This window comes from Microvirga sp. 2TAF3, from assembly GCF_052114965.1.
GTDB lineage: Bacteria > Pseudomonadota > Alphaproteobacteria > Rhizobiales > Beijerinckiaceae > Microvirga.
In genome coordinates this window covers 281973-338219 of the sequence record NZ_JBFRFT010000002.1, presented here as the reverse complement: position 1 = coordinate 338219, position 56247 = coordinate 281973, and the positions used below count along the sequence as shown (strand labels likewise).

51 protein-coding genes, 2 tRNA genes and 1 pseudogene (2 of these 54 running past the window's edge) are annotated in these 56247 nt (G+C 62.5%); 37 read left to right on the top strand and 17 right to left on the bottom strand.

What is annotated here, in order from left to right:
• A protein-coding gene (locus tag AB4Y97_RS04025) for a ribokinase (protein WP_441997710.1) crosses the window boundary here: on the top strand, positions 1 to 293 show its 3' portion. 643 nt of this gene lie to the left of the window's left edge; only the last 293 of its 936 coding nucleotides appear in the window; its start codon lies beyond the left edge, outside the window; the stop codon is at positions 291 to 293.
• Positions 294 to 333: 40 nt separating this feature from the next.
• Here AB4Y97_RS04025 and AB4Y97_RS04020 read toward each other — a convergent pair whose 3' ends face one another.
• Positions 334 to 1248, bottom strand: coding sequence for a LysR family transcriptional regulator (locus AB4Y97_RS04020; RefSeq protein WP_441997709.1), 915 nt, complete (start codon positions 1246 to 1248; stop codon positions 334 to 336).
• A 186-nt stretch (positions 1249 to 1434) separates the two neighbouring features.
• Here AB4Y97_RS04020 and AB4Y97_RS04015 point away from each other — a divergent pair, with 186 nt between their 5' ends.
• The 9 genes and pseudogenes from AB4Y97_RS04015 to AB4Y97_RS03975 all read left to right on the top strand — a co-directional run bounded on the left by AB4Y97_RS04015 (position 1435) and on the right by AB4Y97_RS03975 (position 12705).
• Positions 1435 to 2904 carry a M81 family metallopeptidase gene (locus AB4Y97_RS04015; RefSeq protein ID WP_441997708.1) on the top strand — a complete coding sequence of 490 codons (1470 nt, stop codon included), beginning with the start codon at positions 1435 to 1437 and terminating at the stop codon, positions 2902 to 2904.
• A gap of 83 nt (positions 2905 to 2987) precedes the next feature.
• Positions 2988 to 4616, top strand: a complete 1629-nt coding sequence (locus AB4Y97_RS04010) for an amidohydrolase (RefSeq protein WP_441997707.1) — start codon at positions 2988 to 2990, stop codon at positions 4614 to 4616.
• A 160-nt stretch (positions 4617 to 4776) separates the two neighbouring features.
• Positions 4777 to 6324: an ABC transporter substrate-binding protein gene (locus AB4Y97_RS04005; protein WP_441997759.1), complete on the top strand. Its 1548-nt coding sequence runs from the start codon at positions 4777 to 4779 to the stop codon at positions 6322 to 6324.
• Between the two features lie 86 nt (positions 6325 to 6410).
• Entirely contained in the window at positions 6411 to 7346 is a 936-nt protein-coding gene (locus tag AB4Y97_RS04000) for an ABC transporter permease (RefSeq protein WP_441997706.1), read from the top strand.
• A 9-nt stretch (positions 7347 to 7355) separates the two neighbouring features.
• A complete protein-coding gene (locus tag AB4Y97_RS03995) occupies positions 7356 to 8177 on the top strand; it encodes an ABC transporter permease (protein ID WP_441997705.1) in 822 nt (273 codons plus the stop codon).
• Complete coding sequence (locus AB4Y97_RS03990) at positions 8174 to 9154, top strand: ABC transporter ATP-binding protein (RefSeq protein ID WP_441997704.1); 981 nt, start codon at positions 8174 to 8176, stop codon at positions 9152 to 9154. The genes AB4Y97_RS03995 and AB4Y97_RS03990 overlap by 4 nt, the downstream gene beginning before the upstream one ends.
• Positions 9147 to 10133 (top strand): ABC transporter ATP-binding protein, encoded by a 987-nt coding sequence (locus AB4Y97_RS03985; protein WP_441997703.1) that lies wholly within the window; start codon positions 9147 to 9149, stop codon positions 10131 to 10133. Before AB4Y97_RS03990 ends, AB4Y97_RS03985 begins: the two co-directional genes overlap by 8 nt.
• A gap of 47 nt (positions 10134 to 10180) precedes the next feature.
• Positions 10181 to 11695 (top strand): L,D-transpeptidase family protein, encoded by a 1515-nt coding sequence (locus AB4Y97_RS03980; protein WP_441997702.1) that lies wholly within the window; start codon positions 10181 to 10183, stop codon positions 11693 to 11695.
• A gap of 183 nt (positions 11696 to 11878) precedes the next feature.
• A pseudogene (locus AB4Y97_RS03975) lies at positions 11879 to 12705 on the top strand (inositol monophosphatase family protein).
• A gap of 114 nt (positions 12706 to 12819) precedes the next feature.
• On the opposite strand, the gene AB4Y97_RS03970 reads toward AB4Y97_RS03975, so the two are convergent.
• Complete coding sequence (locus AB4Y97_RS03970) at positions 12820 to 15609, bottom strand: autotransporter outer membrane beta-barrel domain-containing protein (RefSeq protein WP_441997701.1); 2790 nt, start codon at positions 15607 to 15609, stop codon at positions 12820 to 12822.
• 325 nt (positions 15610 to 15934) lie between these two features.
• Here AB4Y97_RS03970 and AB4Y97_RS03965 point away from each other — a divergent pair, with 325 nt between their 5' ends.
• From AB4Y97_RS03965 to AB4Y97_RS03955, 3 genes are read left to right on the top strand one after another with little or no spacing between them, the layout of a single operon-like run.
• A complete protein-coding gene (locus AB4Y97_RS03965) occupies positions 15935 to 17644 on the top strand; it encodes an ArnT family glycosyltransferase (RefSeq protein ID WP_441997700.1) in 1710 nt (569 codons plus the stop codon).
• Positions 17645 to 17688: 44 nt separating this feature from the next.
• Positions 17689 to 18420 (top strand): glycosyltransferase family 2 protein, encoded by a 732-nt coding sequence (locus tag AB4Y97_RS03960; protein ID WP_441997699.1) that lies wholly within the window; start codon positions 17689 to 17691, stop codon positions 18418 to 18420.
• Positions 18420 to 18800 (top strand): lipid-A-disaccharide synthase N-terminal domain-containing protein, encoded by a 381-nt coding sequence (locus tag AB4Y97_RS03955; protein ID WP_441997698.1) that lies wholly within the window; start codon positions 18420 to 18422, stop codon positions 18798 to 18800. The genes AB4Y97_RS03960 and AB4Y97_RS03955 overlap by 1 nt, the downstream gene beginning before the upstream one ends.
• 33 nt (positions 18801 to 18833) lie before the next feature.
• Here the strand turns inward: AB4Y97_RS03955 and metC are convergent, their stop codons facing one another.
• On the bottom strand, positions 18834 to 20030 hold the full coding sequence (gene metC, locus AB4Y97_RS03950; protein WP_441997697.1) for a cystathionine beta-lyase: 1197 nt from the start codon (positions 20028 to 20030) through the stop codon (positions 18834 to 18836).
• Between the two features lie 226 nt (positions 20031 to 20256).
• Between metC and AB4Y97_RS03945 the strand changes: the two genes are divergently transcribed.
• From AB4Y97_RS03945 to AB4Y97_RS03920, 6 genes are all read left to right on the top strand, one after another.
• Positions 20257 to 21279 (top strand): amino acid ABC transporter substrate-binding protein, encoded by a 1023-nt coding sequence (locus AB4Y97_RS03945; RefSeq protein ID WP_441997696.1) that lies wholly within the window; start codon positions 20257 to 20259, stop codon positions 21277 to 21279.
• A 114-nt stretch (positions 21280 to 21393) separates the two neighbouring features.
• Positions 21394 to 22605: an amino acid ABC transporter permease gene (locus AB4Y97_RS03940; protein ID WP_441997695.1), complete on the top strand. Its 1212-nt coding sequence runs from the start codon at positions 21394 to 21396 to the stop codon at positions 22603 to 22605.
• A gap of 8 nt (positions 22606 to 22613) precedes the next feature.
• Positions 22614 to 23933, top strand: coding sequence for an amino acid ABC transporter permease (locus AB4Y97_RS03935; RefSeq protein ID WP_441997694.1), 1320 nt, complete (start codon positions 22614 to 22616; stop codon positions 23931 to 23933).
• Between the two features lie 77 nt (positions 23934 to 24010).
• Positions 24011 to 24727, top strand: coding sequence for an amino acid ABC transporter ATP-binding protein (locus AB4Y97_RS03930; RefSeq protein WP_441997758.1), 717 nt, complete (start codon positions 24011 to 24013; stop codon positions 24725 to 24727).
• Between the two features lie 436 nt (positions 24728 to 25163).
• Positions 25164 to 25748, top strand: a complete 585-nt coding sequence (locus AB4Y97_RS03925) for an ATP-dependent Clp protease proteolytic subunit (protein WP_441997693.1) — start codon at positions 25164 to 25166, stop codon at positions 25746 to 25748.
• A gap of 11 nt (positions 25749 to 25759) precedes the next feature.
• The gene (locus AB4Y97_RS03920) at positions 25760 to 25906 is read left to right on the top strand and encodes a hypothetical protein (RefSeq protein ID WP_441997692.1); all 147 of its coding nucleotides are present in this window, start codon (positions 25760 to 25762) and stop codon (positions 25904 to 25906) included.
• 33 nt (positions 25907 to 25939) lie between these two features.
• On the opposite strand, the gene sseA is transcribed toward AB4Y97_RS03920, so the two are convergent.
• From sseA to AB4Y97_RS03900, 4 genes are all read right to left on the bottom strand, one after another.
• Positions 25940 to 26794, bottom strand: a complete 855-nt coding sequence (sseA, locus tag AB4Y97_RS03915) for a 3-mercaptopyruvate sulfurtransferase (protein WP_441997691.1) — start codon at positions 26792 to 26794, stop codon at positions 25940 to 25942.
• Between the two features lie 49 nt (positions 26795 to 26843).
• A complete protein-coding gene (locus tag AB4Y97_RS03910; protein WP_441997690.1) occupies positions 26844 to 27563 on the bottom strand; it encodes an alanyl-tRNA editing protein in 720 nt (239 codons plus the stop codon).
• A gap of 95 nt (positions 27564 to 27658) precedes the next feature.
• Complete coding sequence (locus AB4Y97_RS03905; RefSeq protein ID WP_441997689.1) at positions 27659 to 29107, bottom strand: cryptochrome/photolyase family protein; 1449 nt, start codon at positions 29105 to 29107, stop codon at positions 27659 to 27661.
• A 116-nt stretch (positions 29108 to 29223) separates the two neighbouring features.
• Positions 29224 to 29298, bottom strand: a tRNA-Asn gene (locus tag AB4Y97_RS03900).
• A gap of 218 nt (positions 29299 to 29516) precedes the next feature.
• On the opposite strand from AB4Y97_RS03900, the gene AB4Y97_RS03895 reads away from it, so the two are divergent.
• The 5 genes from AB4Y97_RS03895 to AB4Y97_RS03875 all read left to right on the top strand — a co-directional run bounded on the left by AB4Y97_RS03895 (position 29517) and on the right by AB4Y97_RS03875 (position 35551).
• Positions 29517 to 29590 (top strand) — tRNA-Cys (locus AB4Y97_RS03895).
• A gap of 21 nt (positions 29591 to 29611) precedes the next feature.
• Positions 29612 to 30274, top strand: coding sequence for a protein-L-isoaspartate O-methyltransferase family protein (locus AB4Y97_RS03890; protein ID WP_441997688.1), 663 nt, complete (start codon positions 29612 to 29614; stop codon positions 30272 to 30274).
• Between the two features lie 325 nt (positions 30275 to 30599).
• Entirely contained in the window at positions 30600 to 31955 is a 1356-nt protein-coding gene (locus AB4Y97_RS03885) for a TolC family outer membrane protein (RefSeq protein WP_441997687.1), read from the top strand.
• Positions 31956 to 32084: 129 nt separating this feature from the next.
• Complete coding sequence (locus AB4Y97_RS03880) at positions 32085 to 32750, top strand: DUF2497 domain-containing protein (protein WP_441997686.1); 666 nt, start codon at positions 32085 to 32087, stop codon at positions 32748 to 32750.
• Between the two features lie 92 nt (positions 32751 to 32842).
• Positions 32843 to 35551, top strand: coding sequence for a valine--tRNA ligase (locus tag AB4Y97_RS03875; protein ID WP_441997685.1), 2709 nt, complete (start codon positions 32843 to 32845; stop codon positions 35549 to 35551).
• Positions 35552 to 35737: 186 nt separating this feature from the next.
• Here the strand turns inward: AB4Y97_RS03875 and AB4Y97_RS03870 are convergent, their stop codons facing one another.
• Entirely contained in the window at positions 35738 to 37084 is a 1347-nt protein-coding gene (locus AB4Y97_RS03870) for an Nramp family divalent metal transporter (protein ID WP_441997684.1), read from the bottom strand.
• Positions 37085 to 37341: 257 nt separating this feature from the next.
• On the opposite strand from AB4Y97_RS03870, the gene AB4Y97_RS03865 reads away from it, so the two are divergent.
• The 4 genes from AB4Y97_RS03865 to AB4Y97_RS03850 all read left to right on the top strand — a co-directional run bounded on the left by AB4Y97_RS03865 (position 37342) and on the right by AB4Y97_RS03850 (position 40549).
• Positions 37342 to 39345: an acetyl/propionyl/methylcrotonyl-CoA carboxylase subunit alpha gene (locus AB4Y97_RS03865; RefSeq protein WP_441997683.1), complete on the top strand. Its 2004-nt coding sequence runs from the start codon at positions 37342 to 37344 to the stop codon at positions 39343 to 39345.
• Between the two features lie 54 nt (positions 39346 to 39399).
• The gene (locus AB4Y97_RS03860; protein ID WP_441997682.1) at positions 39400 to 39837 is read left to right on the top strand and encodes a DUF1489 family protein; all 438 of its coding nucleotides are present in this window, start codon (positions 39400 to 39402) and stop codon (positions 39835 to 39837) included.
• A 14-nt stretch (positions 39838 to 39851) separates the two neighbouring features.
• Entirely contained in the window at positions 39852 to 40112 is a 261-nt protein-coding gene (locus AB4Y97_RS03855) for a hypothetical protein (RefSeq protein ID WP_441997681.1), read from the top strand.
• An 80-nt stretch (positions 40113 to 40192) separates the two neighbouring features.
• Positions 40193 to 40549: a hypothetical protein gene (locus AB4Y97_RS03850; protein WP_441997680.1), complete on the top strand. Its 357-nt coding sequence runs from the start codon at positions 40193 to 40195 to the stop codon at positions 40547 to 40549.
• A 5-nt stretch (positions 40550 to 40554) separates the two neighbouring features.
• On the opposite strand, the gene panC is transcribed toward AB4Y97_RS03850, so the two are convergent.
• Entirely contained in the window at positions 40555 to 41397 is an 843-nt protein-coding gene (gene panC / locus AB4Y97_RS03845) for a pantoate--beta-alanine ligase (protein WP_441997679.1), read from the bottom strand.
• A 183-nt stretch (positions 41398 to 41580) separates the two neighbouring features.
• On the opposite strand from panC, the gene AB4Y97_RS03840 reads away from it, so the two are divergent.
• Positions 41581 to 42291, top strand: a complete 711-nt coding sequence (locus AB4Y97_RS03840; RefSeq protein ID WP_441997678.1) for a DnaJ domain-containing protein — start codon at positions 41581 to 41583, stop codon at positions 42289 to 42291.
• A 64-nt stretch (positions 42292 to 42355) separates the two neighbouring features.
• On the opposite strand, the gene AB4Y97_RS03835 is transcribed toward AB4Y97_RS03840, so the two are convergent.
• Entirely contained in the window at positions 42356 to 43918 is a 1563-nt protein-coding gene (locus AB4Y97_RS03835; protein WP_441997677.1) for an SPOR domain-containing protein, read from the bottom strand.
• Between the two features lie 251 nt (positions 43919 to 44169).
• Between AB4Y97_RS03835 and AB4Y97_RS03830 the strand changes: the two genes are divergently transcribed.
• From AB4Y97_RS03830 to AB4Y97_RS03815, 4 genes are all read left to right on the top strand, one after another.
• On the top strand, positions 44170 to 44505 hold the full coding sequence (locus AB4Y97_RS03830) for a phasin family protein (protein ID WP_441997676.1): 336 nt from the start codon (positions 44170 to 44172) through the stop codon (positions 44503 to 44505).
• A gap of 341 nt (positions 44506 to 44846) precedes the next feature.
• A complete protein-coding gene (gene clpS / locus AB4Y97_RS03825; RefSeq protein WP_441997675.1) occupies positions 44847 to 45188 on the top strand; it encodes an ATP-dependent Clp protease adapter ClpS in 342 nt (113 codons plus the stop codon).
• Positions 45189 to 45219: 31 nt separating this feature from the next.
• Positions 45220 to 47679, top strand: coding sequence for an ATP-dependent Clp protease ATP-binding subunit ClpA (gene clpA / locus AB4Y97_RS03820; protein WP_441997674.1), 2460 nt, complete (start codon positions 45220 to 45222; stop codon positions 47677 to 47679).
• Positions 47676 to 47924 (top strand): hypothetical protein, encoded by a 249-nt coding sequence (locus AB4Y97_RS03815; protein WP_441997673.1) that lies wholly within the window; start codon positions 47676 to 47678, stop codon positions 47922 to 47924. Before clpA ends, AB4Y97_RS03815 begins: the two co-directional genes overlap by 4 nt.
• A gap of 52 nt (positions 47925 to 47976) precedes the next feature.
• Here AB4Y97_RS03815 and AB4Y97_RS03810 read toward each other — a convergent pair whose 3' ends face one another.
• The gene (locus tag AB4Y97_RS03810; RefSeq protein ID WP_441997672.1) at positions 47977 to 49161 is read right to left on the bottom strand and encodes a GNAT family N-acetyltransferase; all 1185 of its coding nucleotides are present in this window, start codon (positions 49159 to 49161) and stop codon (positions 47977 to 47979) included.
• Between the two features lie 249 nt (positions 49162 to 49410).
• Here AB4Y97_RS03810 and AB4Y97_RS03805 point away from each other — a divergent pair, with 249 nt between their 5' ends.
• Entirely contained in the window at positions 49411 to 49920 is a 510-nt protein-coding gene (locus AB4Y97_RS03805; RefSeq protein WP_441997671.1) for a GlcG/HbpS family heme-binding protein, read from the top strand.
• Between the two features lie 113 nt (positions 49921 to 50033).
• Here AB4Y97_RS03805 and AB4Y97_RS03800 read toward each other — a convergent pair whose 3' ends face one another.
• Together AB4Y97_RS03800 and AB4Y97_RS03795 are read right to left on the bottom strand one after the other, a co-directional pair.
• On the bottom strand, positions 50034 to 50786 hold the full coding sequence (locus tag AB4Y97_RS03800) for a glycerophosphodiester phosphodiesterase family protein (RefSeq protein ID WP_441997670.1): 753 nt from the start codon (positions 50784 to 50786) through the stop codon (positions 50034 to 50036).
• Positions 50783 to 51253 (bottom strand): RidA family protein, encoded by a 471-nt coding sequence (locus AB4Y97_RS03795; RefSeq protein ID WP_441997669.1) that lies wholly within the window; start codon positions 51251 to 51253, stop codon positions 50783 to 50785. Before AB4Y97_RS03795 ends, AB4Y97_RS03800 begins: the two co-directional genes overlap by 4 nt.
• 122 nt (positions 51254 to 51375) lie before the next feature.
• Between AB4Y97_RS03795 and AB4Y97_RS03790 the strand changes: the two genes are divergently transcribed.
• Positions 51376 to 52218, top strand: a complete 843-nt coding sequence (locus tag AB4Y97_RS03790; RefSeq protein ID WP_441997668.1) for a cell envelope integrity EipB family protein — start codon at positions 51376 to 51378, stop codon at positions 52216 to 52218.
• Here the strand turns inward: AB4Y97_RS03790 and AB4Y97_RS03785 are convergent.
• Together AB4Y97_RS03785 and AB4Y97_RS03780 are read right to left on the bottom strand one after the other, a co-directional pair.
• The gene (locus AB4Y97_RS03785; protein WP_441997667.1) at positions 52209 to 53480 is read right to left on the bottom strand and encodes a DNA polymerase IV; all 1272 of its coding nucleotides are present in this window, start codon (positions 53478 to 53480) and stop codon (positions 52209 to 52211) included. The two genes, AB4Y97_RS03790 and AB4Y97_RS03785, sit on opposite strands and share 10 nt — an antisense overlap.
• Before the next feature lie 12 nt (positions 53481 to 53492).
• Positions 53493 to 53783 carry a DUF3572 domain-containing protein gene (locus AB4Y97_RS03780; RefSeq protein ID WP_441997666.1) on the bottom strand — a complete coding sequence of 97 codons (291 nt, stop codon included), beginning with the start codon at positions 53781 to 53783 and terminating at the stop codon, positions 53493 to 53495.
• Positions 53784 to 53883: 100 nt separating this feature from the next.
• Between AB4Y97_RS03780 and AB4Y97_RS03775 the strand changes: the two genes are divergently transcribed.
• Together AB4Y97_RS03775 and AB4Y97_RS03770 are read left to right on the top strand one after the other, a co-directional pair.
• Positions 53884 to 54267, top strand: coding sequence for a response regulator (locus AB4Y97_RS03775; RefSeq protein WP_441997665.1), 384 nt, complete (start codon positions 53884 to 53886; stop codon positions 54265 to 54267).
• Positions 54264 to 55175, top strand: coding sequence for a response regulator (locus AB4Y97_RS03770; RefSeq protein WP_441997664.1), 912 nt, complete (start codon positions 54264 to 54266; stop codon positions 55173 to 55175). Before AB4Y97_RS03775 ends, AB4Y97_RS03770 begins: the two co-directional genes overlap by 4 nt.
• A 396-nt stretch (positions 55176 to 55571) precedes the next feature.
• On the opposite strand, the gene AB4Y97_RS03765 is transcribed toward AB4Y97_RS03770, so the two are convergent.
• Positions 55572 to 55796, bottom strand: a complete 225-nt coding sequence (locus AB4Y97_RS03765; protein WP_441997663.1) for an alkylphosphonate utilization protein — start codon at positions 55794 to 55796, stop codon at positions 55572 to 55574.
• A gap of 355 nt (positions 55797 to 56151) precedes the next feature.
• Positions 56152 to 56247, bottom strand: the end of a protein-coding gene (locus AB4Y97_RS03760) for a hypothetical protein (protein WP_441997662.1). 138 nt of this gene lie beyond the right edge of the window; only the last 96 of its 234 coding nucleotides appear in the window; the start codon falls outside the window, past its right edge — the gene reads right to left on this strand; the stop codon is at positions 56152 to 56154.

The following is a 56247-nucleotide window of genomic DNA, read 5'->3' as shown; positions in this document are numbered from 1 at the left end:
CGCGATCTCATGAGGTCACCTGTGTAGTGACGGCCGGCGCGCGCGGCGCGACGGCGATCAGCCCGGATGGGGCGCGCGTGCATGCCGCCGCCCGGCCGATCACGCCTATCGATTCGACGGGAGCCGGGGATACTTTCGTAGGTGTTCTCGCGAACGGGCTGGCGGAGGGATTGGGCACCGGCAATGCCATGCGCAGGGCCTGCATCGCGGCATCCCTTTCCTGCCTCACGGCGGGAGCGCAGGCCGGAATGCCGATGAGAGGCGCGCTCGAAGAGCACCTGGCCCAGGACTGACCTTCATCCTCTACAGGCCAGGTAAGAAAACCAGTTGGGCCTAAACGATCTTTCCGATCTCGTCCTTTATGCCGTGCAGCGCCGTGGCGCAGAAATCGAGAAACTGGCTGCTCAAGTCTGATCCGTTCGCAGAGGCCGTGCGGTAGAGGCCGACCGTATAGGGAATGGAGACTGAAAGGCGGCGCAGCTCGATTTCCTTGTCACGGCAGTGCAGGGCGCTGATCGGATTGATGATCGAGACGCCGAGGCCCTGGGCCACCAGCGAGCAGACGGATGTCGCCGTGGTCGCTTCGACGCGCAGGCGTCTCGTGACGCCATGTTCCTGAAACACGTTGTCGAGGTTTCGCCGGAAGGAATCCTCCGCCGAGAAATAGATGAAATCGGCGCCTTCGAAATCCCCTGGCGCGAGCACGCTCTTCTTCGCCAGAGGGTGCCCCTTCGGGATGATGCACAATTCCTCGCCCATATCGATGGTGAGGGCCGTCAGCCCCTCCAGCCTGGGATCGACCTCGATGATGCCAAGATCATAGTGCTGGGTCGATAGGCCGTTCACGATCACCGCCTGCTCGAAGGAGTGGATGCTGAGGCGAATGGACGGGTGTGCGCGAAGGAAATCGCGGCATACCTCGGGAAGCAGCGTGGTGCTGTAGGCCGGCAGGCATCCGAGATTGATATGGGCCGAGGCGTTCGCGCGGATGGCCTCTGCGGTGCGCGTAATCTCCTCCAGGCCAACGAAGGACCGGCGCACTTCCGTGTGCAGGGAAAGCGCCGCCTCGGTCGGATGGAGATGCCTCCCTTTGCGGATGAACAGAGGAAAGCCGAGATATCTCTCCAGATCCTTCAGTTCCCGGCTCACGGTCGGCTGCGACGTACGCAGTAGGGTGGCGGCCTGGGTGGCGCCACCGGAGGACATGACGGCATGGAAAACTTCGACGTGACGTAAAGATATTGTCACATAAACCTCATTCCATATCAGATTTGGATAGATCGACCCAAATATGATATTTGGAAAATTCTTTCGCCTTTGTCACCATCCCGGGAAAGGTAGTTCCAGGAAGTAGCGGATTCAGGAAACGAAGTGTTGACGACCTGCCGCATGGATCCGATAATTTTCGAAAAAAACGCTAAAGGGATGGAAGAAATGGGAAGTCGCGTTCTTGTCGCGGAATTCATGCACGAAACGAACACGTTCAGTGTTCAGCCTACGGATGAAGACGCCTTCAGGAACAGTAGCTACTATCTGGCCAACGAGATCCCATCGGCCTTGCGCGGCACCCGCACGTCCTTCGGCGCCGCGTTCGAGGCTGCCGAGAAGTTCGGCTGGGAGGTGGTGCACCCCATAGCGGCTTCCGCAAACCCTTCCGGACGCGTCACGGATGGCTGCTTCGACGCGATCTCGAAACGCATCCTGGACGTCTGCGACGGCGTCGACGGGATTCTGCTCCATCTGCACGGATCGATGTCCACCGAGAGCCACGACGACGGCGAGGGCGAGCTGCTTCACCGCATTCGCTCGCGGGTCGGCGGGAATGTGCCGATCGTCGTCATCCTTGATCTCCATGCGACGGTGACACAGCAGATGGCGGACAATGCCAATGCGCTGATCTCGTACCGAACTTATCCGCATATCGATCAATATGAGCGCACATGGCAGGGGGCCGAGCTTCTGCAGAAAGCGCTGAAGGGCGAGGCCGCACCGAAGGTCGCGCTGGCGCGCCGTCCCATTCTCTACGCTCTCGACGGCGGGCGCACCACATCGCCGCCGATGATGGAGCTGCTGCGTCGCGGCGACAGGATCGAGGCTGCGGGGCAGGCTCTCGTCGTCAGCGTCCAAGCCGGCTTTTCCTCCGCCGACGTGCACGACATCGGGCCATCCATCGCGGTGACCGGAAACGATCGGTCGTCCGCGCAGGCGATTGCCGAAGAGCTGATGGATTATGCGTGGGAGCAGCGTACGTTCTCGTCGATCCATTTCACCCCGCTGGATGAGGCTATCGCGAAGGCGAAAGCCGGGACCGGCGCAGCAAAGCCCCTGATCATTGCCGACTATTCCGACAATCCAGGTTCAGGCGCCTATGGCGACGCCACCACTCTGCTCAAGGCCGTGATCGAGGCAGATCTCCAGAACGTCGGCTTCCATGCGATCTGCGACCCCGAGGCGGTACGGCAGGCGCAGGCTGCCGGCGTCGGCAATCGCGTCACCCTTAAACTCGGCGGCAAGACAGACCCCGCCATGGGCGGCGGTCCGCTCGAAGTGACCGGCCACGTGGCGGCGATCACGGATGGCAGTTTCATCGCCTATGGGCCAATGGGCGGCGGCGCCCGGCGCAATTACGGGCTGAGCCTCCTGCTGCGCGTCGGCGGGGTCGAGATCATCGTGATCAGCCACAATGGCCAGGCCACGGATCTCGGGCAGTTTACCTCGCTGGGCGTCGACCCGACGCGGAAATCGACCCTGATCGTGAAATCGATGCAGCATTTCCGCGCGGCCTTCGAGCCGATTGCGAGAGAAGTTCTCGAGGTCGATACGGGTGCCTTGTCCACTCGCAATTTCAAGGAGCGGCCCTACAAGAAGGTGAGGCGGCCGATTTGGCCGCTGGACGCCGTATGATGGCCTCGCGGTAGATTGGAAAATATGAAGAATGCCTTAGCCACGCCAATGGCTGAAATAGGGACCGGAAGGATGTCGTCGTCGTGCTGAAAGCGGATATTGTCTTGCGTAACGGTCCCGTCTGGTGCGGGCGGGATGAAGGCGTCGTCGAGGCGGTCGCGATCTGGCGGGATCGCATCCTGGCGACCGGCAAGGACGCCGAGATCGCCTCTCTGATCGGTCCTTCCACCCGCGTGGTCGATCTCGCCGGGCGCCTTGCCACGCCAGGGCTCAACGATTCCCATCTGCACCTCGTCTCGCTCGGCCTCATGATGGACTGGGTCGATGCGAAGCCTTCGGCCGCTCCGACGCTCGATACCCTGCTTTCGGGAATCAAGGCGCGGGCCGCCACGTCGCGCCCGGGCGAGTGGATCCTTGCGCGCGGCTATGACCAGACCAAGCTCGACGTGAAGCGCCACCCGCATCGCAGCGAGCTCGATCAGGCCGCCCCCGACAACCCGGTGATGCTGGTGCGGACATGCGGCCATATCTCGATCTGCAACTCGCGAGCCCTTGAACTGGCGGGGATCGACGAGACGTCGCCCACGCCGCCCGGCGGCCTCATCGAACAGCAGAACGGTCGGCTCACCGGCCTTCTCGCGGAGAATGCGCGCGCCCCCGTCTGGGCTGTCATCCCCCCATCGAGCGAGGATCAGCTCGTCGCGGCGATCGAGCGCGGCGGCCGACATCTTCTGTCCTATGGCATCACGAGCTGCATGGATGCGGCCGTGGGCCAGCGCGGCGGATTCGGCGAGATTTCGGCCTATCACCGGGCGAAGCGCGAAGGCCGGCTGCCGGTCCGGACTTGGCTGACCTTGCTCGGCGACCCCGAACGTTCCATCGTGCCGCAATGCTTCGAGGCCGGTCTCGTTTCCGGCACCGGCGATGACATGCTGATGATCGGCGCCGTCAAACTGTTCCTGGATGGCTCGGCGGGCGGGCGCACGGCGTGGATGTTCGAGCCCTATCTCGGGGAAGACCGCACCACCGGCGTCCAGATGATGTCGGACGAGACTCTGAACGACCTCGTCATGGATGCCCATACCAAGGGCTACCAGCTCGCCTGCCATGCGATCGGCGATGCCGCCATCGAGCAGCTGATCACCGCCTACGAACGCGCGCTTGCCGCGATGCCCGACGCTGACAGGCGGCATCGGGTCGAGCATTCCGGCTTCTCGACGCCGGAGCAGCACAGGCGTATGGTCGCGGCCGGCATTTACCCCTGCCCGCAGCAGGTCTTCATCTATGATTTCGGTGACGCCTACATCTCCGTGCTCGGCGAGGAGCGCGGACTTGGAAGCTATCCATTCAAGACGTGGATGGACCTCGGCCTCAAGCCCGCAACGGGCAGCGATGCTCCGGTCTGTGAGCCTGATCCCTTCCCCAACTTCTACGCCATGCTGACACGCAAGACGTGGAAGGGCACCGTGATGGATGCGAGCGAAACGGTTTCGATCGAGGAAGCGCTGCAGGCCTATACGGAGTTCGGCGCCTTCTCGCAGAAGATGGAGCATGTCAAAGGGCGCCTCGTTCCGGGGCAGCTTGCCGACATCGCCATCTTCTCGCGCAATCTCCTGACGGCGACCCCGGAGGAGATTCTTGACAACACGCATTGCGATCTTACCATCCGAGGAGGTGCGATCGTTTACGATCGTCTTGGCGCGCTTCAATAACGACAAAGAGGGACGCGCCCGGACTGCCGAATGCACTCATGTTGCGAGTGCTTGATGCGCGAGGTATCGGCCACATGATCGGCACCCTTGCGAGAACCATAGATCTGGAGGACCAATCGTGCTGAAGAAATTCGTGGCCACAACTGCGCTCGCCCTTCTCATGGGCGGCGTTGCCGAAGCGCAGACTCCGCGCCAAGGCGGGACGATCCGCTTTACCGCGCCGTATGGGTCGAGCTTCGCGAACCTCGACATCCATACGTCGAACCGGGCGCAGGACGAGATCTGGGCGAAGGCGATCCATCGCTCGCTCTACAACTGGGACTCCGTAGGCAACAAGCCGATGCTCGAGCTTGCGAAATCCGTCGACGTATCCCCGGACGGCTTGGTCTATACCTTCAAGCTGCGTGACGACGCTTACTTCCATAACGGCCGGAAGATGAATGCCGATGACATCATCTGGACCTATAATCACCTCATGGATGGTAGCAAAGCGTATCCGGGCGCGCGCTATGTCCGCATGATCAAGGGTGCGGTCGATGTGGAGAAGGGGCAGGCGAAGACGATTTCCGGCCTCAAGAAGATCGACGATTCCACCATCGAGATGACGCTGACCGAGAAGGTCGATCCGGGCTTCTATTTCCAGAACGCGACAACGTCGATTTATCCTGCCGACGAGGCTGGGAAGGACACGTTCGCCTCCAAGCCGATCGGACTGGGCCCCTATAAGCTCGCCGAATATGTGCCGGGCTCGCGCCTGGTCGCCGAGCGCTGGGAAAAATTCTACAAGCCGGGCATGCCCCATGCCGACAAGGTCGCGATCATGATCATGGGCGAGGCATCGGCGCGTGACGTTGCCTTCCGCAACAAGGAGATCGACGCCTCTATCCTCGGCCCGGCGCAATACGTAGCCTATCAAGGTGACCCGGCGCTGTCGAAAGGGCTGCTTGAAGTCGCCGAAGTGTATACGCGCGTCATGGGGTTTAACCCTGGCTTCAAGCCCTTCGCGGACAAGCGGGTGCGTCAGGCGATCAATCACGCGATCGATACGGACCTGATCATCAAGAAGCTCAACAAGGACAAGGCCTACCGCGCCACGAGCTGGCTGCCGCCGACATCGCCCGGCTACGACAAGGCTTTGAAGCCCTATGCCTATGATCCGGAAAAGGCGAAGAAGCTGCTCGCCGAAGCCGGCTATCCGAACGGCTTCGAGTTCGAATGGACCGCGACGTCCAACGAAAGCTGGGGCATTCCGATCGCCGAGGCGGCGATCCCGATGCTCGAGAAGGTTGGCATCAAGGCGAAGATCAAGCCGGTCGAGGGAACGGTTCTGTCCGAGGTCGTGCGCAAGGGCGAATATCAGGCCTTCCTCTGGTCGCTGTCCACGGGTCCCGATCCGCAGGCTTCCTTGAAGTGCTTCCACTCGAAGACCCCGCAATCGGCCTGCAACTACACCCTCTTCAATAATCCCGAAGTGGACAAGCTGCTGGATGAGGCCGGCACTACCAGCGACGCGGCCAAGAAGCTGGAGAACCTGACGAAGGTCAACAACATCGTCTTCGACGAGGCGCCGTACTGGTTCTTCAACTACAACAAGGCGGTGATGGCGCATCAGCCCTGGCTCAAGGGCCTGCAGCCGAACGCGACGGAGCTCGCGATCCAGAACTACGAGGAGATGTGGGTCGACGAGACGTCGCCGGCCGCAAAGTAAGCGTCCACAGGTCGTAAATTCATCAACGACGGACAACCTCGGCATCCCGCGCGAAAAGCGCGGGATGCCAGGAATGGGATTATTGAATGATTTCTTTCATCCTGCGGCGCCTGTTGCAGACTTTGCCGATCATCCTGGCTGTTGCGCTGCTGATTTTCCTGCTGTTCAGCGTCATTCCGGGCACTTTCGCTTCGAGCATGAGCGATGACGGGCGCAGCGTGCTCGATGTGCAGGTCATGGAGCGCATGAACAAGGAGCTCGGTCTCAGCGACCCGGTTCACGTACGCTTCGGAAAATACGTGGCGCAGCTCGCGACCTTCGACCTCGGCACCTCTTTCCGCACCCGCCAGCCGGTGGCGACGGTTCTCGCCGAACGTATGTGGCCGACCTTGAAACTGTCATTCGCCTCCATGCTGTTCGCGATCTTGATTGGCGTGCCGCTCGGTTTCATCGCGGCGTTGCGGCCCGGGAGCCTGATCGACACGGTATCCATGATCGGCGCGGTTTCCGGCCTGTCCCTGCCCAAGTTCTGGCTCGGCCTGCTGCTGATGTATCTCTTCGCCCTCGTGCTCGGTTGGTTGCCGAGCTTCGGCTACGGCGATGGCGGGCTGCGTTATCTGGTGCTGCCCTCCATTGCACTCGGCGTCGCCCCCATGGCGCTTCTGGCGCGTACGGCCCGGGCGGCGGTTCTCGAAATCATGAATGCGGATTTCGTACGCACGGCGCGCTCGAAGGGTATGAGCGAGCGTCGCGTGGTTCAATGGCACCTGACGCGCAATGCCCTGGTGATCGTGCTCACGACCATCGGTCTGCAATTCGGCACGGTCATCGGTCAGGCCGTCGTCGTCGAGAAGCTGTTCTCCTGGCCGGGCCTCGGTTCGCTGCTCGTCGACAGCGTCACGCTGCGCGACATTCCGGTGGTGCAGGGCGCGATCCTGGTGATCGTGCTGTTCTTCCTTGTCACCAATACGCTCGTCGATGTTCTCTGCGCGATCATCGATCCGCGCATCAAATATTCCTGAGGCGGAGATATGAAGTTCAGAGCCAATCTCCTGATCGGAGGCGCGCTTTTCGCCATCGTTGTGATCGCGGGCGTGTTCGCCCCCTATCTGGCGCATACCGATCCGGTCATGGATGCCAATCTGATGAATGCCGAGGAGCCGCCCGGCGTGGCATTCTGGTTCGGCACCGATGCGCAGGGGCGCGACATCTACAGCCGCGTTCTGCATGGCGCGCGGATTTCGCTGACCGTGGGCATTGTCTCGCAGCTCATCAACACCGTCATCGGCGTATGCCTCGGCCTGTCGGCCGGCTATTGGGGCGGCTGGTGGGACGATTTCGTGAGCGGCCTGACCAATCTCATGCTGGCCATTCCCTCCCTGATCTTTGCGCTCGCGATCATGGCCATCCTCAATCCGGGATTGACGAGCCTGTTGATTGCGCTCGGTCTCACCAACTGGTCTTTCACCTGCCGGCTCGCGCGGGCCTCCGCGCTCTCGCTCAAGAGCCAGGGCTACGTGCAGGCCGCGAAGGTTCTGGGCTATGGCGATGTGCGGATCATGCTGACTCAGCTTCTGCCAAATATGCTCGGGCCGATCATCGTGATCGGCACGCTCGGCATGGGCGGCGCCGTGCTGGCCGAGGCGGCTTTGTCGTTCCTGGGGCTCGGCATCCGGCCTCCTTACCCGAGCTGGGGCAGCATGTTGTCGGACGCCAGGGACCAGATCACGACGGCGCCCTGGATCTCGATCTTTCCGGGACTCGCGATCTTCATGACGGTCCTAGGGTTGAACCTATTGGGCGACGGTTTACGCGATATTCTCGACCCGCAATCGCGGACGCGGCGCGCATGACGGGGGAGCCGCTTCTCGAGGTCGAGAACCTCAGGATCAATCTCGCGCTCGGCAATGCCGAATTTCCGGCCGTGCAGGATGTCTCGTTCACCATCAATCGAGGCGAGACACTGGGCCTCGTTGGAGAGTCAGGCTGCGGCAAGAGCATCACGGCACTGGCGCTGATCGGCCTGCTTCGGGGGCCGCTCAGGGTCGCGGGCGGCAGCATCCGGTTCAGCGGACGGGAAATTCAGAACCTGTCGCCGTCAAAGATGCGCAAATTGCGCGGCGACCGCATCTCGATGATCTTCCAGGAGCCCATGACGGCACTCAACCCGCTGTCGCCGGTGGGGCGGCAGATTGCGGAAATGTTCGTGCTGCACAAGGGCGCTACCTGGAATGAGGCCGAGCGCCTCGCCGTGGAAGCGCTCGCGAGCGTCCGCGTGCCGGCGCCCGACAGGCGGGTGAAGGATTATCCCCACCAGCTCTCGGGCGGCATGCGTCAGCGCGTCATGATCGCCATCGCGTTGGCCTGCGGGCCGGACCTCCTGCTCGCCGACGAGCCGACCACGGCGCTCGACGTGACGGTTCAGGCCGAAATTCTCGACCTCATCCGCGAATTGTCCGCCGCCAAAGGAACCGCCGTGCTGATGATCAGCCACGATCTCGGCCTGATCGCCAACATGTGCCGGCGCGTCGGCGTCATGTATGCCGGGCGGATCGTGGAGCAGCGCGCGGCCGAGGATGTGTTTCGCACGCCGAGCCATCCCTACACGAATGGCCTCGTCGCCTCGCTTCCGCTTCTCGGGGCGCGGGCGAGGCATGGCCGCAAGCGGCTTCAGGAAATCGAAGGCGTCGTGCCGCCGGTTTCGGCCTTCCCGAGCGGTTGCCGCTTCCATCCGCGCTGCTATGCGGCAACCGGGATCTGCCAAGCGGAGGATCCCGGCGCGACGGCACTTGCCAATGGCGGTATCGTACGGTGTCACCATCATGAGTAACTCACCCGCCGATACGATCCTGAAGATCGAGAACCTCGCGGTGCATTTTCCGGTCGGGGGAGGGCTGTTCAGCGGCGCGCGACGTGTCGTGCATGCGGTGGATGGCGTCGATCTCGAACTCAAGCGCGGCGAGTGTCTGGGCCTTGTGGGCGAATCCGGATGCGGCAAGTCGACCCTCGCCCTCACGATCCTCGGCCTTCAGGCGCCGACGCGGGGACGCATTGTCCTAGACGGGCACGATATGAGCGGCAATGGCATGGACCGCATGGCCCGGGCCCGCATCGCGCAGATGGTGTTTCAAGATCCCTATTCCTCGCTCAACCCGCGCCAGACCGTGCGCAGGACGCTTGAAGCGCCCCTTCGCCTTCACGGTGTGACGGCCGCGAGCGAGGTTGAGGATCGCATCGCCGACATGCTCAAGCGCGTCGGCTTGCGGCCGGAAGTCGCCGCGCGCTATCCGCACGAATTTTCCGGAGGACAGCGCCAGCGCATCGGCATCGCCCGCGCGCTCATCCTGAAACCGCAGATCGTCATCCTGGACGAGCCGGTCTCGGCGCTCGACGTGTCCATCCGAGCGCAGATCATCAATCTGCTGCTCGAACTCAAGGAAACGCTCGGCCTCTCCTATATCATGATCAGCCACGACCTCGGCGTTGTGGAGCATATGAGCGACCGTGTCGCGGTCATGTATCTCGGCCGCATCGTCGAAGCCGGCGGTTGGGAAACCATCTTCACGACGCCACAGCACCCTTATACCCGTGCCCTGATCGCGGCGATCCCCGATCCGTTCCGCGACAATCGGGGAGCCAAGATCACGGGTGAGATTCCCAACCCGCTCAACCCGCCGACGGGATGCGGCTTCAATCCGCGCTGTCCGGAGGCGAGGGATATCTGTCGTGCGCCGCCGACGCCATCGCTCGAGGAAATCGGGCCCGGCCATCTCGTCCGATGCCGCCGTGTCCGGGAACTCGCCGTCTGAGAGCGCTGAAATCCTTCCGAAAACGACATTGAAGAAAGAGCCTTGAAATGGCGTATGTTCCAACGGTCCGTGTTCGAGTGCCCCGCTCGCAGGAAGCACCTCACATCGGCTCGCTGACGATCGATGGTTGGACTATTCCCTGCACGGTCGGAACCGGAGGGCTGGTTCAGGCATCCCTCAAGCGCGAGGGCGACAAACGCACTCCGATCGGCGCCTTTCCGCTGCGCTACGGCCTGTACGACGCCACTGTCCTTCCGGATTTCGCCCGCGATCTCTCGTTCCCGTTCGTCCCCCTCTCGGACGACATGATCTGGGAGGAGGAGGGCGCGCATTACAACCGGCTTGTCTTTTCGGAAGATGGCGAGCGATCCGACGAGAGGCTCAACAGGCCCCGCGACGAGCGTCTTTTCGATGTGATCGTCCCCATCGGCTTCAACGACGCCATGCCCGAGATCGGGCGCGGCAGCGCCCTTTTCATCCATGCCGCGCGGGCGAACATGACGGGCACCGCGGGATGTATCGGTGTGCCCTCGGAAAAGATCCCGGATCTTGTCCGGCGTCTTCGGCCCGGCATGGTGATCGATATCGGTTACGAGGAGACCGAAAATCGGCTTCCGAAAAGCGACGACGGGCCGCTCGAAATCGTGCGTTTCGCGGGCACCGAGCGGGGCCCCAAGCTTATCGTGATCGGCGCGGTTCATGGCAACGAACCTTGCGGGCCGCTATCCATCCTGCGCGCCATCGCCGATTGCCGCTCAGGGCGGCTGTCGATCCGCCGGGGGGAGGTTACCTTCGTTCCGGTCGCGAACCTGAAAGCCTACCGGCAAAGGACACGCGAGGGGGACAGGAACCTCAACCGGGATCTGCGGGACAAGACCATTCCCGAGGATTACGAGGACAAGGTCGGCAACCGGATCTGCGCGCTGCTGCGCGAGAACGATGTCCTGCTCGACATCCACTCGTTCAGAGGAGAGGGCGAGCCGTTCATCTTCGCCGGGCCGCTGGACAATGCAGGGGAAGTCGAGCCTTTCCGTTTCGCGAAGCAGGAAGGGCAGTTCGCTGCGAGACTCGGTACTTCGATCGTCATTCATGGCTGGCTCGACGTCTATGGTCGCTTCCTCAAGGAGCGCGCGCGGCTTGGGCATCCCAACCGGGCGATTTCCGAGGGGGTCGGCACCACGGAATACATGCGTTACTCCGGTGGCTATGGCGTCACGCTGGAATGCGGCTCGCATGACGATCCGGCGGCCGCTGAAATCGGCTATGCGGCCATCGTCAATGCGCTTGCGCATCTGGGACTCATCGATGCGCTCGCGCCTGCAATCGCCATGAAGACGGCCATCCAGATCGTCGATGTCCTGCTCTGCGAGGCCGAAGGCGACCGCTTGGAAGGTTCATGGAAAACGGGCGATTCCGTATCGGCCGGACAGGTCATCGCCCGCCGGGCCAATGGCGAGAAGCTCGTCGCGCCGAGCGCGGGATACATCATCTTCCCGAACGCCAATGCGATCCCGGGCGATGGGCTTTGTTATTTCGGCGTGCCGAGTCCCCGGATCTTCTGATGCTGGGAGAGTGAAAGTCGGGGCCGAAAGGCCCCGGCTCCGCATTCCGGGTTTGCAGGAACGTCTCGTTCATCCTACAGGGATCGTCTGATCGCCAATCATCGCTTGCCTGCCGGTCCTGAAGCCGGCTGTGGCGAGGGAGGGCGCTGATACCCCGAAGCAACGGAACAAGGCGGCCGGTCCATGCTGTTCTCAACCCGCGATGCCCTTGCCGTGGATCAACTCCTTCGCGAAGCTGCGCGCGTGGAGATCCTGCCTCGCTTTCGGAACCTGTCCGCCCACGAGATCCGGCAGAAATCGTCTCCTACCGATCTCGTGACGGATGCGGACGAGGCTGCCGAGCGGATGATCGGGGAGGGATTGCGGCGGGCCTTTCCGCATGCCGTGCTTGTCGGCGAGGAGGCGACCGAGCGCGATCCATCGCTTCTCGGCAGGTTGGCGGATGCGGAACTCGCTTTCCTCATCGACCCCGTGGACGGAACCAAGAACTTCGCTTCGGGCCTCCCGCTGTTCGGGGTGATGGTTGCCGCGGTCATGCGCGGCGAGGTCGTTGCCGGCATGATCCACGATCCGATGGGCGATGACACCGCGATAGCCGTCCGTGGGGAGGGGGCCTGGATCGAGCGCCAGGGGGGCGAACGGATCTTCGCGTCGCACCGCCGGTTCCTGTCGCGAGCATGTCAGGCTGCGCATCCTGGCACCAAATGCCGGAGCCGATGCGATCCACCGTTGCCGCGAACCTGGCGCGCACCGGCGTCGCCGCGTGCTATCGCTGCGCTGCGCACGAATACAGGATGACGGCTGCCGGACATTCCCACTTCATCGTCCAATGGAAGGTGATGCCGTGGGACCATGCGGCGGGCTGGCTGCTTCACCGGGAGGCTGGCGGCTATTCGGCGCGTTTCGACGGATCGCCATACAGGCCGACCTCGCACGAAGGAGGCATCATATGCGCTCCCAACGCCGCGAGCTGGCAGGCGCTTCATGAAACATTGTTTCGCATGACATAGGGCATTCCTGAGGAGGCGCTGCCTTCTTCCGTCGTCTTCACCGAGCTTCGACGCGACTGGCCAGCCTCGTTTGAGCGGATGCTTTTTTCAGAGCAGGATCGCGTTTCGAGCCCGTCAGAACTTCCAGGTGAATTCGCCCTTCACGGTCTGGTCCTGCGCCTTCGCTGCAAGCTGGCCCGTATAGCTCACGCCGAGCGTGACGTTTCCGCCGAGAGCGAAATCGAGACCGGCTTCCGCCACCAGGGCATCGCGCGCGACGGGTGTGCCGGTGACGCTGAACGGAACCGCGCCGTCGCGGAAGGCGAGCAGCGCCGCGGGCTCGACATCGCCGAAGGCGTGGCGCCAGCCGAGCGTTCCGCGCAATGTCAGCGCCGTCGTTTCGGACAGGGCGATGCGGCTTGCGGCCCTCATGCCGAGGGTGGAGAAGGCAGTGTCGCTGCTATCGCTCCTCCCGCGAAGGGCCGCCGCCTGTCCGGCTTCGGAGAAGCCGTCCGTATGAAGATTGACATAGGCAAGCGCAGCGAAGGGCTCCAACGCCGTCGCGCCGAAGGCGAAGGCATAGCCGACATCGCCGAAGACCTGCGCGGTGCGGCCGTCGTAATCGGTCTTCACTGCATCGGAGAAGCCGGTGAAGGCGACTTGGCGGCTCGCATCGATGCTGTGCCACGTGAAAGCGGAGCCCAGGCGCAGGCCGAGCGGACCCCACTGCGTGCCGGCATAGACGGCGACATGATAGTTGTCGGCGGTGGCCGAGGAGATGAGACGGTCGGCGTCCAGAGACGTCTGGCTGTAGCCGCCCGCGAAGCCGAGGCGCCAAGTGCTACCTTGCCAAGGGCCGCCGAGCAACGCATCAGCGCCGAGGAAGAAGCCGCCGGTGCTGGCATCGACGCTTGCGGCGTCTTTCCCCTTGGTGTTGCCCCAGGAGCCGAATCCCTGTCCCCACAGGCCGAGCGTCGTGCCGGCGAGAGTCTGAACGTTGCCGGGCGATGCCGCGAGGATTGAAAGCGCCTGATCTCCCGGTCCGAATGCCTGCCGGAGACGGCCGGTGACGGCGTCCCGCACGTAGCGGCTGGTGTCGAGCAGAATGCTGCGCGTCGAGGCATGGATCTCGCCGGACAGGCTGTCGAAGGCGGCACGGGCGGAGGCTTCGTCGAGTTGCAGGATTGCGCGACGGATCGGATTGGCCGGCGCGAGCGCTTCAGCGGAAGTGCCGACCGATTTCTGATCTTCAAACAAGCCGGCATCGGCGAAGCTGGTGCCGTTTCGTACTACGGTCATCGTAACGGCGCGCGCCGTATAGGCGAGCGATACGTCGAAGAAGGCATAGGCGTCCCACACAGTCGCGAAGCGGCCTTCGACGGTATCGGCAGTAACCACACGGGATGTCACCTGCGGATTGGCCGGGTCGAGCGTGCCGCTAACATGCAGCGTGCCACCTAGCGTCGCGGTGCCGGTGACGGCGAGACTGTCGGAGGTCCGGCCCTGCACCCGCACGGCCAGAATGCCGGCTTCGGTCTGGAGATAGTCGCCTTGCACGGTAAGCGTGCCGAGTGCTTCGCCGGTGCCGGGCGCAACGGTTCCGGCGCTGTTCCTCACGCCGCCGAAGGCGACGATCCTGCCTGTGCCGGTCAGGACGCCGCCGGTGAGGGCGAGCGATCCTGTCGTGAAAGTGCCGTTGACGCTGAGTTGCCCGGCGGAAACTTCCGAGCCGACGATGGCCGTCAGCTCGCGGCCCGCAGGCAGATCGAGAGCGGATCGGGCGCCTCCGATCCAGAGAGAATCGACGGTCGGGTTCATGTCGACCGTCATCGTTCCCGGCTCAATCAGCGCAACCTGATAATAGCGCCCGATAGCGCCTGCGCCGTTGAAATGGCCGATCCGGTTGTTAGGTACGACGGCGGCGCCGCTGTAGAGGTCCTGCCACGCGGCAGGATTGCTCCACAGGGAATTGCCCGCTTTGGCTGAGACTTGGCGCAGCGGATTGTTCTGCGCGATCCAACCCAGATAATCGATGACCGGGGTCCAGCCGGTCACGCTGTGATAGCCGAATTGCGGTCCCTCGAAATTGACCACCCAATCCGCCACGCCGATCTGGATAAGGCCGTCACTCGTCATGATAAAGAGTGGCCCGCCGCTGTCGCCCGGCGCGGCGCCCGCCTGCAGACGCGGGATCGGGCCGGCCGGGTCGTCGGGCGCAGCCGGGTTCTCGAACTGACCCATGATGTAGAATTGCTGATTGCCGGCAAAGCCGGCCTCGCTGCCGGGCAGGTAGCCCGCATAAAGCGTATCGCCGACGCGGCGCTTGTCGTCGTAGGGACCGGTATCCCGCTCAGGTGGATTGGAACCTGTCCCCGAGGCTCCGTACCCCACCATGCGAATCACGCTCCCCACGAGAGGGGCGGCGGTACCGGCCCTGACCAGCGTCACCGGCCTGATGCCGGTGACGGGCGCATCGAGAGAAATCAGGGCGATGTCATTTTCAAGCGGGCCAGGCTTGTAGCCGAGATGGGCCGCCACACCGCTGATATATCTGTTGTTGGGATTCGCCTGGGTCGCGATGGGAGAGAAGCTGATCCCCGTCTGGTAGGAGATTGTGAGCTGGCCGGGGGCTTCCTCGATGCAATGGGCTGCCGTCAGGATCGTGCGGGCGTTGATCAGGCTTCCGGTGCAGAATGCGCCGCCTGGGCTGACCAGGGCGACTACGTTGTCGAAGACATTGCGGCTGTCGTAGTAATTGCCGATGCCTCCGGCGGAGCTCGCAGCTCCATCGTTGAGCACCACCGCTTGGGCCAAGTTCACTCCGCCCAGCAGGAAGGTGAGGGCAGCCAGGCTTGCAGGAACGTTACGCGTCAGGCTCGTGGTCGCGTAAAGGCGAGCGCCCAGATTCGTCTTCTGCAACGCCATTTCAGTGCCCCAGACTCTATGTTTATATAGGTTGGGCGTCCTATACGGGACTAAGGCGAAGTCCGTCGAGCGGAGTGGGGCCGGAAATTGTGGAAGTTAGAGCATTTTTAGAAAAAGTGGGCACCGGTTTTGCGGCGGAAAATGCGTCTTTCAAGGAGGTAGAGCATATTTCATGAACCGAAATTCATGAAATATGCTCTATCCCGCTACCTTCCGTCCATTTGACTTCCCCTTGTCTTTAGGAGACATGAGCGCCTTTCGAAGGGCCTTCCCGCCCGCAGGAATTCTTTTTATTCAAAAGGCAGTTCCGCCGCCGGAGCTTTCAATGGACGGTTTGGTCCCCCAGCAGCGCATATCCCTGCGCCACTTGTCCGTGGCCCAGGTAGCGAATGCCATTGAGCGGAGCCATGTCCGCCTTTGCCTTGTCCTGATTTTGCTTTCGCTCGTCTGCTTCCTGCCGGGATTCATCTCGCTTCATCCGATGGACCGGGACGAGCCGCGCTATGCGCAGGCCTCGAAGCAGATGCTCGAGACTCATGAATTCGTGGATATCCGCTTCCAGGACGAGGCCCGGCACAAGAAACCCGTCGGCATCTACTGGCTCCAGAGCGCCACCGTGTCGATCGGCGAGGCCCTGGGCGTGCCTGAGGCCAGAACGACGATCGCGCTCTATCGGATTCCTTCCCTCTTCGGAGCCCTGGCGACGGTCCTCCTGACCTATTGGGCGTCACTCGCCTTCCTCGGGCGGCGCGGCGCCTTTCTGGCCGCCGCCTTCATGGCGACCTCGATCATCCTCATGGTCGAGGCGCGGCTCGCCAAGACGGATGCCGCACTGACGGCGTGCTCCGTCGCCGTCATGGGGGGGCTCGCCCGCGCCTATCTGGGGCGGGGGGCGGGCCTCCTGCCCAAGCGAACGCTCGCGATTTTCTGGCTGGGCTTTGCCGCCGGGATCCTCATCAAGGGGCCCCTTGTCCTGATGTTCGCAGGCCTTGCCGCCGCCATCCTGTCCTACCGGGAGCGCTCGGCTCGATGGCTTCTCGCCCTGAAGCCCTGGCTCGGAGGCCTCTTTACTCTTCTTGTCGTCATGCCCTGGTTCCTTGCCATCGCAATCAAGAGCGGAGGGGCCTTCTATTCCGAGGCAGTCGGCCACGACATGCTGGGCAAGGTCGGGACGGCGCAGAGCTATCACTGGGCCCCGCCAGGCTTCTATCTGCTCGCGTTCTTCGCCACCTTCTGGCCTGGAGCCATCCTGGCGGCCGCCGCCGTGCCCTTTGCCTGGATCCATCGAAGGGAAGACCCCGTAGCTTTCTGCTTGGCCTGGATCGTTCCCTCCTGGCTGGTTTTCGAGGCAGTGCCGACCAAGCTGCCGCATTACGTGATGCCGCTCTATCCAGCCATGGCGATCATCACGGTCATCGCGATCCTGCGCCACTTCATCGGGCCGCATCGCCCAGGCGCCAAGCTTGCGACGATCCTGATCCCGTTCATCCCCGTGGGGCTCGCCATCGGCCTCTCGGCGGCGAACTGGTCCTTCGACCATACGCTGCCCTATCGCGGCCTTCCGGCCCTGATCGCATCCTCGCTGATCGCGCTTTATGCGTGGCGGCTTTTCGTGCGAAACGAAATCCTCAAGAGCGTGTGGATGGGGTTTCTCTCCTCCGCCTGCCTCGCCGTCGGCGTCTTCGGTTTCGCGCAGCTCGACCTGCGCTCGCTGAAATTGTCGCCACGGTTGGCGGAGGTCGCGCGCGATGCGGGCTGTGACAACCCCCGCGTCGCCACCCTGGGCTATCGCGAGCCGAGCCTCGTCTTCCTGACCGGAACCGATCTCGAAATGCTGGAGACCGGGGCGGAGGCGTCAAGCTTCCTCAGGCAGGGCGGCTGCCGGATGGTTTTCGTTGAAAAGCGCTTTGAGGACGCGTTCCGGGCCGAGAACGAACGTCTCGGGCTGCAGCCGGCCCTCTCGACCCGGGTCTCGGGTTTCAATATCAACAGCGGGCGGCGGCTCGATATCGGAGCCTATGCGGTCGGTCCTTGAGGCCGGCTCACTCACAAAAGAGGTGGCCTGACGGCCCTTAGCCTATGACCGATTCCATCGCGGCCCCGCGCATCAGCGTCGTTGTGCCCGTCAAGAACGAGGCCCTGAACGTTCTCCCCCTCGTGGAGGAGATCGAGCGCGCCTGCGCCCCCTTGGGTCCGTTTGAGGTGATCTATGTGGACGACGGCTCGACGGATGAGACGGCCGAGACGGTCGTGACAGCCCGCCGGACGCGGCCCTGGCTCCGCCTCGTCAAGCATGAGGCAAGCTGCGGCCAGAGTGCGGCGGTCCGCACCGGCGTCCATGCGGCGCGCGGGCACATCGTCGTCACTCTGGACGGCGACGGGCAGAACGATCCCGCCTTCATCCCGCAACTGGTGGCGGCGCTGGACAATCCCGGCACCGCCCTGGCGGCGGGGCAGCGCATCGGGCGAAAAGGCACTTATAAAAGGTGGCAGTCGCGCGTCGCCAACGGGGTCCGCGGAAAGATCCTGAAAGATGGAACGCGGGACACGGGCTGCGGGCTCAAGGCCTTCAGGCGCGACGTCTATCTTCGCCTGCCTTATTTCGATGCCTTGCATCGCTTCATGCCTGCGCTCGTCAAGCGCGAGGGCCACGCGATCGCCCATGTGGATGTGGTCGATCGCGATCGCCATGCGGGGAAATCCAACTACGGGATGTTCGACCGGCTCTGGGTCGGCATTCTCGACCTGGCGGGCGTATGGTGGCTGCTTCGCCGCCGCCGACGTGTGCCGGTCGCTCGGGAGATCGTCTGATGCTGATGCGCCTGTCGCACGACCTTGGTCTTTATCTGTACGACATCGTCGTCGCGCGCTTTGACCTCTGGGCCGCGTTCGGCGTGCTGGCTCAGTTCGTCTTCGGTGCACGCTTTCTGGTGCAATGGATCGCGAGCGAAAAGGCGGAACGCAGCGTCATCCCGGTCGGTTTCTGGTTCCTGTCGATTTCCGGTGGCCTGATGACCCTGATCTACGGTTTCGCTCGGCGGGACCTTGTCATCATTCTCGGCCAGCTCTTCTCGATCTTCATCTATATCCGCAACCTGATGCTGATCTCGAAGGAAGCGAAGACCAAGGCTCAGGCAAGGGCCAAGGCCCAGGCGGAAGCCGAGACCGAGGCGGAAACCGCGGCGGGATAGATCAGAGAGGCCTCCCGCCGCTTAAGCCTTGGATCACGCTGCTTTGGCGTCCGTTTCCCGCAGGCGGGCGAAGCCGGAATCCAGATCGCGCTTGAGATCGTCGAGATCCTCCAGGCCGATATGGAAGCGCAGGGCGTGTCCTCCGGGCGCCCACTTGGTCGCCGTACGATAGGTCGCGCAATCGAACGGAATCACGAGACTCTCGAAGCCGCCCCAGGAATAGCCCATGCCGAACAGGGCAAGGCCGTCGAGCATGGCGGCGAGCGCATGGTCGGAGCAGGGCTTGAGGATGACCGAGAACAGGCCCGATGATCCCTTGAAGTCGCGCTTCCAGATATCGTGGCCGGGATAGGTCTCCAGGGCCGGGTGGAGAACCTGCGCCACCTCCGGACGGGCCTGGAGCCAGCGAGCCATGTCGAGGGCCTGCTTTTCATGCTCGCGCAGCCGCAGCGCCATGGTGCGAAGGCCGCGCAACCCGAGGAATACGTCCTCCGGACCCGGGCACATGGCGAAGGCGTCGTAGGTCTCGCGCAGCGCCTTGAAGCAGCGCGCATTGGCCGAGACCATACCGAGCAGCAGGTCGGACCCGCCGCTGAGATATTTCGTGCCCGCCTCGATGGCGATGTCCACGCCGCGCTCATGGGGCGGGAAGAGGAGGGGGGTTGCCCAAGTGTTGTCCATGATCACCACGGCGCCGTGACGGTGCGTCACCTCGGCAATGGCGGGGATGTCCTGCATCTCGAAGGATTGCGAACCGGGCGCTTCCGTAAGGACCGCCGCCGTGTTCGGTTTGAACAGGGCCTCGATGCCGGATCCGACCAGCGGGTCGAAATAAGTGGTTTCCACACCAAAATTTTTCAGGATGCCGTTGCAGAACTGGCGGGTCGGCAAATAGACCGAATCCGTCACCAGAAGATGGTCGCCCGCTTTGAGGCAGGACATGAGTGCGAGGGTGACTGCGGCGAGCCCGGAGGGGGCGAGCACCGTGCCGGTGGCGCCCGTCATTTCGGTCCATGCCTTTTCGAGCGCTTCCGTCGTCGGTGTGCCTTTCGTTCCATAGGAATAACGGCCGCGCCGGTGCAAGAGATCGTCCGTCGTCGGGTAGAGAACGGTCGAGCCGCGATAGATCGGCGTGTTCACGAAACCGTGCTGCTCGGAAGGGTCCCGTCCGGCATGGACGAGGCGGGTGCGTTCGCCGAGATTGGCGGGCTTGGAAGGAGCTTTGGTCATTGCTTCAGACGGTTGATGGCGGGAGCTTCGATGTGAGGCTGCAGCCATGTTTACGTCAACCCCGGAGGAAAACACGATTCCATCAAGACTTGACCGGTGATCAATCATAGAATGTGATAGTTTGGATACCGTATCGCTCGAAACAGGGCGGAGCGGTCCAACAGGGAACTCGGCTGGGCTTCGGACAATTCGCCGAGCCAAGTGTAATTTGGGAGAATATACCAACATGAAAAAGGCCATCGTATCGATCGCCTTCGGCCTGATGACGGCCAGCCTGGCTGCGACGGGCGCTTCGGCCCAGGCGACCCTCGCCAGCGTGAAGCAGAAGGGTTACCTGACCTGTGGCTCGAACACGGGCCTCGCCGGCTTCGGCCTCCCGGATGCCCAGGGCAACTGGAACGGCCTGGACGTCGAGTTCTGCCGCGCCATGTCGGCGGCCATCTTCGACGACCCGACCAAGATTCGCTTCATTCCGCTCGCCGCCAAGGACCGCTTCACGGCGCTCCAGTCGGGCGAGGTCGACGTTCTGGCCCGTAACTCCACGGTGACCATGTCGCGCGACACGCAGCTCGGTCTCGATTTCCCGGCGGTCAACTTCTATGACGGCCAGGGCTTCATGGTCCGCAAGAAGCTCGGCGTTTCGTCCGCCAAGGAGCTGAACGGCGCGTCCATCTGCACCCAGCAGGGCACCACGACCGAGCTGAACCTCGCGGACTATTTCCGCGCCAATAACATGAAGTACGAAGTCGTGGCCTTCGCGACCTCGGACGAGACGTTCAAGGCTTATGACGCCGGCCGCTGCGACGCGTTCACCACCGACGCTTCCGGCCTCTATGCCGAGCGCCTGCGCGCCTCGAACCCGGACGACCACATCGTTCTGCCGGAAATCATCTCCAAGGAGCCGCTGGCCGTGGCGGTCCGCCATGGCGACAACCAGTGGGGCGATATCGTCCGCTGGACCCATAACGCCATGCTGAACGCCGAAGAGCTCGGCGTGACCAAGGCCAATGTCGACCAGATGAAGAACTCCGACAATCCGGAGATCAAGCGTCTTCTCGGCACCGAGGGCAAGTTCGGTGAAGCGGTCGGCCTCACCAACGATTGGGCCGTCCGGATCATCAAGCACGTGGGCAACTATGGCGAGAGCTTCGAGCGCAATGTCGGCGAGGGCTCCAAGCTGAAGATCAAGCGCGGCCTCAACGCACAGTGGACGAAGGGCGGCCTGCAATACGGCCTTCCGATCCGCTAAGCGAGTTCGGGGCGTCCGGAGCGATCCGGGCGCCCCATCCGAAACTGCCGATAGGGCAGGTCGTCGCCGGCATGAAAAAAGTAGGGCGGCCCAAAAACAACAAGTCGTCAGAGGATGGGTTCAGTGCAGACCGTTGTCAGCCAGGCATCACAGCCTAAAAAATCGTTCCTGTACGATCCCAATGTACGCGGAATTTTCTACCAGGTTCTTCTGGTCAGTGTCGTCGCGTACCTGTTCTACATGGCGGCAACGAACGCCATTGATAACTTAAGACGGGCGAAGATCGCCTCGGGATTCGGCTTCCTTGAAAACACCGCCGGCTTCGATATCAGCCAGACGCTGATTTCGTTCAGCGCTGCCGGCTCGACCTACGGCGACGCTTTCATCGTCGGCCTTCTGAATACGCTCATCGTCTCCGCCATCGGCATCGTCTTCGCGACCATCCTCGGCTTCGCGATCGGCATCGCGCGCCTGTCGACCAACTGGATGGTGGCTAAGGTCGCGATGGTTTATGTCGAACTTTTGCGGAATATCCCGCTGCTGCTGCAATTGCTGTTCTGGTACATTGCGGTGCTCGGGCCTTTGCCTCAGCCGCGCGATTCCTACTCGATGGGCGCCGGGTTCTTCCTGAATTCCCGCGGCCTGTTCATGCCGCGTCCCATCTATGCGGCGGATGCGTGGGTGATGGGCGCCGCTTTCGCGATCGGAGTCGTCGGAACCATCGTGTTCAGGCGCTGGGCCAAGAAGCAGCAGGCATCGACGGGCCGTCAGTATCCTGTCGGACTCGTCACCCTTGGGCTGGTCCTCGGACTGCCGATTCTCTCATGGCTGGTCCTGACTCTGGCCAACGCCAATCCCATCAGCTTCGACATGCCTCAGAAGGGCACCTTCAATCTTCGGGGCGGAATGCAGGTTCTCCCCGAATTCGTCGCGCTTCTCGTCGGGCTGACGACGTACACCGCCGCTTTCATCGCAGAGGTGGTGCGCGCCGGCATCCTTGCCGTCTCGAAAGGGCAGACGGAGGCTTCGGGGTCGCTTGGCCTCAAGCCAGGACAGACGCTCCGGCTCGTGGTGATCCCGCAGGCCATGCGCGTCATCATCCCGCCGCTGACGAGCCAATATCTCAACCTGACGAAGAACTCTTCGCTCGCCGTCGCGATCGGCTATCCCGATCTCGTGCAGGTTTTCATGGGCACGGTCCTCAATCAGACCGGACAAGCCATCGAAGTCGTGGTGATCACCATGGGCGTATACCTGACGATCAGTCTCGTGACCTCGTTCTTCATGAACATGTATAATCGCCGCGTGGCGATTGTTGAACGGTAGGAAATCCCATGAACACCGCCGTCGACATGTCTCACTTCGTCCGCTCCGACCAGATCGAAGCGCTGCCTCCGCCGAACCTCGCACGCGGGCCTATCGCCTGGGCGCGGGAGAACCTTTTCTCGAGTACGACCAATACGATTTTGACATTGGCAGTTGCCTATCTGCTCTATGTCCTCATTCCGCCGGTCGTCGATTTCCTCTTCATTAACGCGGTTTGGACGGGGACGGATCGCAGCGCCTGCCGCGCCGAGATGGCAGGGCACCCAGTCGGAGCCTGCTGGGCGTTCATCGTCGATAAGATCAATTTCTTCACCTACGGCTCATATCCGGCCGCCGAGCGCTGGCGGGTCAATGTCTTCTTCGCCCTCCTTGCCCTCGGCGTCGGCTGGCTTCTGTGGCTGAGGGCGCCGCGCAGGGACCTGGGAGCGATCTATTTCTTCTGGCTCTTCCCGGTGCTGTCCTACATCCTGCTGACCGGCGGCAATATCGATCTGGGGCTTGGTTTCTGGACCAAATTCGCCATCGTCAGCATCCTTTTCGTCGCGGCACTTGTATTGGCGGCCCGCCTGCTCAAGACGTCGATGCGCTCCGCCGCACTCATCGGTGGGGGCATCGTCGCGGTGGTGGGCATCACATTGGCTCTTATCGCTTTCGATTGGGGCCTGCGGCCGGTGCCGTCGGCGTTCTGGGGCGGCATTCTCGTCACTCTGCTCGTGGCGACGGTGGGGATCGTCTTTTCGCTTCCCTTCGGAATTCTGCTGGCTCTGGGACGGCGATCGAAACTGCCGATCCTGCGGCTCGCCTCGGTCATCTTCATCGAGTTCGTCCGCGGCGTGCCGCTGATCACCGTGCTGATCATGGCGAATACGATGCTGCCGCTCTTCCTGCCTGCCGATATGACGGTGGACCGGTTGGCCCGTCCGCTGGTCGGCGTCGCGTTCTTCGCCTCCGCCTATATGGCCGAGGTGGTGCGCGGCGGCCTCCAGGCGATGCCGAAGGGCCAATATGAAGGCGCGATGTCCTTAGGGCTCAACTACCCGCAGATGATGGTCTTCATCATACTGCCGCAGGCGCTGCGGATCGTGATCCCCGGAATCGTGAATACGTTTATCGGGTTATTCAAGGATACGTCGCTGGTATCGGTCGTCGGCATCTTCGACCTGGTCAAGACAATCGAGGCATCCCGCATCGATCCCAACTGGGCGGCGCCGACGATCAGCTACACGGGCTACGCCTTTGCGGCCTTGTTCTACTTTATCTTCTGCTTTGGCATGTCGCGGTATTCGCTCGGCGTCGAGCGGCGCCTCGCGGCAGGTCAGAATCGGTGAAACCCATGGCAACGACAATGACAGCTCAACAGATCCGCGCAGCGGCTCTCGACCCCACCGCCGAGGCGGCGATCGAGATGATCGGGGTGCACAAGTGGTATGGCGAGTTCCACGTGCTGCGCGACATCAACCTGAATGTGCGGCGCGGCGAACGCATCGTGATCTGCGGACCTTCGGGGTCGGGCAAATCGACCTTGATCCGCTGCATCAACCGGCTGGAAGAGCACCAGAAGGGCCGCATCATCGTCAACGGCACCGAGCTGACCAACGACCTCAAGCGTATCGACGAGGTGCGCCGCGATGTCGGCATGGTGTTCCAGCACTTCAACCTCTTCCCGCATCTCACCATCCTCGAGAACTGCACGCTGGCGCCGATCTGGGTCAAGAAGATGCCCAAGAAGGAAGCCGAGGAGGTCGCCATGAAATACCTGACCCGGGTCAAGATCCCGGAGCAGGCGAACAAATATCCGGGTCAGCTCTCCGGCGGCCAGCAGCAGCGCGTGGCGATTGCCCGCTCGCTCTGCATGAGCCCGAAGATCATGCTGTTCGACGAACCGACCTCGGCGCTCGATCCGGAGATGGTCAAGGAAGTGCTCGACACCATGGTGAGTCTCGCCGAAGAGGGCATGACCATGCTCTGCGTGACGCACGAGATGGGCTTCGCCCGTCAGGTGGCGGACCGGGTGATCTTCATGGATTACGGCCAGATCGTCGAGATGAATACGCCCGACGCGTTCTTCAAGAACCCGCAGCACGAGCGCACCAAGCAGTTCCTCGCGCAGATCCTGCACTGAGAGCCGGCGACATCGGGCAATCCTCATCCGTCATTCCGGGACGGCCCACAGGGCCGGGCCCGACCCGAAGGGCCGCGCGAAGCGGAAACCTATAACCGCCGACGATCTAGAGCATCGTGCGCAAAAGTGAATCCGGTTTTGCGGTCACACGATGCGCCATAAAAAGAATCTAGAGCGGAGGGCGATTCCGTGAAATCGTCCTCCGCTCTAGGAAATGGCGCAGTGGTTCTCGCTACGCCTTACCCGGAACTGTCAGCGGCCATGTAATTCCCCCTCGGGACAGGCTCTCGCTTTCACCCGCGCTGAAATGAAGGGCGAGGGGTTTTCTCGCCCGGCCTCGTTGACGAGGAACAATTTCATGCAATGTTAATTCACGTTGGTCCGATCATGTCCTGCATGGGACTTCGATTCGGAGAGGCGTGAAGCGAGGTGATGCATGAGAATGCCGGAGGCGCGCGACGGCGACCGTCCGGTCGTCGTCGACAATCTTCTCTTCAATTCCAGACGGGTGCTGATCATCGGCGAGATCAATCACCGGCTGGCCAAGGATGTCGTCTCCCAGCTCTACGCCTTGGCGGCAGCGAGCGACGATCCCATCACCGTCGTGATATCCTCGCCCGGCGGGCATGTGGAATCGGGTGACCTGATCTTCGACACGATCCGTTTCATCAAACCGAAGGTCATCGTGATCGGGTCGGGCTGGGTCGCAAGCGCCGGGGCCTTGATCTACGTCGCGGCGGAGAGGGCGAATCGCTATTCGCTGCCGAACACCCGCTTCCTTCTGCACCAACCTTTCGGCGGCGTCGGCGGAACGCAGACGGAGATCGCCATTCAGGCGCGCGAGATGGAAAGGATGCGGCTGCGGCTGAACAAGATTTTCGCTGAAGCCACCGGACAGTCTCTCGAGAAGATCGAAAAGGACAGCGACCGCGATTTCTGGCTCAACGTGGAGGAGGCCAAGGCCTATGGCCTCGTCGGGCGGATCATTTCCTCGGAACTGGAGCTGCTGGCAGCGGCTTGAGGGAGCGGGGAGTGACCGGCTATCGCTGGATAGAGACGATCGGAGCCGACAGGGAGCGCGAGTTCTTCGAGCTCTGTTGTCAGGAAAGGCTGTTTCCCTTCTACGAAAAGCTCGGCTTCGAGCAGGGCTCGTCCAGGCTGATGTTTCACACGCGGTAGTGCATCTGTCATGCACAGGCAGGATGGGGCACGTCACGCCTTGCGTGCCGGCCCCGTTTCTAGCGGCAGATCCTCCCGCGATCCCCATTCCGCCCAGGATCCGTCGTAGATCGCCTTTGCCGGATGTCCGACCGTTTCGAGCGCCAGCGCCAGGATGGCGGCCGAGACGCCGGAGCCGCAACTCGTGATAACCGGGCGCTCGGGATCGACGCCGGCCCGGGTGAGCGCCTGCTCGATCCCCGTCTTGTCCTTCAACCGGCCGTTTTCGACGATCTCCGCGAAGGGGAGATTGAGACTGCCCGGCATATGTCCCGACCGCACACCCGGGCGGGGTTCCGGCATTTCGCCGCGGAAGCGGTCGACAGGCCGGGCATCGACGACCTGGATCGCTCCCGATTGCAGCGCGCTCTTCATATCCGTCACATCGGCGACGGCTGCGTCGTCGAAGGATGCCGTGAAAGCACGAGGGGCGAGAGCCTGCCCCGGACCGGTTTCGACAGGCCGCCCTTCGGCGCGCCAGGCTGGAAAGCCACCTTCGAGGATCGAGACATCGCTCGCCCCGAAAACGCGAAAGGTCCACCACACTCTCGGTGCCGAAAAAAGCCCAGCGCCGTCATAAACGATGATCTTCGTACCGTCGCCGATTCCCATGGCGCCGACCTGGGCCGCGAAATCCTCCGGCGACGGCAGCATATGGGGCAGGGGAGAGGACGTGTCCCGAACCGTGTCGATATTGAAGCGAATCGCCCCGGGAATATGGCCGGCGAGATACTCGGCTTCCGGGTCGCGGTTTTGCGTCGGGAGATACCAGGAGCCGTCGACGATCACGACGCTCGGATCGTCCAGATGCTCCTGGAGCCAGCCGGTGGACACGAAAGGATAAGGCATCTGAATAGCTCCCGGTGGAACGGAATGATTTGCGGTGAAGCCCTGTTCGTCAATCGACAAGCGACATGCGCACGCGGCGGTTCTGCTTGCCCTTCTTCTCGATATCCGTGATCGCCACTGTGCCGATCTCGCTCGTGCGGCGCACATGCGTTCCACCGCAGGGTTGAAGATCGATGCCCTCGATCTCGACGAGGCGCACGCGGCCCGATCCGCGCGGTGGCTTCACGGACATGGTCTTCACCAGTCCCGGATTGGCATCGAGCTCCTCGTCGGTGATCCAGCGCTCGGTGACCGGCGCGTCGCGGGCGATCAGGGCATTGAGCTTGTCGGTCAGGTCGGCCTTGTCGAGGCCTGCATCGGGAATGTCGAAATCGAGCCGTCCGTCCCCATCCGCAATGGCGCCGCCGGTGACGGGGTAGGGCAGAACGACGCTCAAGAGATGCAAGGCGGTGTGAACGCGCATGCGCTTGAAGCGGCGCGCCCAATCGAGCTGTATCTCCACCGTTTCTCCCGGCGTGAAGCGCGCGGCCGCATCCGGACCTACCAGATGCACGACCTGCGAGCGATCGGCCCCATAGACGGTGTTGGTGATGGCGATCTCCTCGCCGTCACGCCGGATGATCCCCACATCCCCCGGCTGGCCGCCTCCTTGAGCGTAGCAGATCGTCCGGTCGAGAATGACACCGCCTTCCGGCGTGACGCCGACAACGTTTGCCTGGCAGGTTTGGGCATAGGCGTCATCGCGAAAGAGAAGCGTAGTGGCGGTCATGATCATCCCAGGGAAAAAATTATTTTGTCGCATGCGAAGCGAAGGGCGCGATGCTGGGCCCAACAACCACACGGGGTCAAGCCGGATTGCAGTATTCAGGTCTCTGCAACGCGCAAGTTGCGGAAAGCTTCGAGTGCGCGCTCCCGCGCCGGGCCATGCGGAACGACGGGATGGGGATAGGTTTCTCCGAGTACGATTCCCGCTGTGCGCAGCACGTCCGGCGGCGCTTCCCAGGGCTTGTGGATAAAGGATGAGGAAAGTTTTGACAGCTCGGGAACATAAGCCCGCACATAATCGCCTTGCGGGTCGAATTTTTCGCCCTGACCGACAGGATTGAAGATGCGGTGGAACGGCGCGGAATCGGGGCCTGAACCGGCAATCCATTGCCAGCTGAAAGCGTTGTTGGCGGGATCCGCATCGACGAGCGTGTCCCAGAACCATCTTTCGCCCTGCCGCCAATCGGTCAGAAGGTGTTTGACCAGAAACGACGCCGCGATCATGCGCACGCGGTTGTGCATCCAGCCGGTCTGCCAGAGCTGCCTCAAACCCGCATCGACGATCGGATAGCCGGTATGGCCCGTCTGCCAGGCTTTGAGAGCCTGCGCATCATCAGTCCAGGGAAAATGCTCGAATCGGCGGCTATGCGGCGCGTCGGGCAGGTGCGGGTGTTGGTAGAGAAGCTGGCAGCAGAATTCGCGCCACGCCACTTCGCTCAGGAGCTTTTCCGCATCGTCTTCCAGCCCATCGCGCCGAGCCAGGATGGCATGCCACACTTGGCGCGGACTGATTTCGCCGAATCGAAGATGCGGCGATAGGCGCGTGGTCCCGGCCATTCCCGGAAAATCCCGATTTCTCGCGTATCCGGGCAATCCGGCATCGAGAAAATCCTCGAGTTTCTGCCGCGCAGCCGCTTCGCCGCGCTGCCAATGAACTGAGAATCCCTGCGCCCAATCGGTCTTTGAGGGTTCGAGATTCAAGTCCGTAAGGTTCAGGTTCGAATCGAGGATCGATGACGGCCACCGCCCTGCCGGAATCGTACGGGGAGCAGGGAGGGGTTTTGGTACCGGCCGGGAGCTCACGGCGCGGAAATAGGGCGTGAAAACCTGAAAAGGCCGGCCGGATTGATTCTTGACCTCCCACGGCTCGTTGATGAGCCGGCCGTTGAAGCTCTGCACGGTGATTCCGCGCTCCGAGAGGCGTTTCTTGATGGTAGTGTCGATGGCGATTTCCGCAGCCATGTAGCGCCGATTCCAGAAAATGGCGGAGGGATTCGTTGCGGTTACGATCCGCTTGATGACCGCCTCGGCTGGGCCCTTCATCAGAATCAATCGCGCGCCCATAGCTGTCAGGGATTCGTCGAGAGCCTGAAGCGACCCATGCAACCACCAGCGCGCGGAGCCGCCGAGAGGGCGGATTCCGGGAGACGATTCGTCGAGAATGAAAAAGCAGAGAAGCGGCGCTCCGCTTTCGATGGCGGCCGTCAGGGCCGGGTTATCGGCAAGCCGGTAATCGTCGCGAAACCAAACAAGGGCTGGGCCAGCCAAGCTTTTCCCCATCAGAAGAGTATTTTTCAGGCCGGTGCCGACAAAACACAGCGTTGGGCCCATTGCAGCGGAGGGTGCTGCATGGAAGGCTGAAGTCAATTGTCATGGGAGAAAATTGGCTCCGGCGGTAGGATTCGAACCTACGACCAACGGATTAACAGTCCGCTGCGCTACCGCTGCGCCACGCCGGAATAGTGCCATACCTGTTCGAAAGGCTCGGTAAACCTTCCGTGAGCCGGGCTTTCTGGAGAGCCAGATGCCGTGTCGGCCTCAAGGTGGGGTGGCATATACCACGGGTTCAGCCGGTTGCAAGTCCCTTAAGTCAGACTCATGTCATAAAACAGGCTGTTGCTCTTTGGGGGGACGCTCTGCTATGGAGCAGCCGTCGCGTTCGCGGCACGCCCCGGATGGCCTCGTGGCGGAGTGGTTACGCAGAGGACTGCAAATCCTTGCACCCCGGTTCGATTCCGGGCGAGGCCTCCAACCGATTTTCTGAGGCAATTCATGGTCGATTTCACGCAAGCGCGCCGGATGATGGTCGATAGCCAGCTGCGCACTTTCGATGTGAATGACATCCCTCTGTTGGATGCCATGGATAGCATTCCCCGGGAGCGCTTCGTGCTCCCCGGTCGTGAAGACCTCGCCTATATCGATCAGGATCTGCTCGTGGGCGAGGGGAGCGAGCGCCGCTACATGCTCTCGCCGATGATCCTGGCCCGCATGATCCAGGCCCTCGAGGTCGATACCGGTGACAAGGCGCTCGATGTCGCCTGCGGGCGGGGATATTCCTCTGCGGTCCTGTCCGAGCTCGGCGCGGAAGTCACAGCGCTCGAATCCAATGAGGCCCTCGCGGCTGCTGCGCGCCAGAGTCTGGCGGAGACCAGTTTCGATGGCGTTACGGTCAAGGTTGGTCCTCTCGACAAGGGCTGCCCCGAAAACGGCGGTTATGACGTCATTCTCGTCAACGGCGCCGTGGACTCCCGCCCCGACGCGCTTCTCGCGCAGCTTGCGGATTTGGGCCGGCTCGTTTGCATCAAAGGGCGCGGCCGTTCGGCCAAGGCGACGATTTATGTCCGCTCGGGCGATGCCTTCGGCGAGCGTGGGCTGTTCGATGCCGCAGCCCCCATCCTGGCCGCATTCGAAGCGAAGCCGGGTTTCGTTTTCTAGGTTCCGCGGCGGCGAAACGGGCGCCCCTTTAGCCATAAAAAATGCGGTCCTTCAGTAACTTAGGGCCGATTACGGTTCTGCTGGGCGAGGGGCGGTTCTAAGTCCGTGAATAGTGTCGCTTTTTTGCGCCACCTTCTTAATATTCGCTCCTAAGCTCGACAGTCCCGATTGCCGCGGCGCGTCGCATGGGTATTGTTTCGCTTTGAGTCGAGTTGGTTAAGAAATTTAGTGCTAAGGTAAGCGGATAGAACCGCGGTGGACCGATAGGCAGGTGGGCGTGAACGGAAAGCGATTTTGCAAAAAGGGCCGCGTATACTTCGGCGTAATGACTTCGGTCCTGGTGCTGATGGGCGCGAGCGGCGTCTCTGCCGAGACGCTGGAGAGCGCCTTGGCCCGCGCCTATGGCAATAACCCATCCCTGAACGCCCAGCGCGCCAATGTCCGTGCGACGGACGAAAACGTTGCTCGCGCGAAATCCGGCTACCGGCCGCAGGTCAACGCTTCTGCTGATGCCGGTCGTTCCTTTACCGATATCCATCGTCCCGGCACCGGTGGGCGGGGAGACACCACCGAACGCCTCAGCCCGCGTGGCTTCGGTGTCGAGATCGACCAGTCGATCTTCAACGGGTTCAGGACCGTCAATTCCGTTCGTCAAGCCGAATCGTCCGTTCTCGGCGCCCGCGAGACATTGAACAACAACGAGCAGAATACTCTGTTCGACTCCGCCACTGCCTATATGAACGTGTTGCGTGACACGGCGATCCTTGATCTCCAGCGCAACAACGTCGAGGTGCTGGACGAGCAGCTGCGCCAGACCCGTGATCGGTTCAACGTGGGCGAGGTCACCCGGACCGACGTGGCCCAGGCCGAATCCCGCCTCGCGGCGGCCCGTTCGCAGGTGAGTGTGGCGGAGTCGAATCTGCGCACCAGCATCGCCCAATACCGCCAGGTGATCGGGGTCGAGCCGCGCCAGCTGGCGCCAGGCCGTCCGCTGGATCGGGTTCTGCCCAAGTCGGTCGATGCCGCCCTCAAGGTCGCTCTCAACGAGCATCCCGCCATCAAGGCGTCGCAGCACGGGGTCGACGTGGCCGAGTTGCAGGTCCGGATCGAGCAAGGGGCTCTTGCGCCCCAGGTCGGCGTGCGGGGTACGGTCGCCCAGCGCTACGACAGCCAGATCGGTGGCGACAACATTCTCTCCGCTTCCGTGGTCGCGCAGCTGACTGTCCCGATCTATGACGGCGGCGTGGCCTATGCGACGACGCGGCAGGCCAAGGAAACCGCCGGTCAACGCCGGCTCGAGGCCGATTCGATTCGCGATCAGGTCCGTGCGGCGGTCATCTCCTCCTGGGGACAGCTCGAATCCGCCCGCGCACAGATCGTGGCTGCGCAGGCCCAGGTCGATGCGTCCGAGACGGCGCTCAACGGCGTCCGCGAAGAAGCCCGCGTCGGCCAGCGCACCACACTCGACGTGTTGAACGCGCAGCAGGAATTGCTGACCGCACGCGTCAACCTGATCACCGCGCAGCGTGACCGTGTCGTTGCGTCCTATGCGGTGGCGCAGGCGATGGGACGGCTGAACGCGCGCAGCCTGGGCTTGGCGGTCAACCACTACACGCCGAAGCTGCACTACGATCAGGTCAAGGATCTCTGGATCGGCCTGACGACGCCTGACGGGCGCTGATTGGCTGGTGAAAAAACCCGGGCAGTGTCATTTTGTACTGCCCGGCATCGCTTGCTTCTCCGCCAGCGCATGAAATACTCGACGCATTCGCAAGAATTTGATTCTTAAACATTTGATCGGATGCGGCGTATGAGTTCAGCGAATCCGAAGGTTCACGAGCCCTCGATGGACGAAATCCTGGCCTCTATCCGGCGCATCATCGCCGACGACCAGGAGGGAATGCGCGGATTTGCGGATGATAAGCCCTCCGACGCCTCTCCTTTGACGAACGTTCTCGATCTCGCCGAACGCCAAAACGTGCCGCTTTCACGACCCGCTCACCTTTCTTTCGAGGACGAAGACGATATTCTCGGCGAGGAAGAGAACCTGGACGATGAAATGCCGGATGACGAGCCCCCATTCGGAGCCTCCACCTCCGCATTCGTGAGATCCCACGAGCCCGAGCCTCCCGCCTACACCCCTGGAATTACCCGAATTCCGGAAACGGTGAGTGCGCCTTCTCCTCAGAAAGCGGCTCTCGTGAGTGAGGTTCGGGAGGCCCCGGTTGCCCGGAAGCCAGCGTCGGAAGGGCCCATGCCGGATAATCTTCTCTCCAACGCCGCCGATGAGTCCGTGGCCAGTGCCTTCACACGGCTCGGTTCCACTCTCATGCCGAGCAACCCGCGGACGCTGGAGGATGTGGTGGCGGATATGCTGCGGCCCATGCTCAAGGAGTGGCTGGACGACAATCTGCCGCCACTCGTCGAGCGGCTCGTTCAGGCCGAAATCGAGCGCATTTCCCGCAGCCGTCGCTGAGTTTGACCGGCATCGGTTGACTTCGCCCGATCCGTCCGGTTTGTAGCCGTCATGATGCGCGCCTTATTCGCGCCAACCTGCCGGTATTCACCATGATGGACAAGACGTTCGATCCCGCCGCCGTCGAGGCGCGTATTTCCACCCGCTGGGAAGAGGCTGAGGCCTTCAAGGCAGGCCGCTCGGATCGCAAGGATGCGCCACCCTATACAATCGTCATCCCGCCGCCGAACGTAACGGGCTCGCTCCATATGGGGCACGCCCTCAACAACACGATCCAGGACATTCTCTGCCGTTTTGAGCGCATGCGCGGCCGCGACGTGCTCTGGCAGCCCGGCATGGACCATGCAGGCATCGCCACCCAGATGGTGGTCGAGCGTCAACTCATGGAGCGCCAGATCCACCGTCGCGACCTCGGGCGCGACGAATTCGTCGCGCGCGTCTGGGAGTGGAAGGAGGAATCCGGCGGCCGGATCAAGGACCAGCTCAAGCGCCTCGGCGCCTCCTGCGACTGGTCCCGCGAGCGCTTCACCATGGACGAGGGCCTGTCCCGCGCCGTGCTGAAGGTGTTCGTGGACCTGTACAAGCAGGGCCTGATCTACAAGGACAAGCGCCTCGTGAACTGGGACCCGAAGTTCCAGACCGCCATTTCGGACCTCGAGGTGCAGCAGGTCGAGGTGAAGGGTAATCTCTGGCATATTCGCTATGCCATCGAGGGTGAGGCGGGCCGCTTCATCACAGTCGCCACCACCCGGCCGGAGACGATGCTGGGCGACGTGGCCGTTGCCGTCCACCCGGAGGACGAGCGCTACAAGGACCTGGTCGGAAAGCACGCCATCCTGCCGCTCATCGGCCGGCGGATCCCCATCGTGGCGGATGAATATTCCGATCCGGAGAAGGGCACCGGCGCGGTGAAGATCACCCCGGCGCACGATTTCAACGATTTCGATGTCGGCAAGCGCCACAAGCTGCCGCTCATCAACATCCTGGGCACCGAGGCGCAGCTTGCCCTCAACGGCAACGAGGCTTTCTTTGAGGAGCTTCCACCGTCGGACGACCTTCGGGCTATCCTGGCGCTCGATGGGTTCGATCGGGCCGAGGCGCGCAAGCGCATCGTCGCCATGCTGGAGGAGCGCGGCGATCTGGTCGAGATCGAGCCACATACGCACATGGTCCCCCACGGCGATCGTTCGGGTGTGGTGATCGAGCCCTATCTGACAGATCAATGGTACGTGAACGTGAAGCCGCTCGCCGAGCGGGCTCTCGGCGCCGTGCGCAAGGGCGAGACCAAGTTCGTGCCGGAAAACTGGGAGAAGACCTACTTCCAGTGGCTGGAGAACATCGAGCCCTGGTGCGTCTCGCGCCAGCTCTGGTGGGGCCACCAGATCCCGGCATGGTACGACGCTGATGGCAATGTCTATGTTGCGAATAGCGAGAACGAGGCAAAGGCCGAGGCCCGCGCCAAGCATGGCCATGACGTGCCGCTGACTCGTGACGAGGATGTGCTCGACACGTGGTTCTCCTCGGCCCTGTGGCCGTTCTCGACCCTCGGCTGGCCGGACGATACGCCGGAGGTGAAGCGCTATTATCCCACCAACACGCTTGTGACGGGCTTCGACATCATCTTCTTCTGGGTCGCCCGGATGATGATGATGGGCCTGCACTTCATGGAAGAGGTGCCCTTCGACACGGTCTATATCCACGCCCTCGTCCGTGACGAGAAGGGCGCCAAGATGTCGAAGTCGAAGGGGAACGTCATCGATCCTCTCAGCGTGATCGAGCAATACGGCGCGGACGCCCTGCGCATGACCCTTGCGGCCATGGCGGCGCAGGGGCGCGACATCAAGCTCAGCGTCCAGCGCGTTGAAGGCTATCGCAACTTCGCGACCAAGATCTGGAACGCCGCCCGCTTCGCCGAGATGAACGGTTGCGTGCGCACCGCGAATTTCGATCCGAGATCGGTGCAGGAGACGCTCAACAAATGGGCGCTCAGCGAGCTCGCCAAAGCCGTCGCAGAAGTGACGGCGGGCATCGAGGCCTACAAGTTCAACGAGGCTGCGCTTGCCGCCTATCGCTTCGTCTGGAACGTGTTCTGCGACTGGACGCTCGAACTGGCGAAGCCGGTGCTTCAGGGGCCCGATTCTTCCGCGAAGGAGGAGACGCGCGCCACCATCGCCTTCATCTTCGACGAGATCTCGAAGGTGCTGCATCCCTTCATGCCCTTCCTCACGGAGGAGCTGTGGGCGATCAAGGGGCGTGAGGGTCCGAAGCGCGAGAGCGTCCTGGCGCTGGCATCCTGGCCGTTGCTCGGGAACCTCATCGATGAGAAGGCCGAGGCCGAACTCGGCTGGGTGGTCGACCTCGTCACCGAAATCCGCTCCGCCCGCTCGGAGACGAACGTTCCTGCCGGCGCGCAGATCCCGCTCGCGCTGGTCTCGCCAGCGCCTTACGTGAAGGATCGCATCGCGGTCTGGGGTGATATCATCAAGCGCCTCGCGCGCCTGTCGGAGATCTCCTATGCGGATTCCGCGCCCAAGAGCTCCATCCAGCTCCTGATCCGGGGCGAGGTGGCGGCTCTGCCGCTGGAAGGCGTGATCGATCTCGCCGCCGAGCGCGCCCGCCTGCAGAAGGAAATCCAGAAGCTCGACGCCGACATCGCCAAGATCGATGCCAAGCTCGGCAACGCCGATTTCATCAAGCGGGCACCCGAAGAGGTGATCGAGGAGCAGCACGAGCGCCGCGAAGACGCCACGGCCCGCAAGGCCAAGATGGAAGAGGCGCTCGGCCGGTTGAAGGGTGCATGACGCGACCTGGATTCCCTCCCCCCTGCGGGGAGGGGCAGGGGTGGGGGTGGAACGACCGGGTGAGCGGCCTGCATGAAAAGCGGTATCGGCCTTGGTCTCTCTCCGAGCGTCCGCTGAGTTCCGACTTTACGACCCCCACCTCCAACTCCTCCCCGCAAGGGGGAGGAGAGTTCGCGCGGCTGCTTTTCAGCCGATCACGAAATCCACCAGCAGCTTCACGTTCAGCGCCACGATGATGGCGGCGATGATGGCGGCGAGGGCCGTCATCCAGCGGGGCGTCACCATCTCGCCCATCTTGGCCTTTGAGGCGGTCAGCGTCACCAGCGGAATGACGGCGAAGGGAAGCTGAAGGCTCAGCACCACCTGGCTCAGGATCAGAAGCCGCGCCGTGCCGCTCTCTCCATAGGCGATGGTGACGGCCGCCGCCGGGATGATGGCGAGGCCGCGGGTGATGAGTCGGCGCGCCCATGGCGCCAACTTGAAGTTGATGAACCCTTCCATGACGATCTGGCCCGCCATGGTCGCCGTGACGGTGGAATTCAGGCCGCAGCAGAGCAGGGCGATGCCGAACAGCGTCGGAGCGATGGCGGCGCCGAGCAGGGGCTGAAGCAGGGTATAGGCCTCGCCGATCTCCGCGATGTCGGTCCGCCCGGCCTTGTGGAAGGCGGCGGCGGCCAGGATGAGCAATGACGCATTGATGGTCAGGGCGAACATCAGGGCGATGGTCGAGTCGAGCGTGGCATAGCGCAGGGCTTCGCGTTTCTCGTGAAGCGTGTCGCCATAGGCCCGTGTCTGCACGATGCCGGAATGGAGATAAAGGTTATGTGGCATGACCGTCGCGCCGAGAATGCCGAGCGCAAGATAAAGCATGTCCGGATTGGTGACGATCTCCGTCGTCGGCGCGAAGCCGCGGATCGCGCCGCCCCAGTCCGGATCGGCGAGAGCGATCTGGATGCCGAAGCAGACCGCGATCACGCCGAGAAGCGCGATGACGAAGGCCTCGACCCAGCGGAAGCCGAGGTTCTGCAGGTAGAGAATGAGAAAGACATCGAGCGCCGTCACCAGGACGCCGATTTCCAGTGGAAGGCCGAAGAGGAGATTGAGGCCGATGGCGGTGCCGATCACCTCCGCCAGATCTGTCGCGCAGATGGCGAGCTCCGCCAGTGCCCACAGAACCCATGAGACGGGCTTCGGATAGGCATCCCGGCAGGCCTGGGCGAGGTCGCGCCCGGTGGCGATGGCAAGCCGCGCGCAGAGAGCCTGGAGGATGATCGCCATGATGTTGGAGATCAGCGCCACGGAAAGCAGCGCATAGCCGTATTTCGAGCCGCCGGCGAGGGATGTGGCCCAGTTGCCGGGGTCCATGTAGCCCACGGCGACGAGGTAGCCGGGGCCGAGGAAGGCGGCCATGCGCCGCCATTTCGAGCCCGGTCGTACCGCGATGGAACGGCTCACCTCCGGCAAGGACGGCTGATGACGAGCGTGGCGCCAGCCGGAGGGAGCGCCAAGAGAAGAAGGTGTGGAGGAATCCATCGCGCTTTTCTGCAGTTGCAAACCATTTGCAATAAAAAGGTAGCTGGCGCGGGAGTGGGCCGCAAGGGGTGTTTTGTGGAAATCGAGAGAACTAAGGAAAATAGTACGGTGTTGAGCTTATCCTGGGAAACGGGACTTGCTGCCCTATGACCCCAGGGTGCCGGCCGGCAGCGGCAGGTTGAAGCGTGACAAGCGCCGCCTGTTTTGCTCTAGCTGAGCGACAACCGGGCTTTCACGCCTCGGACTACGGAGGGACTATGCTCGAGAGTGTCCTGATCGCCAATCGCGGCGAGATCGCGTGCCGCATCATTCGCACCGCCAAGCGGTTGGGGCTGCGCACCATCGCCGTGTATTCCGAGGCGGATGCCGATGCGCTCTTCGTCCAAATGGCCGATGAGGCCCATCTCATCGGCCCGGCGCCTGCCCGGGACAGCTATCTCCGGATCGACCGGATCATCGAGGTTGCCAAACGCACGGGCGCGGCTTCCATCCATCCGGGTTACGGTTTTCTTTCCGAGCGCGCCGAATTCGCCGAGGCCTGCGCGAAAGCTGGCATCGTCTTCGTCGGCCCGCCTGCCTCCGCAATCAGCGCCATGGGGCTGAAGGATGCGGCCAAGGCTTTGGCCCAGCAGGCCGGCGTGCCGGTCGTTCCCGGCTATCACGGCTCCCGGCAGGAGCCGGATTTCCTGCGCCAGAAGGCCTATGAGGTCGGCTATCCCGTTCTCATCAAGGCCGTCGCAGGCGGCGGCGGCAAGGGTATGAAGCGGGTCGACAAGGCCGCCGGTTTCGACGCCGCGCTGGAAAGCGCGCAGCGCGAGGCGCAAAGCGCCTTCGGCGACCCGCGCGTTCTGATCGAGAAATACGTGCTCTCGCCCCGGCATATCGAGATTCAGGTTTTTGCCGATGCCCATGGCAACGTGGTGCATCTTTTCGAGCGTGATTGTTCGCTTCAGCGCCGTCACCAGAAGGTGATCGAGGAAGCACCCGCGCCGGGCATGACGCCCGAGATGCGCGCCATCATGGGCAAGGCCGCCGTCGAGGCCGCGCGCGCCGTCGGCTATGTGGGCGCCGGCACGGTGGAATTCATCGCCGATGGACGTGAAGGGCTGCATCCTGAGCGCTTCTATTTCATGGAGATGAACACCCGGCTCCAGGTGGAGCATCCGGTGACCGAGGCGATTACCGGGCTCGACCTCGTGGAACTGCAATTCCGTGTGGCCTCCGGTGAGAAGCTGCCTTTCACGCAAGCCGATCTCGCGATTGACGGCCACGCCGTCGAGGCGCGGCTTTACGCGGAGGATCCCGAGAGGGAGTTTTTGCCGTCCACGGGCAAGCTCTGGGCGCTGGATTTTCCCGAAGGGGAGGGACTGCGCGTCGATATGGGCGTCGAGGCCGGAGACGAGGTCACGCCCTATTACGATCCGATGATCGCGAAGGTCATCGCGCATGCCGCGACACGCGACAAAGCTCTGGCGCGGCTGGCCGAGGCGCTCGGCGAGACCATCGTCGCGGGCCCGAAGACGAATGTCGCCTTCCTGAAGAAGCTCTGCGAGGCGAAGGAGTTTCGCGAGGGACATTTCGATACGGGTTTCATCGACCGCAATATGGAGGGCCTCGGCGCGGTTGCGCAGCAGACGGATGGGGAAGCCGTCCGTCTAGGCGTGCTGAAGCTGTTCGATGTCGATTTCGATGAAAGCAGCTATCGCGCTTCGATCTTTAACGGCCCCGTACCTTCGCCCTGGGATGATCGTGATGGGTTCCAACTCAGCGGAGCGCGTCGCCAGAGCTTCCCCGTGCTGATCGACGGCGAGCGGGCGGATGTTCTGCTGCAATGGCCTGAGCCCAGTCAGGCTTCCGCCAATATCAATGTCGCGGCCCGTTGGGCGGATGGCACATCGCGCATGCTCGACGACTACATGTCGAAGGACCCGCGAAACTTCGTCCTCACGGACGATGGCGTCATCGTACTCCGCAACGGTCGCCAGACGCGGGTATCCCTCTACGATCCCTTCAATGTGGATCTCGAACATCTGAATGGCGGCGACTCCGTGAAGGCGCCCATGCACGGCAAGCTCATCGCCGTATTCGTGAAGCCGGGGGACAGGGTCGAGAAGGGCCAGCGGCTCGCCATCGTCGAGGCCATGAAGATGGAGCATGCCCTCATCTCGCCTGCGGACGGGGAGGTGGCCGAAATCGCCGCCGAGCCGGGAGCGCAGGTGGCGGAAGGGGCGCGGCTCGTCGTTCTCAAGACTGAAGGGTGACCTGCGGCGCAAAGCCGGGTTTTCCCCATTTCCAGCACGTGGTTCAACATTCGTATGTCACTTCACCTCATCAAGCTCTGCGTCGGCTGCGAGTCGATCACCGACCTCGAGGAATGGATCGAGGAAAACCGGGTTCATCACCGGCGCCTCGGCCGCGACTATGAGCAGACCCATACGACACGGATGATGCCGAAGCGGGGCGACGAGCTTCTCGACGGAGGATCGCTTTACTGGGTGATCAAGGGGCATGTCGCCTGCCGCCAGAGGCTTTTGGACGTGCGGCCCTTCACCGATGCGGACGGCATCGGGCGCTGCCGTCTGATACTGGAGCCGAAGGTCATTCCGGTCGAGCCGCGCCCCTACCGGCCATTCCAGGGCTGGCGCTATCTCAACGGGAAAGATGTGCCCCGCGACATTGACCTCAAGGCGGGCGATCTGGCTAAGATGCCGGAGGACATGCGCCGCGAACTGGCGGAGTTGGGGCTTCTTTGACGATGACTCGCTTTATGATGAGAGCCGGGCCCATTCTGGCCCTCCTGCTGGCTGGCACCATGCCAGCCATGGCGAAGGATTGCCGCATACCGGAAGGTGCGCTCGGCCCCCAGGTACAGGCCCTGCCGGGGTGCAAGGCGCCTGCCAAATCCAAGGCGCCTGAAGCCCGATTGCAGGCGGGCGCCGGACAAGGGGCAGGCTTCGTCGATCTTGGCAACGGAACCCAGGTGCGTGTCAGCGGACGCGTCCGCGCGGAGGGCGGCTTCCGGCGTTAGCCTTTAGGTCAGTATCCGTTCATGGAACCGCTGTGCCGCGATTCGCATTGGCTTAGCAGTTCAGTTGAGTGGAGGTTGCGATGCTTCTGACCGCATCTGAGGGCCGGCACTGGCGTTATGAAGTGTGCGAACATACGGATGGATATCTCGTCCAGATGCGCGATCTCCAGACCGGCGATCTGGACGAGGAATTCTCCACCATCTTCAGAACTCTCCCCGTGGCTTTCGCCTATGCCGAAATGTCGGCCGCCTACGAGAGATATGCGGCGTCCGAAGCCGACCAGGCGGAAAGCGAAGAAATCGAGTTCGATGTCGAAGCAACCGAGCGTCATTTCATCGACTTGAGCGACCGGCTTCACGATATCGGCATCAACGGCGTCGTCGTTCAGACCTGGGAGCGTGAGAGCCAGCGGAGTTCCGCGCGCCTCCTGCACTGAGGAGGTTACACGGCAATATTATCGATCAGGCGCGTTTGACCCAGCCTTGCCGCGACAAGAAGGCGAAGCGGGCCTGACATTGCGGTGGGCGGAGCCAGAGCCCCGGTGTCGCGAAGCTCCAGATAATCGACCTGGAAACCTGCTTTCGACAAAACGGCGCATCCGGCTTCGATGATATTGGCCGGATTGCCCCCTGCACGAAGAGCCTCGGCGCAGGAACTCAAGGTCCGGAACAGAGAGGCCGCCAGTTCGGCCTCTCCATCCGAGAGAAAACGGTTGCGGGACGATAGGGCGATACCGCTTGCCTCCCGCACTGTCGGGCCCGGAAGAATGCGGACGGGCATATGCAGGTCTTCGACCATCCGCTCGATGACCTTGAGTTGCTGAAAATCCTTCCCGCCGAACACCGCGATATCGGGCTGGACCTGATTGAGGAGTTTGGCGACGATCGTCGCGACGCCCTCGAAATGCGTCGGACGGAATCGATCCTTGAGATCGACGCTTGCCGGTCCCGACAGCCTGACTCGCGTCACATCGCCCGGCGGATACATCTCCTGGACGTTCGGCGCGAAGACAAGATCGGCGAGACCCGTCCACATCCTGCGATCGTCCTCGAAAGTGCGCGGATATTTCGAGAAATCCTCGCCGGGCGCGAATTGAGTCGGATTGACGAAAATCGATGCGACGACCCGGTCGCCCTCGTGGCGAGCCAGGCGGACGAGGGAGAGAGGGCCCTCGTGAAGTGCGCCCATGGTCGGGACCAGGGCGATGCGCCGGCCTGCCTGTCTCCAGCCGGAAACGGTTTCGCGCAAGGCGTCCACGGGCTCGATGACCGGAACCGATGGCATCGCTCATCCCCATAAAGACGCCATGTCGCTAAAGCATGATCCAAAAAAGAGTGGAAACCGGTTTTTCCGAACAAGATCATGCGGCATTAAAGAGCAAGGGTCCGACCGAACCGTGCAATGTCCTAGATCCGCGCATTTACAAAAGACCATGCTCCGCCCACATGACGAGCGGGAACGAAGAACATGATGCTGCTTTACGGGATCGCCGCCGCCGCTCTTCTGTGGTGGCTCACCAAGGCTTTCGTCCACTCCGATACCGCGGTGGTTGCCAAGGCGCTCAAGGTGGTGGCCGGAGTCGTAGCGCTCGGAGCCGCCGCTGTCCTGGGCCTGCGGGGTCGGATCGACATGGCGCTGCTTCTGGGCGGGTTCGCCGCCTGGGCGCTCGGCTGGAGCGGGCTCAAGCTTCCCGGAATCTGGCGCAGGACTCAAGGTGCGGCAGGCCGCTTCTCGCGCATTCGCTCGGCCATGATCGAGATGGAGATCGACCATACGACCGGAGCACTCGGCGGCATGGTCCTGGCCGGAGCCTATGCTGGGCGGAGCCTGTCCGACCTCGATCAGACAGGCCTGCGTCGGGTCTACGACGAGTGCCGCGCCTTCGATCCGGAAGGCGTGGCGCTTCTAGAGGCTTATCTTGATCGCCGGTTTGCCGGCTGGCGTGAACACGCTCAGGGTGATCGTGACCCGAGGTCGCGCGCTCGTGCGCAGCCGGGCGCGATGTCGAAAGAGGAAGCCTACCAGATCCTGGGGCTTCAGCCGGGCGCGAGCGTCGATGAGATCCGACAGGCGTATCGGACGCTCATGAAGAAACTCCATCCCGACCAGGGGGGGACGGCGCATCTCGCTGCTCGCGTCAACGAGGCGCGAGAAATTTTGTTGAGCCGACATCGCTGATACTCCACGCGCGATCCGGTTTCAGGATGCGACGGCACAATACGCGCACCGTCGCGGTAACTTATCAGCCGCGGGAAGCGAAACAGGCGAACCCGCTCTTCTTCAAGGACCTGCAGGCATTCTGGGCGGCATCGGATTCATCGAACCCGGAGAAGCGGGCGCGATAAAGGGTGGTGCCGTCACGGGTCACTTTCTCCGTGAAGGGGGAAGCCTTCGCCAGAAGTTTGCCCGATTTCGTGCGGGCAGCGTCAAGCATGGCCTTGGCCTTGTCCTCGTCATCCGTTGCGCCGAGCTGGATGACCCATCCCGTGATGGCGGGGCGAGCGGCCTGCTTGGGCTCCGGAGCTTCGACCTTCGGGGCTTCCGCCTTCGGCGTTTCAGCCTTCAAGGCAGCCGTCTTCATCGGAACATGGTTCTCGATCTTGGCGAGAAGGGCCGCCTTTTCCTTGTCGGACGGGCCGGTATCGCTCTCAAGGGCCGCATAGGCCTGCGTATTCTGCGGCAGGGCCTCGGGGCCCTTCTGCCAACGGACTGCCGGGCCCGAGGAGGAGGGAGTCGTGGTCGAGCTGGCGCCTGCCGCCGAGGCGACGACCGGGCGCAGCGAGTTCAGGTCGAGAGGCTTGCGGGCCGGCGGGGGCGGAGCGGCGGGCTCGGCGGCGGCGGTCGTCTCGACGCGAGCGCTCGGCGTCGGCGAGGCGTCGGCTACGACGACCGGGCGGGCTGCCGCGGCATTCTCCGCTACCATCGGGGCCGTGCGCGCGCCGGCATAGGCGCGCGGCAGGTTGGAATCGATGAGGGAGGCCATCGTCCTGTCGCGAAGGGTAGCCGAGCGGCCGCCGAGCACGACGGCGATGAGATGGCGATCCTCCGTCTTGACGTTGGTCAGGATGTTGAAGCCGGAGGCGCCGATGAAGCCGGTCTTGATGCCGTCGACGCCTTCGATCTGTCCCAGAAGGCGGTTGTGGTTACGGTGGCTGGCGCCCTCGTAATTGAACACATGGGTGCTGAAATAGGGATAATATCTCGGGAAACGGTCCTGAATCGCCCGGCCGAGAATGGTCAGTTCCCGCGCCGTCGTGACCTGTCCGGGATTCGGCAGGCCGGATGCATTGCGGTAAACGGTCTTCATCATGCCGAGCGCCCGGGCCTTCCGGGTCATCTGCTCGGCGAAAGCCTCTTCGGTGCCGGCCAGGTTTTCCGCGACCGTGACGGCGATATCGTTCGCTGATTTCGTGACCAGCGCCTTGATCGCGTCCTCGACTTCGATGGTGCTGCCCGGGGGCAGGCCGAGCTTGGAGGGGGACTGGCGGGCCGCTTTTGCGGATACGCGCAGGGGGGTCTGAAGCGTTACCTTGCCCTGCTCTAGCTGCTCGAACAGCAGGTACAGGGTCATGACCTTCGTGATCGAGGCCGGGTGGCGCAGGGCGTCCGCATTTTCGGCCTCGAGGATACGCCCGGTCTTGGCGTCGACGACAATGGACGCAGAAGGGGGATTGTAGCCGCCCCCGGATTTAACCTTACGGCGAGCCGCTTCGGCCGGGCTGGTGAGGGCAATGGCGATCGATGTAGCAATGCCGACGAGTGCAAATGTCTTACGGCGTCTGGCCCAAACGCATACCGAATTCATCCTGTAACCGTCCCTGTCTTAGCTTGGTCTCAGGCTCCGCACCGGCCGCTCCTTTTGGAGATCGTTGCCGGCACAACACACTTTCCAACGGTAAGGGGTTGCGGTTACGGGTGGGTTAACGCCGTCGACTTTTGGGTATCGAATTGTGCACTGCACAATTTTATTGACATATTTTGTGCAGTGCATATATTAACGTTATCGCATCTGGCGGACATCTTCGCCAGCGAAAAAGTTAACAGCTGAGGTTTACGATGATCCAGCCTTTCGATCAGTTTCAGAAGTTCGGCCAGGACAATCTGGATGCTACCATGAAGGTGCTCGGCACCCTCTCCAAGGGAGCCCAGGCCATTGCGGTCGAGTCGGCCGAATTCGCCAAGAAGGCGTTCGAGCAGAACTCCGCGGCCGTAGAGCAGCTCCTGGGCGCCCGGTCCCTCGACAAGGCTGTCGAGATTCAGGCCGATTATGTGCGCAAGTCCTACGACGGCCTTGTCAGCCAGTCGGCCAAGTTCGGCGATTTCTATTCGACGCTCGCGACCGAGGCGTTCAAGCCCTATGAAGGCCTCATGGCCAGGGCTGTGTCCGCCTGACGCCACGCGCCCGTCGAGAATAAATTGAAATGCCCGGCCATCGCGCCGGGCTTTTTGCTTTCGTGTGCCGTGGGCCGAGCCGTTAAGAGAGCAAAAATGCAAACAGGGGCTCGAATTCAGCCGCCTGTGCGACCATGTTCAGGATATCGCTCTTTCAGGGAAGCCTGCGACGACCCATCTGGTTGATCTGGCGAACCGAATAGGGCGACTATACATTTGGATATGCGTCGCGGTCGATAACAAGCCTCAGGCTGCGGGGACATAACCAGATGAAGAGGGTCGATCGATATATCATGCTGCGGATAGCTCAGGGCGCTTCCGTCCGGTCAAAGGCATTTCCCATGTCCGGTGCCGGGCCCCAGTCCCCCGGTGGCGGTGACGATGGTCGTTCCGGAACGGCAATCGTCACGAAAGCCAAACCGCGTACGAAACGTCCGAACCTGTACCGCGTTCTCCTTCTGAACGATGATTACACGCCGATGGAGTTCGTGGTGCATGTGCTGGAGCGCTTCTTCAACAAGAACCGTGAGGATGCGACCCGGATCATGCTGCATGTGCACCAGAATGGCGTGGGCGAATGTGGAGTTTTTACCTACGAAGTTGCGGAAACGAAGGTGACTCAGGTGATGGATTTCGCCCGGAAACACCAGCATCCGCTTCAATGTGTAATGGAAAAGAATTAGCCGAGACAACCGTCTCTTAAAGGACAAGCCGTTGCCGAGCTTTTCTCGCAGTCTTGAACAAGCCCTTCACCGAGCCCTCGCCCTGGCGGGCGAGCGCCGTCATGAATACGCGACGCTGGAGCATCTGCTGCTCGCGCTGATCGACGATCAGGACGCGGCGGCGGTGATGCGAGCCTGCAACGTCGATATTGAGCTTCTGCGTCGCAACCTGGTGGAATACGTCGATAGCGAGCTTGCGAATCTCGTCGCCGATGGACGTCAGGATTCCAAGCCGACCGCCGGCTTCCAGCGGGTCATCCAGCGGGCGGTCATCCATGTGCAGTCCTCCGGCCGGGACGAGGTGACGGGCGCCAATGTGCTCGTCGCGATCTTCGCCGAGCGGGAAAGCCATGCTGCCTACTTCCTGCAGGAGCAGGATATGACCCGCTACGACGCGGTCAACTACATCAGCCACGGCATCGCCAAGCGTCCTGGCCTGACGGAAGGCCGCGCGCCGCGCGGTACGGAGGAGGAATCCTCCGAGCGTCCGACCTCGGACGAGTCCGATACCCGTGCCAAGAAAAAGGGTGACGCGCTCGACGCTTACTGCGTCAACCTCAACAAGAAGGCGAGAGACGGGAAGATCGATCCGCTCATCGGCCGTGAGCTTGAGGTGCAGCGCACGATCCAGGTTCTGTGCCGCCGCCAGAAGAACAATCCGCTCCTCGTCGGCGATCCCGGCGTCGGCAAGACCGCCATTGCAGAAGGTCTGGCCCGCAAGATCGTGCGCGGCGAGGTGCCGGAAGTCCTCAAGGATGCGACCGTGTTCGCCCTCGACATGGGCACGCTGCTCGCAGGCACCCGCTATCGCGGCGATTTCGAAGAGCGCCTGAAGCAGGTGATGAAGGAGATCGAGGCCCATCCGAACGCCATCATGTTCATCGACGAGATCCATACGGTAATCGGCGCCGGTGCGACGTCGGGCGGCGCGATGGATGCGTCGAACCTCCTCAAGCCCGCCCTGGCGCAGGGAACGCTGCGCTGCATCGGCTCGACCACCTACAAGGAATACCGCCAGTATTTCGAGAAGGATCGGGCCCTCGTTCGCCGCTTCCAGAAGATCGACGTGAACGAGCCGACGGTGCCGGATGCAATCGAGATCGTGAAGGGCTTGAAGCCCTATTTCGAGGAGTTCCACAAGCTCCGCTACACCAACGAGGCCGTGAAGGCCGCGGTGGAGCTCTCCGCGCGCTACATCAATGATCGCAAGCTGCCGGACAAGGCCATCGACGTGATCGACGAGACCGGCGCATCGCAGATGCTGCTGCCGGAGAACAAGCGCAAGAAGACCATCGGCATCAAGGAAATCGAGGCGACCATCGCCACGATGGCCCGCATTCCGCCCAAGACCGTTTCCAAGGACGATGCGACGGTGCTGGCCAACCTGAAGGAGACCCTCCAGCGGGTCGTCTATGGTCAGGACAAGGCCATCGAGTCGCTGACCTCGGCGATCAAGCTTGCCCGCGCGGGCCTGCGCGATCCCGAGAAGCCGATCGGCGCCTATCTCTTCGCGGGCCCGACCGGCGTCGGCAAGACGGAGGTGGCCAAGCAGCTCGCCCTGTCGCTCGGCGTGGAGCTGCTGCGCTTCGACATGTCGGAATACATGGAGCGCCACACGGTCAGCCGCCTCATCGGCGCGCCTCCCGGCTATGTGGGCTTCGATCAGGGCGGTCTCTTGACCGACGGCATCGACCAGCATCCCCATTGCGTGCTCCTGCTCGACGAGATCGAGAAGGCGCATCCGGATCTGTTCAACATCCTGCTCCAGATCATGGATCACGGGAAGCTGACGGACCACAACGGCAAGCAGGTCGATTTCCGCAACGTGGTCATCATCATGACCACGAATGCGGGCGCCGCCGACATGGCCCGCCCGGCCTACGGCTTCACCCGCACCAAGCGGGAAGGGGACGACACCGAGGCTGTCAACAAGCTGTTCGCGCCGGAGTTCCGCAACCGGCTCGATGCCATCATCTCCTTCGGTCACCTGCCCAAGGAAGTGGTGCAGAAGGTGGTCGACAAGTTCGTGCTTCAGCTCGAGGCCCAGCTCGCCGACCGCAATGTCACCATCGAGCTGTCGGACGAAGCCCGCGACTGGCTGACTGAGCATGGCTATGACGAAGCCATGGGCGCCCGCCCGATGGCCCGCCTGATCCAGATGACCATCAAGACGCCTTTGGCCGACGATGTCCTGTTCGGTCGCCTGAAGGACGGCGGTGCGGTCCGCGTCGTCGTGAAGACGGACGAGATCGGGCTTCAGACGCTCGGCTTCGAATATCCCGAAGGGCCGGTAAAGCCGAAGCCTGAGAAGGATGTCACGGCCAAGCGGAAGCCAAGGGCGAAGTCGGCCGGTTCGGCGAAGCCGAAAAAAGTCGTGAAACCAAAAGGTTCAGGTGGTAATGGGGGCGGAGGCATCCGCACCGTTCCCAAGGTTCCCCTGGTTAAGGCATGACGACCGATTTGCACGAAGGCCCTCTCGAGGCCGCCCCTACCATCACCAAGGTGAAGCCGACCTGGCGCGAACAGCGCCGGGCCCGGCGTCGCCGACGCGTATGGTTCGAGGAAATTCTGGCCTGGATCCTCGTGCCGGTTATCATTGTCGGCTGCTATTGGGCGGTCGAAGTGGCCCTGAATGCCGTCGGTACGTCATCTTCGGCGATCATTGACGGCATTCGCACCATCAACGCCAGCCGCTGAGCGTCGACATCGAAGCGATACCCTAACTCTCCGAATGCCTGCAGGGTGGACCCTAATCCTCTTCCCGATGCCGGAAGGGAGTGGCCGCCGAGAGTTCATCGGCCGCCTCAGACACATACATCCGCTCCTGATCGAGATAGGACTTCACCGCCTTCCGTAGCGAAGGATCCGCGATGTCATGTGCGGAGGAGGTGATGACGGGCCTGTAGCCGCGCGCCAGCTTATGCTCGCCCTGCGCGCCGGCCTCGACCCGGTCGAGTCCCTTCGCGATGGCGAATTCCATGGCCTGATAGTAGCAGACCTCGAAATGCAGGAAGGGGTGCTCCTCGATGCATCCCCAGTTGCGGCCATAAAGCCGCCGATCGCCGACGAAGTTGATCGCGCCCGCGATATGGCGCCCGTTGCGCTTGGCCATGACGAGAAGAATCTGCTCGGCCATCCGCTCGCCGATCAGGGAAAAGAAGCGGCGGTTCAGATAAGGACGGCCCCATTTGCGCGCGCCGGTATCCATGTAGAAGGCGAAGAACGCATCCCAGTGAGTTTCGGTAATGTCGCTGCCGGTCACCCATTCGATGGAGATGCCGTCCGCCAGGGCGTCCCGACGCTCGCGCCGGATCACCTTGCGCTTGCGGGAGGCAAGAGCAGCGAGGAAATCCTCGAAACTGCGATAGCCCTCGTTGAACCAGTGGAACTGCTGGTCGTCGCGGCGCAGAAAGCCTTGCGATGTCAGGGCGTTCAGATCTCTTTCCTGAAGGAAGGTCGCATGGATCGAGGAGGCGCCGGTCTGATCACGCACGGCGCGCAGGCCCGCGATCAGATGGGCGCGAATGGTCTCGGCATGGGGACCCTCGGGCGTCAGGAGGCGCGGGCCGTTGACGGGTGTGAACGGAACCGAGACCTGAAGCTTGGGATAGTAATGCCCGCCTGCTCGGGCATAGGCATCCGCCCAGGCATGATCGAACACGTATTCGCCCATGGAATGGGACTTGAGATAACAAGGCGCTGCGCCCAGAAGCGCTCCCGCATCGTCCTCGACGAGCACATGCAAAGGTGCCCAGCCGGTCTTCGCCCCGACGCAGCCGGCATCTTCCAGGGCGGAAAGGAAAGCGTGGGTGACGAAGGGATTGAACGGGTCTTCATCGCCAACCGAAGCCTTATCACGCGTGATGGCGCAGGCATCCCAGGCGGCGGCGGGGACCGCCTTCAATCCTTGAGCAATTTTGACTTGGAGCGTCACGGTAAAGAAGGATCTCGCCGTTGAGCCCTATAGGTAGGGTCCCGGCGCGATCCTGACAATCGCCAGGGCAGGATGGGTGCCCGCAGCATCGGCGGTTTGTCACGCTGGCGTTAGGTCCGCGCTCCCATCGTCACTCTGTGCTAGATTGATCGGCATGAGCGATTTTTCCGCCTGCATGGAAGGACGATCCTCATGCCCCGCACAATTCGTCGAACCATTACCACTCTATGCTTGGCTGCAATCGGTCTCATGACGACCGCTCGGCTCGGCGACGCGTCCGGCCAGCCTGTCGCGCAGCAATCGGCGCCGGCTCAGCCTTCCGCCGGTGGAACGCCGGAGAACATCCCGTTCGATATTCCTTATGGAACGCCGATCAATCTCGACCGTGCGAAACAAATTCTCGCTGCGGCGGAGAATGAGGCAAGGAAGCGTAACTGGAAAATGAATATCGCCGTCGTCGATCCGAATGGAGAGCTGATCCATTTCGCCCGGATGGACGGTGCGCAGCTCGCCTCCATCGGGATTTCGCAGAACAAGGCGCGGACTGCGGCGCGGTGGCGGCGTGAGACGCGCGTCTTCTACAACCTGTTCGAAACGAACCACCCCTATGTCGCTACCCTGGATCCCCTTCTCGCGGCGTCCCCCGGCGGCTTTCCGCTCGTCGAGGACGGCAAGCTGATCGGCGCGATCGGTTGCAGCGGCGGCACAGGGGATCAGGACGCGCTCGTCTGCAAAGCCGGCGTGGATGCGCTCCGATGACGGCCTGAGGCCGCATCTTGAGCCGCATCTCGGGAAGAGGTCCGAGGGGGCACGATCCTTTCGAAAACCGAGGTCCGCGCTTGCCGGCACGGACCCCGATTTCGGATCGCTGTTTAGGGAAGGAAGCCTTCGAACACCATCTGGTCCGCATGCTTTTCGGCCCGCGCCCGGTCTTCCGGATTGCGCACGGTCCAGGTCATGACGGGCATCTGGCCGAGGAGTTTGCAGAGATAGGGCGGCGCAGATGGCAGGTCGCTCACCTTCCACGACAGGAAATGCGGCTGCGACTCCCCGAGATGGAGCAGGTTCGCAAGACGGAACTTCAGCTCCGGCGACAGGATCTCATCGGTCTTCGAAGCGTAATGCAGCTCGGCGATGATGCCGCGCGTGATGTTCGGCGCGAAGGTGCGCAGGGCCGCCACGATATCCGGATCGAACGACTTCACGACGAACGGCCCGTGATAATCCTTGAGGATCTCGCAGACCCGCTTCGTCAGGCGCAGATCGCCGTTGAACTTGCTTTTGATCTCGATGACGAGGGGCGTGCGCCCGGCGATCTGGCCCAGGAAACCCTTGAGGGAGGGGATCTTGTCGCCCTTCACGGATCCGGAGATGCCGATCTTCGTCAGATCGTCGACCTTGCGGTCGATCACAAGGCCGTGCTCGCCGGTCAGACGCGCGAGGTCGAAATCGTGAAAGACGATGGCCTCGCCGTCGGCCGTCAGTTGAACGTCGCACTCGATCGGGAAGCCGCGCTCGATGGCAGCTTCCGCTGCGGCAAGTGTGTTCTCGATGATGCCGTTGGCTTTGTTGTGCAGGCCGCGATGGGCGATGGGCTTCGCGACAATCCAGCTGGGCGTGCTCATTGGACTTCGAACATCCCTTCGACCTCGACGCAGGCATCGAGCGGCAGCTCGGCGACGCCGATGGTGGAGCGGGCATGGCGGCCCTTGTCGCCCAGTGCTTCGACCATCAGGTCGGATGCGCCGTTCATGACGGGCGCTAGGCCTGCGAAGGTCGGGACGGCATTGATGAAACCGCCGAGACGCACGCACCGCACGACCCGGTCGAGATCGCCGATTGCCGCCTTCAGCTGCGCGAGCAGGTTGATGGCGCAGAGGCGGGCGGCCTGCTGGCCGATTTCGGGCGAGATCTCGGCGCCGAGCTTGCCCTTGTGGGCATCGCCGAGCTTGCCGTCGAGGCCGAGGCAAAGCTGGCCGGAGATGACGATCAGGTTGCCCGTGCGGACGAACGGCACGTAATTCGCCACCGGAGCGGCCGGAGTCGGCAGGGTGATGCCCAAACCCTGAAGTTTCTTTTCAACAGTGCTCATATGAAGCCTCGGCTTGCGATGATCCGGCAACCTTGTGGCGGATGAGCCAGAGAGACGCAAGCTGGAACATTGCCGTGTCCGCAGGAGGGTTCTATCTTATGGAGAGAGACCCAGGAGGATCCATGCGCTCCCTGTTGACGGTATCGAGCCTTTTCGTTGCCATGCTTGTGCCGGCCGCCGCCGAAACGGCGAAACCCGCGGTGCAGCTCATTCCGCATCGGGCCGTTTACGACCTTTCCCTCATCCGCTCGGAGGGCTCGCGCGGCCTGGACAACGCGAGAGGGCGCATCGCCATGGATTTCGGCGGTGACGCCTGTGACGGCTACACCCTGAAATACCGTCAGGTGACGGTCCTCAACAGCAACGAGACGGGCTCGCGCACCCTCGACACCCAGACCGCTACCTTCGAAGCCGGGGACGGTCTGTCCATGCGCTTCAAATCCGTCTCCTCCGTGGGAGGCCAGGGCGGAGATGGGGTCGACGGCGATGCGAAGCTCGGGCCCGACGGCTCGCTCGACGTAAGCCTCAAGCAGCCCAAGCGGGCGAGCTTTTCCGCCGGAGGCCGGGCGATTTTTCCGACCGAGCATCTCAAGCGCCTGATCGAGGCCGCCCGAAACGGCGACAACACGGTCGCCATCAAGGTCTATGACGGCTCCGACGATGGCAAGAAGGTCTATGACACCCTGGCGCTGATTGGCCACAGGATCGAGCCTGGGGCAGGCGACAACCTCGAAGAGCCCGTCCGCCAGGACGTGTTGGCGAAGGTGCCGCGCTGGCCGGTGACGGTCAGCTATTTCGCGGAAGGAAGCGCGGACCGCATGCCGGCCTACAAGGTCTCGTTCGAGCTCTACGAGAACGGGATCAGTCGGGCCTTGAGGCTCGATTACGGCGACTTCACCTTGAAGGGCGACCTGCAGAGCCTGCAGATCCAGCCGGACCGGAAGCAGGCGGCCTGTCAGCGCTGAGGCTTGCGCAGCGCGATCCCCTTCTGCAGAGCGGCCGCGCCGAATTTCTCGCGGATCTTGTCGATGGCTGATTCCATATGGGCCTGTTTGACAACGGTCTGATCGGCGAGGTCGCCCTTATCCGCCTCCGCAGCATCGCAGAGATCGGCGGCGCCGATGCCGATAAGGCGATAGGCGGTGCCGTCGCAGGCGCTCTTCAGCAATTGCCGCGCAGGCTCGAACAGGCGGATGGCGAGTTGGGTCGGTGCAAGGCTTGATCGGGTCCGTGTGATGAGCCTGAACTCCGTGTCCTTGAGTTTGAGCGTCACGCTGCGTCCCGCGAGCCCTGCCGCCTTCATGCGGCGAGAAACCTTCTCCGACAGGCGCCACAGGGTGGGCTCCAGGTCTTCGAACGATCTCAGATTCGTGTCGAAGGTCGTTTCCGCCGAAATGCTCTTGGTCTCCCGCTCGGGCTTTACGGGTCGCTCGTCCTGTCCCCAGGCTATGCGCGACAGGCGTTGGGCGTCGCGGCCGAGCGCCTCGAAGAGGGCTTTCAGGGATGCGTCCCTCAGATGCGCGATCTTCGTCACCCCCGCCTTGGCGAGCCGGTTCTGGGCCGAGGCGCCGATGCCGGGAATAATCGAGACGGGCTTGTCGGCCAGGAAGTCGGCGGCCTCTTCCCGCCCGATGATCGAGAAACCGCGCGGCTTTTCGAAATCCGAGGCGATCTTGGCCAGGAACTTGTTGTAGGACAGGCCGACCGAGATGGTGATGCCGATCTCGTTCTCCACCCGTTTGGCGAATTTCGCCAGAGTAAGGGCAGGGCTACCATGGTGCAGCCGCTCCGTGCCGGAGAGATCGAGAAACGCTTCGTCGATGGAGACCGGCTCCACCAACGGCGTGAGTTCGAACATCAGGTCCCGCACGGCGCGTCCGGCGATGCGGTATTTGTCGAGGCTCGGCTTGATCACCACCGCATGCGGGCAGGCCTGGAGCGCCTTGAACATGGGCATGGCCGAGCGCACGCCATAGGTGCGCGCCACGTAGCAGGCGGTCGAGACCACCCCGCGTTTGCCGCCGCCGATGATCACCGGCTTGTCGGCAAGGCTCGGGTCGTCGCGTTTCTCCACCGCGGCGAAAAAGGCATCGCAATCCACATGGGCGATGGACAGGGAATCGCGCTCCCGGTGCCTGAGCAGGCGAGGGGATCCGCACGAGGGGCAGCGCTCCGCCGTCGCGTTGGCGGAAGGCGTCAGGCAATCGCGGCAGAGGGGAGCGCTCATGGACGCCTCTTACTATTCGAACTCCGAGGGCGAGAGAGTCCAATGGGCTTCCATGATACGCTCCGGCTTCATCTGCAATTCCTTCGCCAGGGCGATCAACAGCGGCTCGTCGGCGGCCACGTAATCGAGGATTCCGGCCAGAAAGCCGGGTGCCGTGGCGGCGGAGCGGATCGTATCCACATGCAGGCCGGAGACGGCGAGAAACCGGCTCAACCGTTCCTCGTCGCCGGTGATGTAGGAGAACGCGCTCAACGCCACGTTTTCGGCCTCATCGACGGTAATCTTCCTGATCGGCGTTTTCATGCCTGGGATTTGCATTTCATCAATAGGTTTCAATCTAAGGTCATCATCGGACGAATATGCGGGCCGGTGAAGTCAGTTTTTGGGCCCTGGGACATCGGCAATGAAGAAGACCGTGCTCATCGTTGAGGATAACGAACTCAACATGAAGCTTTTCAACGATCTCCTCGAGGCGCATGGCTATGCCACCCTGAAGACGGGGCATGGCATCGAAGCCATGGAGCTTGCAAGAGCCCATAAGCCTGACCTGATCCTGATGGATATCCAGTTGCCAGAGGTCTCCGGCCTGGAAGTCACCCGCTGGCTCAAGGCCGACGACGAGTTGAAATCCATTCCCGTCATCGCCATCACCGCCTTCGCCATGAAGGGCGACGAGGAGCGGATCAGGGAAGGCGGCTGCGAGGCCTATCTGTCCAAGCCGATCTCGGTGGCGAAGTTCATCGCGACCGTCAAAACCTATCTCGACGCGGATAACTTCGCTTCATGAACGGGACGGTTCTGATCGTCAGCACCGTCGTCCGCAGAGCCAGAATTCTCGAAAAGCCTCTGACGGAGGCCGGGTTCAAGGTCGTCGTCGCGACAAGCGGGCGGGACGGCATCGCCCTGTGCCGTCGGGGCAGCGTGGATATCGTGCTCCTGGAGGCGCTCCAGCCGGATCTCGACGGCTGCGCCTTCTGCCGACTGCTCAAGGGCGAGCCGGCCTTGCGCCATCTGCCTGTCGCCCTCATCACCGAGGAGTGCGAGCCCCGGCAGCGTTTTCAGGCGCTTCTTGCGGGAGCGAACGAATGCCTGTCCTTCCCGATGGCGGAAATGCCGTTCCTGATGCGGTTGCGCAGCCTCGTCGTCCTTAAGGGCCTCACCGATGCGTTCCGCCGCGCCGCCACGATCGCCGGCATCGCCGAGCCGACCGTCCCGACGGCCCGGACACGGGTTCTCGTGCTCGATCCCGATTCCCGTTCCCGCGAGCGCCTGGAAGAGGTCCTGTCCCCGGAATTTCCGTTCGTCACGGCGATGGGGGCGGATCAGGCCGTCGCTCGCATGGCCGAAGGGGCCTGCGGCGTCGTTCTCCTGGACCTTGCCTCGATGGACGGCACGACGCCGATGGCGTCCGTTCTGTATCGACATCTGCGGATGGCCGCCCATGCAGGCAGCCTCCGTCTCATCGGCCTCGGCGACGGACCGGACAGTCTCGGAAGCGACCCCTCCGAGAGTGGGGTGGACGACGTTCTGTTCCGTCCCATCGACCGGAGCGAGGTTCTCGCGCGGGTGCGCCTTGCCGTCCGCAAACAGGGCCTGAATGCAGCGTTGAAGGGGCTTGAAACGGGCCTCGACAGTGCTGTCTCGGAAGCGGACCTTTCGCGACAGACGCTTCCACCCGCCCGACTTGCCGCGTGAGACATTTCATGGAAATCGCTTCTTGTTTTCCACAGAACTCGTGATAGCCTCCCCCGTAATTCCCGCATTAGGGCGGCTTCGAGCGCTTGCGTCGCTCGATGTTTCCTATATGTTCATGCCATAACACTCCGGAGTTAGCGGAGTAGATATGCCCTACGGATGCTCAGGTCCGCCGCATCTCCTGGGACTTCGTGGGCTCGGCCAGGCTGGAGGCGGATCGTTGCCTCCTCAACACCGTCTCCAGCTGGCCACCTCTTTTTCTGAAATATAGAAGGCGCCGCGAGGCGCCTTTTTGTATGGGCGGGTACAATCGGCCGGTTGCGGGATGCCGAAGCCTCTTTTCCCCTGACGCTGGACACGGATGGGCGCATTCAGCAAGCCGTCGCGCCGGAGGGCTCATGCCTTCTTCAGGAAGCAGGTCTTCAGCACCAAGCCTTTGACCTTCTCGGCATTGCACTCGATCTCCTCCTCGTTGTCGGTGAGGCGGATGTTCTTGATCGTCGTGCCCCTTTTGAGGGTGACGGAGGTGCCCTTCACCTTGAGGTCCTTGATGACCTGAACGGAATCTCCATCGCTCAGTCGGGTACCGTTGCTGTCCTTCACGACGATATCGTCACTCATGTCGATCTCCTGATCCTTTTATATCGCCGTATCAAAGCAAACCGCCCTGGAGAACGGTTCTCATGGTCTTAGAGCATCGTGCGCAAAAGTGGATCCGGTTTTGCGGCCACACAATGCTCTCATCAAAAGAGAAAGCATCGGATGATCCTAAAAGTGGAAGCCACTTTTAGGTCCGATGCTCTAGCCGCTTGAAACATGACCAAGACAAGCGGCATACAGCAAAATTCGAGCCCGACCACGCCTTAAGAACATGATCGGGCTCCAATCGCCAAGCCAGATGGCTTGATCTCTCTGTTCGCGAGAGCATTTTCCGCAAAGGTGAATCCGGTTTGCGGAAAATGCGTCTTCCTCACCGTTATGAGGTCGGAGGAGCGTCTTCCTTGACAGGCCCCCGAGGCTTGGCTGGTTTGCGCGCCCGGTTCTTCGATGAAACCGCCAGCGGCGCCAAGCT

What these genes read in the sequence shown, in the direction of transcription:
- AB4Y97_RS03770 (WP_441997664.1), top strand. Translation starts at nt 54,264, where the DNA reads ATGAACGGGACGGTTCTGATCGTCAGCACCGTCGTCCGCAGAGCCAGA.
- AB4Y97_RS03955 (WP_441997698.1), top strand. Translation starts at nt 18,420, where the DNA reads ATGCTGATGCGCCTGTCGCACGACCTTGGTCTTTATCTGTACGACATC.
- AB4Y97_RS03850 (WP_441997680.1), top strand. Translation starts at nt 40,193, where the DNA reads ATGCTTCTGACCGCATCTGAGGGCCGGCACTGGCGTTATGAAGTGTGC.
- metC (WP_441997697.1), bottom strand. Translation starts at nt 20,030, where the DNA reads ATGACCAAAGCTCCTTCCAAGCCCGCCAATCTCGGCGAACGCACCCGC.
- AB4Y97_RS03965 (WP_441997700.1), top strand. Translation starts at nt 15,935, where the DNA reads ATGGACGGTTTGGTCCCCCAGCAGCGCATATCCCTGCGCCACTTGTCC.
- AB4Y97_RS03775 (WP_441997665.1), top strand. Translation starts at nt 53,884, where the DNA reads ATGAAGAAGACCGTGCTCATCGTTGAGGATAACGAACTCAACATGAAG.
- AB4Y97_RS03935 (WP_441997694.1), top strand. Translation starts at nt 22,614, where the DNA reads ATGAACACCGCCGTCGACATGTCTCACTTCGTCCGCTCCGACCAGATC.
- AB4Y97_RS03830 (WP_441997676.1), top strand. Translation starts at nt 44,170, where the DNA reads ATGATCCAGCCTTTCGATCAGTTTCAGAAGTTCGGCCAGGACAATCTG.
- AB4Y97_RS03790 (WP_441997668.1), top strand. Translation starts at nt 51,376, where the DNA reads ATGCGCTCCCTGTTGACGGTATCGAGCCTTTTCGTTGCCATGCTTGTG.
- AB4Y97_RS04005 (WP_441997759.1), top strand. Translation starts at nt 4,777, where the DNA reads ATGGGCGGCGTTGCCGAAGCGCAGACTCCGCGCCAAGGCGGGACGATC.
- AB4Y97_RS03970 (WP_441997701.1), bottom strand. Translation starts at nt 15,609, where the DNA reads ATGGCGTTGCAGAAGACGAATCTGGGCGCTCGCCTTTACGCGACCACG.
- AB4Y97_RS03910 (WP_441997690.1), bottom strand. Translation starts at nt 27,563, where the DNA reads ATGACCGCCACTACGCTTCTCTTTCGCGATGACGCCTATGCCCAAACC.
- AB4Y97_RS04000 (WP_441997706.1), top strand. Translation starts at nt 6,411, where the DNA reads ATGATTTCTTTCATCCTGCGGCGCCTGTTGCAGACTTTGCCGATCATC.
- AB4Y97_RS03860 (WP_441997682.1), top strand. Translation starts at nt 39,400, where the DNA reads ATGTCACTTCACCTCATCAAGCTCTGCGTCGGCTGCGAGTCGATCACC.
- AB4Y97_RS03875 (WP_441997685.1), top strand. Translation starts at nt 32,843, where the DNA reads ATGATGGACAAGACGTTCGATCCCGCCGCCGTCGAGGCGCGTATTTCC.
- AB4Y97_RS03960 (WP_441997699.1), top strand. Translation starts at nt 17,689, where the DNA reads ATGACCGATTCCATCGCGGCCCCGCGCATCAGCGTCGTTGTGCCCGTC.
- AB4Y97_RS03945 (WP_441997696.1), top strand. Translation starts at nt 20,257, where the DNA reads ATGAAAAAGGCCATCGTATCGATCGCCTTCGGCCTGATGACGGCCAGC.
- clpS (WP_441997675.1), top strand. Translation starts at nt 44,847, where the DNA reads ATGTCCGGTGCCGGGCCCCAGTCCCCCGGTGGCGGTGACGATGGTCGT.
- AB4Y97_RS03940 (WP_441997695.1), top strand. Translation starts at nt 21,394, where the DNA reads ATGGGTTCAGTGCAGACCGTTGTCAGCCAGGCATCACAGCCTAAAAAA.
- AB4Y97_RS03980 (WP_441997702.1), top strand. Translation starts at nt 10,181, where the DNA reads ATGGCGTATGTTCCAACGGTCCGTGTTCGAGTGCCCCGCTCGCAGGAA.
- AB4Y97_RS03765 (WP_441997663.1), bottom strand. Translation starts at nt 55,796, where the DNA reads ATGAGTGACGATATCGTCGTGAAGGACAGCAACGGTACCCGACTGAGC.
- AB4Y97_RS03795 (WP_441997669.1), bottom strand. Translation starts at nt 51,253, where the DNA reads ATGAGCACTGTTGAAAAGAAACTTCAGGGTTTGGGCATCACCCTGCCG.
- AB4Y97_RS03925 (WP_441997693.1), top strand. Translation starts at nt 25,164, where the DNA reads ATGAGAATGCCGGAGGCGCGCGACGGCGACCGTCCGGTCGTCGTCGAC.
- AB4Y97_RS03995 (WP_441997705.1), top strand. Translation starts at nt 7,356, where the DNA reads ATGAAGTTCAGAGCCAATCTCCTGATCGGAGGCGCGCTTTTCGCCATC.
- AB4Y97_RS03990 (WP_441997704.1), top strand. Translation starts at nt 8,174, where the DNA reads ATGACGGGGGAGCCGCTTCTCGAGGTCGAGAACCTCAGGATCAATCTC.
- AB4Y97_RS03840 (WP_441997678.1), top strand. Translation starts at nt 41,581, where the DNA reads ATGATGCTGCTTTACGGGATCGCCGCCGCCGCTCTTCTGTGGTGGCTC.
- AB4Y97_RS03805 (WP_441997671.1), top strand. Translation starts at nt 49,411, where the DNA reads ATGACGACCGCTCGGCTCGGCGACGCGTCCGGCCAGCCTGTCGCGCAG.
- AB4Y97_RS03870 (WP_441997684.1), bottom strand. Translation starts at nt 37,084, where the DNA reads ATGGATTCCTCCACACCTTCTTCTCTTGGCGCTCCCTCCGGCTGGCGC.
- AB4Y97_RS03890 (WP_441997688.1), top strand. Translation starts at nt 29,612, where the DNA reads ATGGTCGATTTCACGCAAGCGCGCCGGATGATGGTCGATAGCCAGCTG.
- AB4Y97_RS03855 (WP_441997681.1), top strand. Translation starts at nt 39,852, where the DNA reads ATGATGAGAGCCGGGCCCATTCTGGCCCTCCTGCTGGCTGGCACCATG.
- AB4Y97_RS03985 (WP_441997703.1), top strand. Translation starts at nt 9,147, where the DNA reads ATGAGTAACTCACCCGCCGATACGATCCTGAAGATCGAGAACCTCGCG.
- AB4Y97_RS03835 (WP_441997677.1), bottom strand. Translation starts at nt 43,918, where the DNA reads ATGAATTCGGTATGCGTTTGGGCCAGACGCCGTAAGACATTTGCACTC.
- AB4Y97_RS03880 (WP_441997686.1), top strand. Translation starts at nt 32,085, where the DNA reads ATGAGTTCAGCGAATCCGAAGGTTCACGAGCCCTCGATGGACGAAATC.
- AB4Y97_RS03780 (WP_441997666.1), bottom strand. Translation starts at nt 53,783, where the DNA reads ATGAAAACGCCGATCAGGAAGATTACCGTCGATGAGGCCGAAAACGTG.
- AB4Y97_RS03815 (WP_441997673.1), top strand. Translation starts at nt 47,676, where the DNA reads ATGACGACCGATTTGCACGAAGGCCCTCTCGAGGCCGCCCCTACCATC.
- AB4Y97_RS04015 (WP_441997708.1), top strand. Translation starts at nt 1,435, where the DNA reads ATGGGAAGTCGCGTTCTTGTCGCGGAATTCATGCACGAAACGAACACG.
- AB4Y97_RS03865 (WP_441997683.1), top strand. Translation starts at nt 37,342, where the DNA reads ATGCTCGAGAGTGTCCTGATCGCCAATCGCGGCGAGATCGCGTGCCGC.
- AB4Y97_RS03930 (WP_441997758.1), top strand. Translation starts at nt 24,011, where the DNA reads ATGATCGGGGTGCACAAGTGGTATGGCGAGTTCCACGTGCTGCGCGAC.
- AB4Y97_RS03800 (WP_441997670.1), bottom strand. Translation starts at nt 50,786, where the DNA reads ATGAGCACGCCCAGCTGGATTGTCGCGAAGCCCATCGCCCATCGCGGC.
- AB4Y97_RS03885 (WP_441997687.1), top strand. Translation starts at nt 30,600, where the DNA reads ATGACTTCGGTCCTGGTGCTGATGGGCGCGAGCGGCGTCTCTGCCGAG.
- panC (WP_441997679.1), bottom strand. Translation starts at nt 41,397, where the DNA reads ATGCCATCGGTTCCGGTCATCGAGCCCGTGGACGCCTTGCGCGAAACC.
- AB4Y97_RS03785 (WP_441997667.1), bottom strand. Translation starts at nt 53,480, where the DNA reads ATGAGCGCTCCCCTCTGCCGCGATTGCCTGACGCCTTCCGCCAACGCG.
- sseA (WP_441997691.1), bottom strand. Translation starts at nt 26,794, where the DNA reads ATGCCTTATCCTTTCGTGTCCACCGGCTGGCTCCAGGAGCATCTGGAC.